At 61.7% G+C, this 57,671-nt stretch carries 51 protein-coding genes and 1 pseudogene (1 of these 52 running past the window's edge); 30 read left to right on the top strand and 22 right to left on the bottom strand.

Annotation, left to right across the window (positions count from 1 at the left end):
• The 3 genes and pseudogenes from nifJ to IG169_RS08765 all read right to left on the bottom strand — a co-directional run.
• On the bottom strand, positions 1 to 1,435 hold the start of the coding sequence (nifJ, locus tag IG169_RS08775) for a pyruvate:ferredoxin (flavodoxin) oxidoreductase (RefSeq protein ID WP_193175821.1). It extends 2,165 nt beyond the left edge of the window; the window shows 1,435 of its 3,600 coding nt (coding positions 1–1,435); its start codon is at positions 1,433 to 1,435; the stop codon falls past the left edge of the window.
• Entirely contained in the window at positions 1,428 to 3,068 is a 1,641-nt protein-coding gene (locus IG169_RS08770; protein ID WP_193175820.1) for an NAD(P)-binding protein, read from the bottom strand. Before IG169_RS08770 ends, nifJ begins: the two co-directional genes overlap by 8 nt.
• Before the next feature lie 22 nt (positions 3,069 to 3,090).
• A pseudogene (locus IG169_RS08765) lies at positions 3,091 to 3,420 on the bottom strand (integrase core domain-containing protein); the annotation flags it as partial.
• 246 nt (positions 3,421 to 3,666) lie between these two features.
• Between IG169_RS08765 and IG169_RS08760 the strand changes: the two are divergent.
• The 10 genes from IG169_RS08760 (at position 3,667) to ggt (ending at position 13,748) form a co-directional block, all read left to right on the top strand.
• On the top strand, positions 3,667 to 5,058 hold the full coding sequence (locus tag IG169_RS08760; protein WP_193175819.1) for a transaminase: 1,392 nt from the start codon (positions 3,667 to 3,669) through the stop codon (positions 5,056 to 5,058).
• Position 5,059: 1 nt separating this feature from the next.
• Positions 5,060 to 6,442, top strand: a complete 1,383-nt coding sequence (locus IG169_RS08755; protein ID WP_193175818.1) for a glutamine synthetase family protein — start codon at positions 5,060 to 5,062, stop codon at positions 6,440 to 6,442.
• Entirely contained in the window at positions 6,439 to 7,212 is a 774-nt protein-coding gene (locus IG169_RS08750) for an SDR family oxidoreductase (RefSeq protein ID WP_193175817.1), read from the top strand. The genes IG169_RS08755 and IG169_RS08750 overlap by 4 nt, the downstream gene beginning before the upstream one ends.
• A gap of 235 nt (positions 7,213 to 7,447) precedes the next feature.
• Positions 7,448 to 8,098 carry a GntR family transcriptional regulator gene (locus IG169_RS08745; RefSeq protein ID WP_193175816.1) on the top strand — a complete coding sequence of 217 codons (651 nt, stop codon included), beginning with the start codon at positions 7,448 to 7,450 and terminating at the stop codon, positions 8,096 to 8,098.
• Between the two features lie 293 nt (positions 8,099 to 8,391).
• Positions 8,392 to 8,586 (top strand): ATP-binding protein, encoded by a 195-nt coding sequence (locus IG169_RS24205; RefSeq protein WP_428982242.1) that lies wholly within the window; start codon positions 8,392 to 8,394, stop codon positions 8,584 to 8,586.
• 444 nt (positions 8,587 to 9,030) lie between these two features.
• Complete coding sequence (locus IG169_RS08730; protein ID WP_193175815.1) at positions 9,031 to 9,720, top strand: GntR family transcriptional regulator; 690 nt, start codon at positions 9,031 to 9,033, stop codon at positions 9,718 to 9,720.
• 74 nt (positions 9,721 to 9,794) lie between these two features.
• Positions 9,795 to 10,646 carry a transporter substrate-binding domain-containing protein gene (locus tag IG169_RS08725; RefSeq protein ID WP_193175814.1) on the top strand — a complete coding sequence of 284 codons (852 nt, stop codon included), beginning with the start codon at positions 9,795 to 9,797 and terminating at the stop codon, positions 10,644 to 10,646.
• A gap of 79 nt (positions 10,647 to 10,725) precedes the next feature.
• Positions 10,726 to 11,436 (top strand): ABC transporter permease, encoded by a 711-nt coding sequence (locus IG169_RS08720; RefSeq protein WP_428982244.1) that lies wholly within the window; start codon positions 10,726 to 10,728, stop codon positions 11,434 to 11,436.
• Entirely contained in the window at positions 11,433 to 12,125 is a 693-nt protein-coding gene (locus tag IG169_RS08715) for an ABC transporter permease (protein ID WP_193175812.1), read from the top strand. Before IG169_RS08720 ends, IG169_RS08715 begins: the two co-directional genes overlap by 4 nt.
• Positions 12,126 to 12,155: 30 nt before the next feature.
• Positions 12,156 to 13,748 (top strand): gamma-glutamyltransferase, encoded by a 1,593-nt coding sequence (gene ggt / locus IG169_RS08710; protein ID WP_193175811.1) that lies wholly within the window; start codon positions 12,156 to 12,158, stop codon positions 13,746 to 13,748.
• Between the two features lie 96 nt (positions 13,749 to 13,844).
• On the opposite strand, the gene IG169_RS08705 is transcribed toward ggt, so the two are convergent.
• From IG169_RS08705 to IG169_RS08680, 6 genes are read right to left on the bottom strand one after another with little or no spacing between them, the layout of a single operon-like run.
• The gene (locus tag IG169_RS08705; protein WP_193175810.1) at positions 13,845 to 15,305 is read right to left on the bottom strand and encodes an amidase family protein; all 1,461 of its coding nucleotides are present in this window, start codon (positions 15,303 to 15,305) and stop codon (positions 13,845 to 13,847) included.
• A complete protein-coding gene (locus tag IG169_RS08700) occupies positions 15,302 to 16,255 on the bottom strand; it encodes a branched-chain amino acid ABC transporter permease (RefSeq protein WP_193175809.1) in 954 nt (317 codons plus the stop codon). The genes IG169_RS08705 and IG169_RS08700 overlap by 4 nt, the downstream gene beginning before the upstream one ends.
• A complete protein-coding gene (locus IG169_RS08695) occupies positions 16,252 to 17,121 on the bottom strand; it encodes an ABC transporter permease subunit (RefSeq protein WP_193175808.1) in 870 nt (289 codons plus the stop codon). Before IG169_RS08695 ends, IG169_RS08700 begins: the two co-directional genes overlap by 4 nt.
• Positions 17,118 to 17,822 (bottom strand): ABC transporter ATP-binding protein, encoded by a 705-nt coding sequence (locus tag IG169_RS08690; RefSeq protein ID WP_343225627.1) that lies wholly within the window; start codon positions 17,820 to 17,822, stop codon positions 17,118 to 17,120. The genes IG169_RS08695 and IG169_RS08690 overlap by 4 nt, the downstream gene beginning before the upstream one ends.
• A gap of 1 nt (position 17,823) precedes the next feature.
• Entirely contained in the window at positions 17,824 to 18,534 is a 711-nt protein-coding gene (locus IG169_RS08685) for an ATP-binding cassette domain-containing protein (protein ID WP_193175807.1), read from the bottom strand.
• A gap of 14 nt (positions 18,535 to 18,548) precedes the next feature.
• A complete protein-coding gene (locus IG169_RS08680; protein ID WP_193175806.1) occupies positions 18,549 to 19,757 on the bottom strand; it encodes an ABC transporter substrate-binding protein in 1,209 nt (402 codons plus the stop codon).
• A 293-nt stretch (positions 19,758 to 20,050) separates the two neighbouring features.
• Here IG169_RS08680 and IG169_RS08675 point away from each other — a divergent pair, with 293 nt between their 5' ends.
• Entirely contained in the window at positions 20,051 to 20,743 is a 693-nt protein-coding gene (locus IG169_RS08675; RefSeq protein ID WP_193175805.1) for a TetR family transcriptional regulator, read from the top strand.
• A 477-nt stretch (positions 20,744 to 21,220) separates the two neighbouring features.
• On the opposite strand, the gene IG169_RS08670 is transcribed toward IG169_RS08675, so the two are convergent.
• Positions 21,221 to 23,173: a helix-turn-helix domain-containing protein gene (locus IG169_RS08670; protein ID WP_193175804.1), complete on the bottom strand. Its 1,953-nt coding sequence runs from the start codon at positions 23,171 to 23,173 to the stop codon at positions 21,221 to 21,223.
• Between the two features lie 278 nt (positions 23,174 to 23,451).
• Between IG169_RS08670 and IG169_RS08665 the strand changes: the two genes are divergently transcribed.
• The 9 genes from IG169_RS08665 to IG169_RS08625 all read left to right on the top strand — a co-directional run bounded on the left by IG169_RS08665 (position 23,452) and on the right by IG169_RS08625 (position 33,347).
• Complete coding sequence (locus IG169_RS08665) at positions 23,452 to 24,420, top strand: 3-keto-5-aminohexanoate cleavage protein (RefSeq protein WP_193175803.1); 969 nt, start codon at positions 23,452 to 23,454, stop codon at positions 24,418 to 24,420.
• On the top strand, positions 24,413 to 26,005 hold the full coding sequence (locus IG169_RS08660) for a carboxylesterase/lipase family protein (protein WP_193175802.1): 1,593 nt from the start codon (positions 24,413 to 24,415) through the stop codon (positions 26,003 to 26,005). Before IG169_RS08665 ends, IG169_RS08660 begins: the two co-directional genes overlap by 8 nt.
• A 19-nt stretch (positions 26,006 to 26,024) precedes the next feature.
• Positions 26,025 to 27,209, top strand: coding sequence for an acetyl-CoA C-acyltransferase (locus IG169_RS08655; RefSeq protein WP_193175801.1), 1,185 nt, complete (start codon positions 26,025 to 26,027; stop codon positions 27,207 to 27,209).
• Positions 27,210 to 27,257: 48 nt separating this feature from the next.
• On the top strand, positions 27,258 to 28,154 hold the full coding sequence (locus tag IG169_RS08650) for an SDR family NAD(P)-dependent oxidoreductase (RefSeq protein WP_210325930.1): 897 nt from the start codon (positions 27,258 to 27,260) through the stop codon (positions 28,152 to 28,154).
• 138 nt (positions 28,155 to 28,292) lie between these two features.
• Positions 28,293 to 29,540, top strand: a complete 1,248-nt coding sequence (locus tag IG169_RS08645; RefSeq protein WP_193175800.1) for a branched-chain amino acid ABC transporter substrate-binding protein — start codon at positions 28,293 to 28,295, stop codon at positions 29,538 to 29,540.
• A gap of 102 nt (positions 29,541 to 29,642) precedes the next feature.
• Positions 29,643 to 30,593: a branched-chain amino acid ABC transporter permease gene (locus IG169_RS08640; protein ID WP_193175799.1), complete on the top strand. Its 951-nt coding sequence runs from the start codon at positions 29,643 to 29,645 to the stop codon at positions 30,591 to 30,593.
• Positions 30,590 to 31,897 (top strand): branched-chain amino acid ABC transporter permease, encoded by a 1,308-nt coding sequence (locus IG169_RS08635; protein WP_193175798.1) that lies wholly within the window; start codon positions 30,590 to 30,592, stop codon positions 31,895 to 31,897. Before IG169_RS08640 ends, IG169_RS08635 begins: the two co-directional genes overlap by 4 nt.
• Positions 31,894 to 32,652 (top strand): ABC transporter ATP-binding protein, encoded by a 759-nt coding sequence (locus IG169_RS08630; protein WP_193175797.1) that lies wholly within the window; start codon positions 31,894 to 31,896, stop codon positions 32,650 to 32,652. Before IG169_RS08635 ends, IG169_RS08630 begins: the two co-directional genes overlap by 4 nt.
• Positions 32,652 to 33,347: an ABC transporter ATP-binding protein gene (locus IG169_RS08625; RefSeq protein ID WP_193176091.1), complete on the top strand. Its 696-nt coding sequence runs from the start codon at positions 32,652 to 32,654 to the stop codon at positions 33,345 to 33,347. The genes IG169_RS08630 and IG169_RS08625 overlap by 1 nt, the downstream gene beginning before the upstream one ends.
• On the opposite strand, the gene IG169_RS08620 is transcribed toward IG169_RS08625, so the two are convergent.
• From IG169_RS08620 to glpD, 8 genes are all read right to left on the bottom strand, one after another.
• Positions 33,322 to 34,005 (bottom strand): alpha/beta hydrolase, encoded by a 684-nt coding sequence (locus IG169_RS08620; RefSeq protein WP_193175796.1) that lies wholly within the window; start codon positions 34,003 to 34,005, stop codon positions 33,322 to 33,324. The genes IG169_RS08625 and IG169_RS08620 overlap by 26 nt on opposite strands.
• A 70-nt stretch (positions 34,006 to 34,075) precedes the next feature.
• Positions 34,076 to 35,797: an ABC transporter substrate-binding protein gene (locus IG169_RS08615; RefSeq protein ID WP_193175795.1), complete on the bottom strand. Its 1,722-nt coding sequence runs from the start codon at positions 35,795 to 35,797 to the stop codon at positions 34,076 to 34,078.
• An 89-nt stretch (positions 35,798 to 35,886) separates the two neighbouring features.
• Positions 35,887 to 36,159: a DUF2160 domain-containing protein gene (locus tag IG169_RS08610; RefSeq protein WP_193175794.1), complete on the bottom strand. Its 273-nt coding sequence runs from the start codon at positions 36,157 to 36,159 to the stop codon at positions 35,887 to 35,889.
• Positions 36,160 to 36,182: 23 nt separating this feature from the next.
• Entirely contained in the window at positions 36,183 to 36,959 is a 777-nt protein-coding gene (locus tag IG169_RS08605; protein WP_246717284.1) for a carbohydrate ABC transporter permease, read from the bottom strand.
• A 71-nt stretch (positions 36,960 to 37,030) separates the two neighbouring features.
• Complete coding sequence (locus IG169_RS08600) at positions 37,031 to 37,906, bottom strand: carbohydrate ABC transporter permease (RefSeq protein ID WP_193175792.1); 876 nt, start codon at positions 37,904 to 37,906, stop codon at positions 37,031 to 37,033.
• Entirely contained in the window at positions 37,906 to 38,982 is a 1,077-nt protein-coding gene (locus IG169_RS08595) for an ABC transporter ATP-binding protein (RefSeq protein ID WP_193175791.1), read from the bottom strand. The genes IG169_RS08600 and IG169_RS08595 overlap by 1 nt, the downstream gene beginning before the upstream one ends.
• A gap of 11 nt (positions 38,983 to 38,993) precedes the next feature.
• On the bottom strand, positions 38,994 to 40,082 hold the full coding sequence (locus IG169_RS08590; protein WP_193175790.1) for an ABC transporter ATP-binding protein: 1,089 nt from the start codon (positions 40,080 to 40,082) through the stop codon (positions 38,994 to 38,996).
• A gap of 19 nt (positions 40,083 to 40,101) precedes the next feature.
• Positions 40,102 to 41,721: a glycerol-3-phosphate dehydrogenase gene (gene glpD / locus IG169_RS08585; protein ID WP_193175789.1), complete on the bottom strand. Its 1,620-nt coding sequence runs from the start codon at positions 41,719 to 41,721 to the stop codon at positions 40,102 to 40,104.
• Positions 41,722 to 42,005: 284 nt separating this feature from the next.
• Between glpD and IG169_RS08580 the strand changes: the two genes are divergently transcribed.
• Positions 42,006 to 42,776: a DeoR/GlpR family DNA-binding transcription regulator gene (locus tag IG169_RS08580; RefSeq protein ID WP_193175788.1), complete on the top strand. Its 771-nt coding sequence runs from the start codon at positions 42,006 to 42,008 to the stop codon at positions 42,774 to 42,776.
• A gap of 404 nt (positions 42,777 to 43,180) precedes the next feature.
• On the opposite strand, the gene IG169_RS08575 is transcribed toward IG169_RS08580, so the two are convergent.
• Both IG169_RS08575 and IG169_RS08570 read right to left on the bottom strand, forming a co-directional pair.
• Positions 43,181 to 44,605: an amidase gene (locus IG169_RS08575; RefSeq protein ID WP_193175787.1), complete on the bottom strand. Its 1,425-nt coding sequence runs from the start codon at positions 44,603 to 44,605 to the stop codon at positions 43,181 to 43,183.
• A 66-nt stretch (positions 44,606 to 44,671) separates the two neighbouring features.
• Positions 44,672 to 45,376, bottom strand: a complete 705-nt coding sequence (locus IG169_RS08570; RefSeq protein WP_193175786.1) for a cyclase family protein — start codon at positions 45,374 to 45,376, stop codon at positions 44,672 to 44,674.
• A 248-nt stretch (positions 45,377 to 45,624) separates the two neighbouring features.
• Between IG169_RS08570 and IG169_RS08565 the strand changes: the two genes are divergently transcribed.
• A complete protein-coding gene (locus IG169_RS08565) occupies positions 45,625 to 46,560 on the top strand; it encodes a LysR family transcriptional regulator (RefSeq protein WP_193175785.1) in 936 nt (311 codons plus the stop codon).
• A gap of 23 nt (positions 46,561 to 46,583) precedes the next feature.
• Here IG169_RS08565 and IG169_RS08560 read toward each other — a convergent pair whose 3' ends face one another.
• Positions 46,584 to 47,531, bottom strand: coding sequence for an AraC-like ligand-binding domain-containing protein (locus tag IG169_RS08560; protein WP_193175784.1), 948 nt, complete (start codon positions 47,529 to 47,531; stop codon positions 46,584 to 46,586).
• Between the two features lie 231 nt (positions 47,532 to 47,762).
• On the opposite strand from IG169_RS08560, the gene capB reads away from it, so the two are divergent.
• Complete coding sequence (gene capB / locus IG169_RS08555) at positions 47,763 to 49,514, top strand: caprolactamase subunit beta (protein ID WP_193175783.1); 1,752 nt, start codon at positions 47,763 to 47,765, stop codon at positions 49,512 to 49,514.
• A gap of 22 nt (positions 49,515 to 49,536) precedes the next feature.
• Entirely contained in the window at positions 49,537 to 51,615 is a 2,079-nt protein-coding gene (capA, locus tag IG169_RS08550; protein ID WP_193175782.1) for a caprolactamase subunit alpha, read from the top strand.
• Between the two features lie 21 nt (positions 51,616 to 51,636).
• Here the strand turns inward: capA and IG169_RS08545 are convergent, their stop codons facing one another.
• Positions 51,637 to 52,545, bottom strand: a complete 909-nt coding sequence (locus IG169_RS08545; RefSeq protein ID WP_193175781.1) for a LysR family transcriptional regulator — start codon at positions 52,543 to 52,545, stop codon at positions 51,637 to 51,639.
• Between the two features lie 318 nt (positions 52,546 to 52,863).
• Between IG169_RS08545 and IG169_RS08540 the strand changes: the two genes are divergently transcribed.
• The 6 genes from IG169_RS08540 to IG169_RS08515 form a co-directional block, all read left to right on the top strand.
• Positions 52,864 to 53,592, top strand: coding sequence for a LamB/YcsF family protein (locus IG169_RS08540; RefSeq protein WP_193175780.1), 729 nt, complete (start codon positions 52,864 to 52,866; stop codon positions 53,590 to 53,592).
• Positions 53,593 to 53,626: 34 nt separating this feature from the next.
• Positions 53,627 to 53,866: an acetyl-CoA carboxylase gene (locus IG169_RS08535; RefSeq protein WP_193175779.1), complete on the top strand. Its 240-nt coding sequence runs from the start codon at positions 53,627 to 53,629 to the stop codon at positions 53,864 to 53,866.
• A gap of 7 nt (positions 53,867 to 53,873) precedes the next feature.
• On the top strand, positions 53,874 to 55,274 hold the full coding sequence (locus tag IG169_RS08530; protein ID WP_343225626.1) for an acetyl-CoA carboxylase biotin carboxylase subunit: 1,401 nt from the start codon (positions 53,874 to 53,876) through the stop codon (positions 55,272 to 55,274).
• Complete coding sequence (locus IG169_RS08525; RefSeq protein WP_193175775.1) at positions 55,267 to 56,142, top strand: 5-oxoprolinase subunit B family protein; 876 nt, start codon at positions 55,267 to 55,269, stop codon at positions 56,140 to 56,142. The genes IG169_RS08530 and IG169_RS08525 overlap by 8 nt, the downstream gene beginning before the upstream one ends.
• Complete coding sequence (locus IG169_RS08520) at positions 56,132 to 57,106, top strand: 5-oxoprolinase subunit C family protein (RefSeq protein WP_193175773.1); 975 nt, start codon at positions 56,132 to 56,134, stop codon at positions 57,104 to 57,106. Before IG169_RS08525 ends, IG169_RS08520 begins: the two co-directional genes overlap by 11 nt.
• 20 nt (positions 57,107 to 57,126) lie before the next feature.
• Positions 57,127 to 57,671: biotin transporter BioY (locus tag IG169_RS08515; protein ID WP_193175771.1), on the top strand; the 545-nt coding region annotated here is incomplete at its 3' end.

The following is a 57,671-nucleotide window of genomic DNA, read 5'->3' as shown; positions in this document are numbered from 1 at the left end:
CGAACCGCAGATGCGAGACCGTCTGTGCGCCCGACTTGTGGGAATCGTAGACGAAATAACCCTGCGCGTAGCGCCCGGAGTCTTCGGCGATGATCTTGACGCTGTTCTTGTTGGCGCCAACCGTGCCATCCGCGCCGAGGCCGTAGAAGACGGCGCGAACGACGTCGTCCGGCTCGGTTGTGTAATTCGCGTCGACCTCGAGGCTGGTGAAGGTGACGTCGTCATTGATGCCGACGGTGAAACCGTTGCGCGGTTCCGCCTTCTTCAGTTCGTCGAACACTGCCTTGACCTGGGCCGGATCGAAATCCTTGGACGACAGGCCGTATCGCCCGCCGACGATCCTCGGCATGGTCGCCCGAGTGCCGCGCGCGACCGCGTCGGCCACAACCGAGACGACATCGAGATAGAGCGGTTCGCCGCTCGCGCCCGGCTCCTTGGTGCGGTCGAGCACGGCGACAGCCTTGCAACTCGCGGGCAGCGCCGCGAGCAGGTGCTCGGCGGAAAACGGCCGGAACAGCCGGACGGCAACGAGGCCGATCTTCTCCCCATGCGCGTTTAGATCCTCCACCGTCTGGCGCACGACCTCGACGCCGGATCCCATGGCGACGATGACGCGCTCGGCATCGGCCGCGCCGAAATAGTCGAACAGCCGGTATTGGCGTCCGGTGAGACCCGCGAATTTCTCCATCGCTTCGGCGACGATGCCGGGCGTTGCCGCGTGAAAGCGGTTGGCGGCCTCGCGCCCCTGGAAGAACACGTCCGGGTTTTGCGCCGTTCCGCGCACGAACGGGTGCTCGGGATTGAGCGCCCGCCCGCGATGCGCGATGACGTCATCGTCTTCGATCATCGCGCGGATCGCGGCATCCGGCACGAGCGTCACCGTGTTGACCTCGTGCGAGGTTCTGAACCCGTCGAAGAAATGCACGAACGGCACGCGCGCCTTCAGCGTCGCCGCCTGCGCGATCAGCGCCATATCGTGGGCTTCCTGCACCGAGTTCGACGCCAGCATGGCGAAGCCCGTCGGACGGATCGCCATGACGTCGGAATGATCGCCGAAGATCGACAGCGCCTGCGTCGCCACCGAGCGCGCCGCGACATGGAACACCGCCGGCGTCAATTCGCCGGCGATCTTGAACATGTTCGGCAGCATCAGCAGCAGGCCCTGCGACGCCGTGAAGGTCGTCGTCAGCGCGCCCGCCTGCAGCGAACCGTGCAGCGCGCCCGCGGCGCCGCCCTCGCTCTGCATCTCCTGGATGACCGGGATGTTGCCCCAGATGTTGGTGATGCCCTTCGCCGTCCATTCGTCGGCAAGCTCTGCCATCGGCGAGGACGGCGTGATCGGATAGATCGCGCAGACCTCGTTAACCCGGTAGGCGATGTGGGCGACGGCGGCATTGCCGTCGATCGTCGCCTGAACGGCAGCGGCGTCAGCCATGGGTCGAACCCTCCGGGACCATCTCGATGGCGTGGCATGGGCACTGCTCGAAGCAGGTCGCGCAGCCGGTGCATTTTGCGTAGTCGTATTCGTAGCGCTTGCCGGGCCCGAGCTTGATGATCGCGCCTTCGGGGCACGCGGCATAGCAATTGTCGCACTCGTAGCAATCGCCGCATGAATAGCAGCGCTGTGCCTCGAACCGCGCTTCCTTTTCGCTGAAACCCGAAACGATCTCCGCGAAACCGTCGAGCCGTCCGACGGCGTCGAGCTTCTTCTGCTTGCCCGGTTCGGCGTCGGAATAGACCGGCAGATGCAGCATGTCGAAAGAGACCAGATCGGCGGCGGCCGGCTCGGCATATTTGCCGCCGCTCAGCCAGGCGTCGATATGGCGCGCCGCTCGCTTGCCGTGGCCGACCGCGATCGTCACCGATTGCTGGCTCGGCACCATGTCGCCGCCGGCGAAGACACCGTCCGCGCCGGTCATCAGGTCGGGGCCGATCTCCACCGCGCCGTCCGGCGTGAAGCGGATTCCCGGCACCTTGGCGAGGAACCGGCCGTCGCTCTGCTGGCCCAGCGCCAGCACTACCGCATCGGCGCTCAGCGTCTCGAATTCGCCGGTCGGCTGCGGCCGGCCATGCTCATCGAGCGCCATGCGTTCCACCGTCAAGTCCGACCCCGAGATCTCCTTGATCGTGGTCAACCATTGAATCTTGACGCCTTCCTCGATCGCCTCGTCGGCCTCGAAGGCATGCGCCGGCATGTGCTCGCGGTCGCGCCGGTAGACGATCAGCGCTTCCGTCGCTCCCAGCCGCTTGGCGGTCCGGGCGGCGTCCATCGCCGTATTGCCGCCACCATACACGATGACCCGGCGTCCGAGCAGTGGCGGATTGTCTGCGCTCGTCTCGTGCAGCACGTCGACCGCATCAAGCACCCTCGTGGCGTCACGCGCTGGAATCTCGACGTGTTTGCCGCGGCCCGCTCCGATCGCCAGGAACACCGCGTCGAATCCGCCCTCGCGCTTTTCGGACAGAAGATCGGTCACCTTGTGGTTGGTGACGATCTTCACGCCGAGCGCCTCGATGCGCGCGACTTCCTTGGTCAGTTCGGCGCGCGGCAGCCGGTAGGCCGGAATGCCGAAATGCATCATGCCGCCGGCGACCGGGCCGGCCTCGCGGATCTCGACCGTGTGACCGAGCCTTGCGAGATGATAGGCTGCCGACAGGCCTGCCGGCCCCGCGCCGACGACCAGAACCTTCTTCCCGCTCTGCGGCCGGACGGGTTCGAAAGCCCAGCCTTCTGTGGCGGCCATGTCGCCGAGGAAGCGTTCGACGGCATGGATCGACACCGGCGCGTCGACCGCGCCGCGGTTGCAGTTGCTTTCGCAGGGGTGATAGCAGACCCGGCCGTGCACGGCCGGCATCGGGTTCTGCGCGGTCAGGATGTCCCACGCTTCCCGGTAACGGCCGGCCTGCGCTTCCGCCAACCATTCCCTGATGTCCTCGCCAGCCGGGCAGGCATGGCTGCACGGCGGCGTCAGCGTCACGTAGTGTGGTTTTCGATGGCGCACTGGGCCCGCGCCGCGCGTGACGGTCAGATCGACCGATGGCGTGAAATCCGGTAGCTTGGTGTTCACGTTTTTTCGCGCCTCTCTTCCGTCATGTCGGAGCCAGTTTCGCCCGCGCCGCTCCGCCGTGCGCTGATTTCATCATGTCCGCCGGGGCCTTGTACCCGATGGCGCTATGCGGTCGTTGCTCATTATAGTCTCTACGCCAAGCCTCCAACTTTTCGGCCGCATCTTCAAGGCTCAAGAACCAGTGGCTGTTCAGGCATTCCGCCCGGAACCGTCCGTTGAACGCCTCTATGAAAGCGTTGTCTGTCGGCTTCCCATGCCTTGAGGAGTCGAGCGTGACGTCGTGCTGATACGCCCAGAGACCGAGATCGCGAGAGATGAACTCCGAACCCTGGTCGACACGGATGGTCGCCGGATTTTACTCCGCCCTGCGGCGAGATTGGCACGCCGTTACCGTGGCCGACTTTTGCACGGCCGCTCTCATACCTGATCATCATTATGGTGATCACATTAATGTCAGGCATGTCATCCTCAACCAACTATAATAACAATAGACGAGCGGAATCTTAAAAATATCATCAAAAATCCCGGGTTTTCGTTGACGCAAAAATGCAGGACCCATAAATGTGATCACATTATTCACTTTGGAAGGTTTCGATCAGTGCCAAGCACCTCACCCGCCAGACAGCTGGAATCCGACGCAATTCTCACCGCCGCGAGGCGCATTGTTGCCGAAGAAACTGCCGTCTTCATTAGCCGGCGGTCGCGCAGTAAGGAGATTTTCGCCGCGCCATCCTCCGGATTCTTCGATCAGGTCCCGCAATACTGGATGCGGGATTGGCCAATGCCGTTTCCAGTTGTGGTCGCCAAAGCGTCCGGAAGCGAAGTTTGGGACATCGATGGAAATCACGTGATTGATTTTTGCCTGGGAGACAGTGGCGCGATGTTCGGTCACGGGCCGCAGCCGATTTTGAATGCGCTGGCTGGCGCTGCTAACCATGGCCTCACGACTATGTTGCCCTCCAATGACCTGGATGCCGTTGGCAACCTCTTGCGCAGCACATTCGGCATGTCAAAGTGGCAGGTGACGACGACGGCAAGTGATGCCAACCGCTTTGCCCTTCGGGTTGCGCGTGCGGTGACAGGGCGCAAAAAGATCCTGGTGTTCGATGGCTGCTATCATGGGGCGGTCGACGAAACGTTGGTGGACCTCGTCGACGGGCAAACGGTGCCTCGTGGTGGCCTGATTGGTCAGGCGGTGGATCTGTCCGAGACGACGGTCTGCATTCCCTTCAATGATGTGCCTGCTCTTGAGGCAGCGCTGAAGGGAGGTGATATCGCTTGCGTGGTGGCAGAGCCTGTCATGACCAATTGCGGCATGATTCTTCCGCATCCCGGTTTTCATAAAGCGCTGCGGGATCTGACGCGCGCCACCGGGACGCTGCTTCACATCGATGAAACGCATACGGTTTCGACCGGGTACGGCGGATATTCAAAGGTTCACGGTCTCGAACCGGATATCTTTATCGTTGGAAAGCCCGTCGGCGGCGGTATTCCAGTCGCTGTATGGGGCATGACGGACGATGTGGCGAGCAGGCTCGACGCTGCGCGCGCGGCAGTTACCGGCACGGGTCACTCAGGCATAGGCACAACGCTCTCTGGCAGCGCATTGCAACTCGCCTGCCTCAGGGCCTGCCTCGAAGAGGTGATGACAGCCGAAACCTACGCCAAAATGAACCGTCTTGCCGATATTGTCGAGGAAGGCTTCTCGGCGGTCATCAAGCAATATAATTTGCCGTGGCATGTTGGTCGTGTCGGGGCGCGGCTGGAGGTCGTGTTCTCTCCTGATCCGGTGCAGAACGCTGCAGAAGCAAAGGCTGCGGCCAATTCGACGATCCAGAAGGCGCTGCATTCGGCATTCCTGAATCTCGGATATCTCGTCACCCCGTTCCACAATATGGTTCTTGTGGCGCCAACCACAAGCGAAGCCAATGTCGCTGGCCTTGTCGCCAGCTTTGAGAAAATCCTGCATAGAATGACCGAGGCTGCATAAAATGACCGGAACACGTCCACATAATGCGGCGCCTATCGAGGAAGCCGAGACATTCCTGGAACAGCATCCGGAAATCGCAGCCTTCGACCTGGTTCTCATCGATCCAAACGGGGTTGCGCGCGGCAAGATTATCCGCCGTCATGAACTCTTGCCATTGTTCCGTTCCGGCCGGCATCTGCCCGGCTCTATTCTCGGGCTCGATGTTACCGGCGCTGATGTCGATGAAACCGGTTTGACCTGGGACGATGGAGACGCCGACAGAGTTGCATGGCCGATTTCCGGTTCACTTGTAACATTGCCCTGGACGTCACCCGAACGCGGTGAAGTTCGCGTCATGCTGTACGAACTCGACGGATCTCCCATGGGTGCTGATCCCCGTCAGGCTCTGGCGCGCCAGATCGACCGATTTGCAGCGAAAAACCTGTTCCCGGTGCTGGCTTTCGAACTGGAATTCTATCTTCTTGACGCCGAAAAAAATGGGTCTGGCAAACCTGAGGCAGCGCGCCTGCCGCTTTCGGGAACCGCGGCGCAGGGCAACCACGTTTACAGCGTTGCCATGCTGGATCAGTTCGAGCCGTTAATCGATGCGCTTTATCGCGCCGCCGCAGCCCAAAATCTGCCTGTTGAAACCATCATCTCTGAATATGCGCCCGGCCAGTACGAACTCACGCTCCGCCATCAGACCCAAGGCCTACGGGCGGCAGACGATCTGGTGATGCTCAAGCGGCTCGTTCGCGGTCTCGCGATCCGCCACGGCATGCGCGCCAACTTCATGTCCAAGCCATTCGCCCATCAATCGGGTTCCGGCATGCACCTTCACGCCAGTCTTGCCGACCCATCGGGTCTCAATCTGTTTGCCGACCAGCAAGATGATCTCGCGCCTGCGCTGCGCCACGCTATCGGTGGTCTGCAGGAGACAATGGCGGATTCGATGCTGGTCTTTGCACCCAATCTGAATTCCTGGCGTCGCTTTACACGCAACAGCTATGCGCCGACATCTCCGACATGGGGCCGCAACAACCGAAGCGTTGCCATCAGGGTGCCGGCAGGCAGCCCGGCCAACCGCCACCTTGAACATCGTTCCCCCGGTGTCGACGCCAACCCTTATCTGGTTGCTGCGACGGTCCTTGCCGGGATTTACAGGGGAATCGAAAACCGGATAGAGCCAGACGCAGAGTCGACCACCTACAGCGATGACACCGAAACGACACTGCCCTGCGACTGGCGGGAGGCAATCGACCGGGCTGCTGGCTCCGACTTCCTGAAGGACGCCCTCGGTGAACGCATGTCCTCCGTCTTCATTGCGCTAAAGCGTGTGGAACACGATTTCTTTTCCTCGAAGGTGACAGACGAAGAGTTTGCCTATTATGGCGACGTCATATGACGTCGCGCGAAGGCGACTTTCGCACGGCTCTGGTGACAGGAGCTGGAGGACCAGATGGCATAGGCTTTGCGATTGCCCGCAAGCTTGCACAGAAAGGTCTGGCCGTTTTCATTACCGGTGCAAGCGACCGGATTCACCTGCGCGCGGAAGAACTGCGGGCACAGGGCTACAGCGTCACATCCCATGTCGCGGATCTCACCAAGGCAAATGAGGTTTTGCGATTGCGGGACGTTGTTGGTCCCGTTGATATTCTCATCAACAATGCAGGCATGGGGTCCGTGGCGGTGCCAGCCGTGCAACGCGATTTTCTGGCGCTGAGCGAATCCGATTGGGACATCGGAATCGACGTTACCCTCAAGACCGCTTTTCTGGTCACGCGCGCATTTCTGGGGTCAATGGTTGAAAGGCGGCGCGGGCGTATCGTGAATATCGCCTCTGTTACCGGACCGCTGGTTTCCAATCCGGGAGAAGCTGCCTATTCGGCGGCAAAGGCTGGCATGGTGGGGCTCACCCATGCCCTGGCGCTCGAAGTTGCATCTTGCGGCGTGACCGTGAATGCAGTCGCCCCCGGTTGGATCGAAACTGGAGCCTCCACCGAGGACGAGCGGATCGCTGCGCGGCACACGCCACCCGGGCGCGCCGGGACCCCGGATGAAGTCGCTGCCGCCGCTGCTTTTCTGGCTTCTGCCGAAGCCAGCTACGTGAACGGCGCTATGCTGGTCGTCGATGGCGGCAACATCCTCCAGGAACGCAAGGTCCAACTGGCCTGAACATCCTGAATCGGAAACTCGCGACCAGACAGCTGAAGCCATAGGTTTTTCAAGTGGTCTTGTCGCAATGTCTGCAAGGCAATTGCAACTCACATACTGGTTGTCGAGCACTGGATTATGTTATGGCGTGGCATTCAACTCAGCAATTGACCGTTCTGCGCCCAAGAGTAACGGCAAGGCTTGACGATATCGCGGCAGGCCCGCTGGCGGCGGCGGTATCGGGGTGTAGGAAATAATGCGAGAGCTATCGACGCAACAGCAACAGGTTTATCTGGCGCTTCGCGAGCAGCTTATTTCGGGCCGGTTTTCTCCCGGCACGAGCGTTAGTCTAAGGGGCCTAAGCAAGAGTATGGGCGTTGGACTGATGCCTGTCCGTGAGGCGATTACCAGGCTCGGCGGCGAGCGCGCGCTGGAAGTGCGTCGTAACGGCCGGGTCGGCATTCCCGAACTCACTCGCCGACGTTTCGAGGAGCTTATGCAAGCGCGGCTGCAACTGGAGCCGCTTTGCGCACGCCGGGCGCTTCCCTATGTGACGTCTGAGACTATTGCCGCGATGGAAGCCAGCGATTCACGCATGAACCAAAGCTACGGAGCCAAGGATGCGGACGCGTATATGCGGGAAAACTACCAATTTCACTTCGAATTGTACCGAGCTGGAGGCTCGGAAGTCCTGGTCGCTCTGCTGGAAAGCATTTGGATGCAGTTTGGCCCATTCATGCGAAGCGTTTATGAGATGAACGAAACGACACGCATGGTCGATAAGCACCAGATGACGCTGGAGGCCATACGCCGAGGGGATGCCGAAGCCTTGGGCGTTGCGATCGAGGCGGATATCCTTGATGCCATTCACCTGTTGAACCAGACCCTTGGAAACGACGCACTATAGGATTGGCCGGCACGGCCGCAGATCAGGGTTCGAACCGTCTAGAGTGAGCCCTGGGATTGGATCAGGAAGGCACTGAAAACCGGGCCGTCTGCTGGGTAATTTGCGTCTCAAATTCCGCTGGCGACCGATAGCCAATAGCGGCACTGTAACGTTAACCGAGCATCGATCAAAATTTGAGATCTGGTGGGATGACCAGATTTACCCGCGATCCTCTTCATCGTCGCCACCGATTTCCAGCGGAGGTGATTGCCCATGTCGTTTGGCTCTAATTCCGGTTTCCGCTCAGCCTGCGGATGGTCGAGGATATGCTGGGAGCTCCTGGCATCATCGTCACCACCAACCTGGCATTCGGGGAATGGCCGAGCGTCTTCGGCGACGCGAAGATGACGACCGCTCTTCTCGACCGGCTTACCCATCACTGTGAAATCGTCGAGACCGGAAACGAAAGCTGGCGATTCGAGAACAGGGTCCGAAAAAACAGGGTCTGAAAACCCAATCACCGCTGGCCCGACACTGCTGCGTTAAATGGAGACTACGCACCATCGGGCCAGCTCCTCACAAACAAGAGGTCCCTTTTGGACGCCGATGAGGGGTCAATATTCGGTGCCGATTGACAATATTCCTTCCGCCCATCATCGCGAACTACGAGCAGCAGCCTTGGACGCTTGGCGACAAGTCGCTCGCCTTCAAGCTGCCTGATAGCAGCAAATATCGCACTTCCTTGGCCCTTGGCACGTGAGGTTTGTGATGCCGGCTCGATATATCGTCTGACATCCTTGCCAGACACCGGTGACACACTTCGATCACCCGGCACGTGGTCGCTTCCATCGTTTCAGTCGAATGATTGTTTTGATTTCGCCGTATTGAGGGGGATTGACCTCCTTATAATCCAGTGATTGGATAAGTGGATACAAAAATACTTTTGGTGGTCCATGTCAGCAGCCTTCTCCGTCGAGCCACGTGCCCCCGCCACCGCAGAAGAGGAGGCCTATCGCCATATTCAGCGGGCGCTTCGCGTTGGCCGCTACAAATCAGGGGAGCGGCTCATTCCCGAGGACATTGCCGCCGAGATCGGCATGAGCCGCATGCCGGTGAGGGAAGCCTTTCGGCGTCTGGCGTCGGAGGGGCTGGTGGTTCTGCGGCCCAATCGCGGCTGTGTGGTCGCTGGCCTGACTCTCGATGAGCTTAATGAAACTTTCGAGATGCGATCTGTCCTGGAAGGCTTGGCCGTCAGGTTGGCGATGCCGAACATCGGCGAGGATGAGATCGACGATCTCGAGCGGCTGCTCGATCGTATGGAGCGTGCCGGCCAGAGCAGCAGCAGCGACTGGGTCATACGCCATCAGGAATTTCACGGAAGCATATGTTCGCTGAGCCAAAGACCCAAACTCATCCATCAGATTTCCGCTCTGCATGCGGTAGTCGAACCCTATATGCGCATCTGGTTTGATGACGTCGACAAGCCGCTTTCAGCGCGAGAGGAGCATGCGACCGTGATCTCGGCATTGCGGTCTGGTGATGCTCGTCATGCGGAGCGGGTGATGCAGGATCATATTCTCGGCACGGCACCGTTGCTGGCCGAGTTCGTGACGCCGAACCGGACGATGAATACAGGTCGGTAAAAATGGTCCCGGCTGGCGACGGGACCGGCACGGGCCGCGGGAACAGCCAGATCAGCCAAACAAGAGGGAAGCACATGAAAAGATATCTTTTGGCCGCAATTGCGTCCGCAGTGAGCATGTTCGGAATTGTCCAGACCACAGTCGCTCAAGACGCTCCAAAATCCATTACAATCGCCACCGAAGGAGCCTATGCTCCTTGGAACTTCACCACCGCCGACGGCAAGCTTGACGGGCTGGAAATCGAGCTAGCCAACGATCTTTGTTCCCGGATGAAGATCCAGTGCACGATCGTCGCACAGGACTGGGAGGGTCTCATTCCGTCGCTGACCGTTGGCAAATTCGACGTGATCATGGCCAGCATGTTCATCACGCCGAAACGGCTTGAGACCATCGACTTCACTCAGCCCTACGCGGTCGATCCGTCGGGCTTTGCAGTCGCGAAGGACAGCGAACTAGGCAAACTGGGTGTTTCGGCCGAAAAGTTCAAATTGGAAGACGAAGCCGCATCCGCTGAGGCAATCGATAAGTTGAAGCCCTTGCTGAAGGGCAAGGTGATCGGTGTACAGGCCGCCACAACGAATCTCGAATTCGTGAAGAAATATTTTGGCGATACCGTGGAAATCCGTGAGTACAAGACAACCGAGCAGCATGATCTCGATCTGGCTGCGGGCCGCATTGATGGCCTTTTCGCGCAGCAGACAGCGCTGGCTGCGACCCTCGCGGCGCCGGATTTCTCCGATTTCACACTTGCAGGGCCCGGCTTCGTAGGTGGCATGTTTGGTCTCGGAACCGGCGCGGGCCTCCGGAAGGAGGATACGAAGCTCAAAGAGATGTTGAACACGGCAATCGATGAAGCCATCGCTGACGGCACCATCAAGCGCATTTCGGAGAAATGGGTGAATACGGACGTCACCCCGGTCAAGTAAGCGCGGGGCAGACCCGCCCGACGGGACAGGCATTTGGTCGACCCGTCGGGCGGCGCGCTGAAAGGCTTTGGTTCACATGATGGATATCGTGGGTATTCTCACAGTCGGAAAGGGCGGGTGGGGCGTTGCACTGCTGCTTGCCTCGGGCGTCACACTTTCATTGTCCGTCCTCGGTTTTCTTCTCGGGGCTCTCTTCGGCGCGGTTGTAGCGCTCGGACGTCTCTCCCAACGGCGGTTGCCGGTTTGGCTCGCCAGCACTTACGGTACCGTGTTCCGGGGTGTGCCTGATCTCTTGACGATCTATCTGCTCTACTATGGCGGCAGCATCGCGCTTACCCATGTCGGCAAGCTCATGGGCGGCACGGGCTTCATCGGATTGCCCGCCTTTGCGACCGGCGTGTTTGCGATCGGCGTAATATCTGGCGCCTATCAGGCTGAGGTTTATCGTGGCGCCTATTTTGCCGTCGACAGAGGCCAGCTCGATGCGTGCAAGTCACTTGGACTTTCCGGCTTTCAATCGCAGCGCCTCGTCGTCGTGCCGCAATTGATGCGACATGCCCTTCCAGGGTTGGGCAATGTCTGGCAGCTGGTGCTCAAGGATTCCGCGTTAATTTCGGTGATCGGTCTCGTCGAGCTGATGCGACAGGCACAGATTGGCGCCGGATCGACGCGAGAGCCCTTTGTCTTTTACATAGCTGCCGGTGCCCTCTACTTCCTGATTGCCGCCGCGACCGGCACGATTTTCCGATGGGGCGAAGCCCGGGCTTGGCGGGGCATGGTTCGGACATGATCGACCTTGCCTTCTTTTTCGAAATCATTCCGGCTCTGCTCGCCGGCTTGCCGCTGACCTTGCAACTCGCGGGCTCTTCGATCGGTATCGGCTTCGTGTTGGCCTTGACGCTTGCGCTCGCCCAACAGGGAAATCATCGGATACTGGTCTGGCCCATCCGCACCTTTGTTGCGGTTTTTCGCGGCACGCCTTTGCTGGTGCAAATGTTCCTCATCTACTACGGCCTCGGCCAGTTCCGGCCTTCGCTTCAGGCGATTGGGCTCTGGTGGCTCTTCCGCGAGCCCTATTGGTGCGCGATCTTCGCGCTCAGTCTCAATACAGCGGCCTATGGTAGTGAAATCTTGCGCGGGGCGATACAGGGCGTGCCGCGGGGCCTGGTCGAGACAGCGACCGCCTTCGGCATGTCCCGGCTCCTCACGCTTCGTCTCGTCGTGCTGCCGCTTGCCTTTCGCCAGGCGATCCCGGGCTACAGCAACGAGATCATCCTCATGGTCAAGGGCACCTCTCTGGCATCAATTATCACGCTGATGGAGGTCACGGGCATCGCCCAGGGACTCATTTCGCAAACCTATCGCGCCGTCGAGGTCTTCGTGGCCGCAGGCGCCATTTATCTCACGCTCAATTTCACCATGATCTCGGCGCTGAACGCGCTTGAGGCATGGCTCACGCCCTATCGGGTGCGCGACTGAGGCGTGCAAACGACGAGGAGACCGAACAGAATGCGCAATTTCGAGATACCAACTCGATCCGTCACTGTGTCGCGCGATGCAATGGCTGCGACATCGCACCCGTCCGCCACGCTGACGGCGCTTCAGATCATGACGGCCGGCGGCAATGCAATGGATGCGGCTATTGCTGCCTGCGCAGTGCAATGCGTCGTCGAACCGGGGTCGACCGGCATCGGAGGCGATTGCTTCGCGCTCTACGCCCCTAACGGTTCCGACGAGGTTGTTGCCTACAACGGCTCCGGCCGCACGCCCGCTGCAATGACTCCCGAGTGGTTCGAGGAACGAGGACTGACCGAGGTGCCCCGCCAGTCGCCCGCGGCCGTCACAGTTCCCGGGGCAATAGATGCTTGGACACGTCTTCATGCCGACCACGGCCGGCTTCCGTTCGCTGACTTGCTTGCGCCCGCGATCCGATTTGCGGAGGAGGGATATGCCATCTCGCCACGCGTTCACCGCGATTGGTCGTTGGAGGAAGAGTTGCTCGCGGCGGATCCAACGGCAGCGCGGATCTTCCTTCCAGCAGCACACGCGCCGAAAATCGGGGAAATACACCGGCAACCGGAACTAGCGGAGACTCTCAAGCGCATCACCGCCAAAGGACGAAGCGGCTTCTACGAGGGTCCGGTCGCCGAAGACATGGTTTCCTACCTGCGTTCACTTGGTGGGCTCCACACGATGGAGGACTTCGCCAACGCCCACGGTGAATACGTGACGCCGGTCGTCACCGATTTTCGCGGATACCGTATCCATGAATGCCCTCCGAACGGTCAGGGCATCATCGCTCTTCTGATCCTCAACATTCTCAGCCGTTTCGAAGCCAACGGCGACCCGCAGTCTCCCGACCGGCTGCACATAGAGATCGAGGCCACGCGCCTTGCCTATGCCGCACGCGACGCCTGGATTGCCGATCCGGATACGTCAGACGTGCCAGTCGACGAGCTGCTGTCGGACGCACTGGCCGACCGCCTGGCTGCGACGATCGATCTGAGCCAGGCGTTGACAGACCTGCCACCTTTTGAAATGCCTCTTCATCGTGACACGGTCTATATTTCCGTGGTCGATCGCGATCGCAATGCCGTCAGTTTCATCAACTCGATTTTTGACTGTTTCGGCACGGGCCTCGTCGCACCGCGTACCGGCGTGATCCTGCACAATCGCGGCCAGAGTTTCTCGCTCAAGCCCGGCCATCCCAATCGGATCGGGCCGTCCAAGCGCCCGCTTCACACCATCATTCCCGGAATGGTGTCGCACAATGGCCGGATTGAGATGCCGTTCGGAGTCATGGGTGGCTATTACCAGGCGTTGGGACATGCGAATCTGATCTCCAAGGTCTTTGACTACGGCATGGATCTGCAGCAAGCCATCGATCTGCCCCGTATGATGCCGACATCCGACGGAACCAGCGTGGAGGTCGAGCATACGATTGCCGATTCAACCCGAGCTGAGCTCGAACGACGGGGCTTCACCTTCACTCCATCACAGGATCCGATCGGCGGCGCGCAGGCGATTCGCATCGACTGGAAGAACGGGACTTTGACCGGCGCATCGGAATCGCGGAAAGATGGCATTGCGCTCGGGGTATAATCAGGTTGTCCCGATTGACGATCACGCGGTCCAACCTCTACCGCGCGACAATCACGCTAGCGCGCAACAATGCAAATGGACCCCTGCATGACGGGTTCACTCGAAACCCGGTGGCGGAACGAAGCCGCCAAACACTTCGTCGCATAATGCCGTGAAGTGAATCGTTGTGCGATCCCCGAATTCCGGGCCGATGACCTGAACGCCCGCCGGCATTCCACGCACGGGGGCTGGCAGGGGGCGGACGGTCGAAGGCAGGTGCCCCAACGTGGCAATGCCGGGCCAGTACAAATTTTCCATATATGGTCGGACTTCGCCGCCGACATCAAGAACACGCGACATTTGCGGGACCGGTCCGTGCCCGTCCTCGGTCTGGTGCGGGAAGGCGACGGTCATGCTGACCGGACATAAGAGTATGTCGTAGTCGCGAAACCATTCGCGCAAGGCAAGCCTCAATTTCGCCTGGCGTTCGACCATCGCGGCAAACTCCGCGGCGCTGGACCGCGTTGCCCGGGCCACGCGGGCCGGTAGACTATCCGGCGCATGGTCGGCCGCAGCCGCCGTGTAGGCGTCAAGCTCTGCCTCGGGCAGACCGGACCCGATTGTCGCAAACAGGTGTGCAATATAGTGATCTACACTGCCGATCAGCGGCTCGGGTGTCTTGTCGAAATGGGTGACCTGGACGCCCTGCGCGGCAAGCTCTTCGGTAAAATCGCGGATTGCCCCGGCATACGCCGGATCAACCGGATTGTCCTCGGTCCAGACCGCGACACGGAAATCCGACAGCTTTTCGTGGCGTGACTTCGGCAGGTTCAGGACCCACGCCCCGTCCGGTTCTCCGCCGGCGAGCAGGTCGAGCCCAAGCTCCAGATCGGCGGCGCAACGTCCCATCGGCCCGTAGACCGCAAGCGGCGGTTCCGCCAGCGCACCTGGCGGCGGCACGTGGCCGCGCCCGGATACGATGCCGTAGGTGGTTTTGTGCCCCCAGACCCTGCAAAAATGTGAGGGAATCCGGATCGAACCGCCGATGTCACTACCGAGCTCAAGCGCCGTAAAGCCTGCGGCCAAAGCCGCAGCGGCGCCGCCCGAAGACCCGCCTACCGTGCGGCTCGTGTCCCAGGGATTGCGGCAAATGCCGTGCAGCGGGTTGTAGCTCTGATGATCGGAAGCTGCGAGCGGCACATTGGTCTTGCCCCAGATCACGGCACCGGCGGCGCGATACCGCGCAACGGCAACCGCATCCTGGCGCGAGACGTAGTCCTTCAATTCCGGCATACCGGCCGTTGCGTGGAAACCCTCGACCTCGTAGGGCTCCTTGATGGTCATCGGCAGTCCGGCCAGGGGCCCCGGGTCGCCGGTGCGTGCATCGATTTCGGCAGCAGCCTTGCGCGCCGCGTCGGCGCGGATCTCGACAACCGAATTGATATCCCCGTCCAGCCTCTGCTGGCGTCCAAGCATGTGCTCCAGAAGCTCAAGTGAACCGATCCGGCGGGCCTTGAGCGCGTCGACCGCCTCAACCGCAGTCCAGAGATGAGGTTCCTTGTGTGGGTGAGTGTTCATGACGATGCCTTGCCTCGAAGCGATTGGACGTAGTTGGAGAATGCAGGCCACAGACCCTGCGGGAGGAAGAGAAGCACGCCGGTCGACAGCAGGCCCATGACGATCCAGTACTGCCCCCCCGAATATCCGGCCGCAGTCATCAATTCGCGGATACCGATGAACAGGGCCAATCCGACGACGGGGCCGGTCAGCGTCCCCAACCCGCCCACGACGACGATGAACATCATCAACACGACCCATTTGGCGCCGAAGGCATCCAGCGGGGTAACGAACAGCGTCGTCGTATAGTAAAGCGCCGCGGCCAGGGCGGTGCCCGCGCCGGTGAGCGTGAACAGGATCATGTGGAGCCGCCAGATATTGACGCCCGCAGCCTCGGCGGCCGCTTCGTTGTCGCGCACAGCCAGTGTCGCCAATCCAAGCTTGCTGCGCAGGAAGACGCGCAAACCCACGATCAGCGCCATCGAAAGGAACAGCGAGACCGGCAGCACCGTTTGTTCGGGAAAGCCCTGCATCATTTCCCCGCCGGGCCGAAGAACGATGCCGCCGGACCCGCCAAGCGCCGGAGTCTTGACGACAAACTGAAATACGACTTCCGCCGCGACCCACATGCCAATGGCGAAATAGGCGTGTTTCAAGTGAAAGACCACCATTCCGAGTGGAATCGACAACAGGCCGACGATGACGGGAACGATGACAATCACCCCCCAGACCGGAATCCCGGTGTTGTTGGCCATCAGGCAGAGGCCATAGGCCCCGAGCCCGACGAACATTTGCTGACCGAACGAGACCTGCCCGGCATAGCCTGCCAGCAGGTTCCACATCTGAGCCATGATGAAGAGGAGAAACACTTCGCATAGCAGAAACTGGAGCCCGGAATCGACATAGGCGGCCGCAAGCCATGCAATGATGGCCCCCAGGACAAGAGCCACGATTTCAATAGTCCGGATCATGAGAGCCTCCCGGTCTTGGCGCGGAAGACCAGCACGATGAAGAACACGAGATGCACGTAGAAAAGGCCTGCATTGCTGTCGAGCCATGTGCTGACGACCTGCGTCATCCCAAGCAGAAGCCCCGCCCAGAGCACGCCGCGGATTGACCCCAGGCCGCCCAGCACCACGACTTCGAACGCGATCAGCAGGTTGTCCAGGCCGGAGAAGGGAGAAACGCTTGCCCGCATCGCCAGAAGAACGCCGGCTATGGCTGCCAGGCCGGCCGATAGCGCGGCCACGATGACATGGATACGCTTGACCGGGACGCCCACCAGTGCGGCGATATCCGGCAGGTCGGAGACCGCGCGGATCTGCCGGCCGAGATGTGTCTTGAAGGTCAGAAACGCCAGCAGCCCGAACGAAGCCACCGCGATGCCCAGGGACAAGAGCGGCAGAACCCCCAAGGTCAGGCCGCCGACGGTGAAGTTTGCCTGGCCCAGCCGGCCAACCGACAAGCCGCGCAAATCCGCGCCCACGACCTCCACCAAAGAGTCGCGCAGCACCACCGCCATTCCGAACGTGACAAGCATGGCCACGACTTCGTCGCGATATGACATTGCGCGTTCGACGATGAGCCACTGCGCCACCGCTCCCAGCAATGCGCACGCAAGAAAGGCGGCCAGAAGGACGATGGGGAAGGGCAGGTCGGGAAACAGCACTATGGCGCCGACCGCGGCAAAAGCGCCGTACGTTATGTATTCCCCATGGGCCAGCTGAAGAACTTTCAAAATGCCGTAGTTCAGCGCCAGACCGGCTCCGATCATGGCATATAATCCGCCAAGGGTCAGACCTTGGAATATCAGAGAAACGAACTGTGCGCTTGTCACGACCTGCCCCCGAAATAAGCCTCGTGCAAGTCGTCGGCGGTCACGCCCTTGGCGGGGCCATGAAACGTCACGGTTCCCTTGAAGAAACAGGTCACCGAGTCCGCGACATTGCAGACACGGGAAATATCCTGGTCCACGATCACAAGCGTCACTCCCTCGTTCCGGATCGATGAGAGCGCGTTGTAGACTTCCCGCACCACGACCGGGGACAGGCCCAGGGAAATCTCGTCGAACAGAAGTATCCTCGGATTGGCAGCCAGCGCCCTGCCGATAGCCACCATCTGCTGCTGCCCGCCGGACAATTCGGAAGGTTTGGCATTTCGCCGCTCTTTGATGACGGGAAACAATCGCTCGATCGCATCGATGTCCCAGGGGCCATCGCGGTCCGTCTGCCCGATCAACAGGTTCTCCCTGACGGTAAGGCTCCCGAACAGCATGCGCCCCTCGGGCACCAGAGCCAGACCCAGATGCGAGGATTTGAGCGGGTCGCCGCGTGCGAGTTGGGTGCCGCCCACCGCGATCTGCCCTTCCCAGCTATCCATCAATCCGCACAGGATTCTCAGGAAGGTCGATTTTCCCGCGCCGTTTGCGCCGACAAGGGCCACGGTTTCGCCCTGAGAGACCGATATCGACACGCCATTCAGCGCGCGGAACTGGCCGTAGCTGGCGCTCAGTTCCGCTATTTCGAGAGCCATGGTCATGTCACATCCCCATATATGTGCTTTGCAGCACATCCGACGCCCAGACCTCGTCAAATGGTCCGTCGAGGAGCTTGGCGCCCTTGTCCATGACAAGAAGCCGGGAGCATACGCCCTGCAGGGCAAAGGGGATGTGCTCGACCCAAATGATGACACGGCCCGGCTGCAGTCGTTTTACGACCTCCTTTATCGAGGCGATTTCGGGTTCGGTAAGTCCGGCCGCGACTTCGTCGAGCAAGAGTACCCGCGGCTTGCTCGCCACCGCCTTGGCCAATTCCAGCCGCTTGCGGTCGAGGAGCCCCAGAGACGCGGCCTGCTGGCCCGCCCGATCGAACAGATCGGTCATTTCGAGCACTTCGTCGACCCAGACACCGGCGTCGTGTTGTGATAGCTGGGCTCCGAAATAGGCTGGCAACAGTACGTTTTCGCGCACCGTCAGACGATTGAAGGTCTGCGGGATCTGTGCGGCCCGGGCAATTCCCGCGGTGACGCGGGCAAAGACCGGCAGCATTGTCACGTCAATGCCATCCATCGTGATCTTGCCCCGCGTCGGCTTGAGAGATCCCGTCAACAACGAGAGCAGCGTCGTTTTGCCGGCCCCGTTGGGGCCGATAAGGCCGACGCTCTCCCCCTCGTTCAGTTCGACGCTGACCCGATCGACCGCACAGACGGAACCGAACAGCCGCGACACGTCTTCGGTGGAAATCAACGCCATCGAGATCGTTTCCGTCAGGAGCCGCCAAGCGGAACCATGTCCGCTTCGAGAGGCACGTCGGGCAGGGCGGAGTTATCCACGACTTTCAATTCGTAGGGATATTTTCCGCTACCCTTGCGCCACTGGCCACCTGCAAGCCCGGTGATGGCAACGCTCTTGATCGGGCTTTCGGCGAAATTCACCGGGCCGATCACCGTTTCCATATTGAGCGATGCAATGGCGTCGCGCACCATGTCCGGATCTGTTGGATCCTCTGAGCGCTGAAGGGCGGCAAGCCCGACTTCCCACAAGGCGTGACCGTAGCCCAGCGGTTGTGTCCACTGCCGATTGGCTTCGGCCTCCCAGGCCGTCGCCAGCGCTTCGGCGCTCTGGCCGGTAATGGTCGACTTGTACGGGAACCGCGGTGACCACCAGATTTCCGTCGCCATCCCATCTCCAGTGTCACCCAATGCCTCGACGCCGGAGGGGAAGAGGAACGCTGCCGCCATCGCGCAGACCTTCGGTTTGAGCCCGGCCTGGCCGACCTGGTTCCAGAATGGAATGAAATGATTGGGGTACATGAAGCCGGTCAGAATGTCCGGTTTGACAGCGGCGAAAGTGGACACCGCATTTGAGAAATCGTTGGCGGTAATCGGGAAGCCGCCGGCCGACGTTTCCATGTAGCCGGCCTCCTTGAGCATGGGGGGCAGGCCCAGTTCGGGATCCATGAACGCTTGCCCTGGCTCGTTGTTCAGGAACAGGGTTCCGACCTTTTTGTTCGTGTCGACTTGACCCATGAGGGAAACGAACGTCTGAAGAATGGTGTCCGAACCGGCGAAGAAATGAAATGTGTAGGGGAAACCCGTTGCCGGATTGCCGCCGCGCGGAAAGAACCAGCCCTGCCAGGGGACCATGGTTGAAATCGTGGGAACCCGTCGCGTATCCGCCAGTTCGCCGATCGAGAGCGCACCATCGCCGTCCTGCGCCAGAACAAGGTTACACCGTTCGCGTAGGACAAGTTCACTGGCGATCGAATTCGAACGGTTGGGGTCGGACTGGTTATCACGGATGACCAGTTCCACCTGATAGGTCTTGCCGCCAACCTCCAGGCCATTGGCCAAATGCGCCTTCATCTTTTCGAGCGTCCAGGTCTCGGTCTCTCCGAAAGCGGCACGAATCCCGGACAGGGAGCCGACATAGCCGATCTTGATGATTGATCCCGCACCGCGCGCGATCGACGGCATGAACAACGTGCTAGCCGTGGCTCCCGCGCTCCATTTCAGAGCCTGCCTGCGTGTAATGTTGGAACGTCCGTTCAAGAAACTCACTATCCCACCTCCCGTTGCTGTGACGGTGTTGCCTTTGGTCAACTCCTATGTCACCAATGGAAACATTAATGCAGAGTGAAACCGTTTCGTCAACTGCGATTACTCGATTGTGAAAGTTCAACGCGCGGAAACCTTGTCGGGATATCAACGCGCATGCCATCGGGGGAAACTCTTCGATGTCGCGGAGAAGAACAAAGGGAAACCAGGAAGTGAAAACGGCACCGCCAGGGAATCTTCGGAAAAAGGGCTATCATCACAACGACTTGCGCAATGCACTCTTGACGACGGCTCTGGACCTTATAGTCAGACGCGGCGGTCCCAACTTCTCGATGCGCGAGCTCGCAAGCGCGCTCGGCGTTACGCATACCTCGGTCTATCGTCATTTTTCCGACAAGGCTGCCCTGCTCGATGCGTTGACGGCGGAAGGCTTTCGGACCTTGGCCGCCTACCAGGACGAGGAATTGAATAAGGCCTTGAGCGACCCTCTCGAGCGGTTCAACGCGCTTGGTTTCGCCTATCTTCGCTTTGCGCGGGAAAACAAGGGCTTCTTCTCACTGATGTTCACCGCGCGCGAGGATGAAGATCCCGAACAGAGCAGCAGAACCCGCCACAATGAAAAGGCGCTTTCGACACTGGTCGGGACAATCGTCGAATGTCAGCGTGCCGGATTGATTGTCGATGGCGACCCGGTCCGTATTGCCGGCTATATCGTGCTCGCACCCCATGGCTTGGCCGCTTACGAAACCCAAGGTCACGAACCCTTGGGCAAGGGCAACGACGTTGCGTTCTTTCCCGACATGAAGGCCGTGAACGAGCTTTCGATCATGCCGCTGCTGGTCAATCCACCGACACCACAGGAGGTGGCGAAGCGCTATTTCAAGCGGCCCGACCCGGCGATCTAGGCTGAGGCGGTGACGCTCACCAAGGGCGAGTCTTCGACCTTTGCTGCAATCGTCCCGGTGTGTCCCTCTCATGCCATTTGTTAGCCGGGACCGCCGAAGGTCCTTATCTCCTCCCGCAATCTCCACCTTGTCGTTGCGAGCCGGTCCCAACGAGGCGGATAGGCGTCCGCTTTTGGTCTACGTTTCGCCCGTCGAGGATGGCCGCAATGAGGCGCGAAGCGGAAGTCCATTCCCCTGCAGTTTGTTGGCCGAAAAGTGCCAAAAACCAATTCGTGATACAGAGCCTTATCTAGCAGATTCGAAATTACGTCCGCGGTCCAGGCCGGTCGCAGACGCGGTCTTTCCCCGTTTTCCAACTCGGAACTCGAAATGGGTCTACAATCAAAACTTCGATAAGTTGTCGCTGTCTCGCTCAGAAATTTACCAGTGGTTTGCGATCCACGACCTTCGATTAGAATCCGAGCTTACCGGGTGATGCTATCGCGAAACATGTCCGGTGTCGGTCAGCAATGCTTCCAGGCGAAGGGCAACATGCATTTCGAGCGTCTTGACCGGATCGTCCAACCCGCCGGTAATCTGTTTAATTGAATCGAGGCGTTGCCGGACTGTGTTGATATGAACTCCGAGGGCGTCCGCCGTCCGCCTGATGCTGTACTGGCCTTCGAGGTAGCACAACAGAGTCTTCTTGAGTTCGGCGGCCTGCCGGGGAGCCCTGGTATCGATCGGCCTCAGCGCGTCCTCCATGTAGCGCGACAGCCGCGCCGCATCTCCGGTCTCGAAAAGCTTCGCGATGAAGTCGAGATCGGAGCGCGCGATGAACCGGCTCAGGGGCCTTATCTTGCGTACCACCTGCAAGGCGCGGCTCAGCCGGCCGTATTCCGTCGACGTTTCGGAAAGGTCCGGGAACGGATCGGAGACGATGCCTCCCGCCTTCCATTCCTTGCCGCCTGCCGACAGATGGCGAAGGAATTCCGAAATGGCGCTCCGCGCGCCGAAGCCGACATAGGCGTCGTCGAAAAGGTCGACGAGCACGTTGCTGCGTCTCGCGGCCTCGCGTACGAGCGTCGTCTGGGAGGCGCGGTCGAGGCCGGAGACGACGAGGAGTGCGAGCGACACCGACTCGTCCGCATGCAGCCCGAGCCGTTCGCGCACCGCGGACAGCGTCGACGGATCCGGCGGCGTGACGAGGACCAGATGGCGCAGAAGAGTGGACGAGGCGATCAGTTTCTCGGTCTCGCGTTTCTCGTTCCACAGCCGCGCAATCGACAGCGCCACGGCGCTGCGTTCCAGATTGCGGACCTCGATGGCGTCGAGGTCTCCCTCATGGCAGATGACAAGGCATTCGCCGCGTCCGCCGCCGCCATGCAGGGCGATCACCCGGCACTGCTCATCGGGCGTATTGGCCATGATCTCGGAGCGTCCGGTATGGCGCGATTGCGAGATCGCGCGTATCAACGGCGCGACCTCGAAGGTACCGCCCCTGAGGTCGGCCGCGATCCGCCCGCGATAGGCCGCCGAAACGAATTCGTCGGCGGCATCCAGTTCGCTGTCGAACAGGAAGATGGCGCCGCCGATCTGGTTCGCCATGCGCTGCAGGAATTTCTGCATTTCGCCGCCCGAGGCCAACAGCGAGGTCATCTCGTCATGGGCGGCCGCCGACGCCTCGACGCGCTGGATATGCTCGATCAGGGCATTGCGGTTGCGCTGCGCCTCGTCGAGCGCCTCGGCCAGCAGGCGAAAGGCGTTGGCGTTGCGCATGGCGACGCCGGCATGCAGCGCGAAGGACCCGAGTACCGATATCTCGCGTCCACTCAGCTTGCGGGCGTAGCGGTCGGCGACGAAGAGGAAGCCGTGCACCTCGCTGTCGGCGAGGATCGGAAACCCGGCGAGCGACACGATATTCTCGGCCTCGAAGGTGCGGTCGAGTTCCGGCAGGTGGCGAAAGCGGTTGTCGTTCAGGTAGTCTTGGGTGTCGAAGAAGCTCTTCGTTTCCATGATCAGGCCGACGGCGCCGTATTCGAAGCGACTGGTCATTCGGGTCGTCGACGGCGAAAGATAGCCCTCCGCTGCGACAGTGCGGAAGATTCCGGGCTCGTCGTCGAGGATCGTCACCCAGGCGATATTGGCGCCGACGAGATTGCGCACGCGCGCGACGAGTGTCTTGAACAGACTCTGCAATTCGAGCGTCTTCGACAGATCGTGCGTCGTGTCGATAAACAGGCTGAGGCCTTTTTCCGAAAGCGTACTGTCGCGCAGCGACTGGCGGATCATGGCGAGCGCCGACTGAAGTGGAGCGACATCGTCTGCACGGCCCTCGCGCTCCGCGATCCCTGCGATTTCAGCGAGCAGCGCCTCGATCTCCGTCTCGCCGGCGTCATGCCCGATCTTTTCCAGCAGCGCGACCGTGACGTCAAAAAGCTCGCTCCCCATTTCTGGCCCCTCCCTATCGATGTTAGGTACATACCATACATAATTTTTCGTCCTTGATGGATGTCTCGAACATTCATCTGATCTGATCGACCGGATAACCTCCGCTCATCGGACGCGGAGAGGCTGTGTCCGGGGGAGGATTTCATGACGAGCGTCGAAGGGCTGCTTAGCCCGGAGGCGGGGAAGCCCGCATCCGGGACGGTAGAGGACTACGGTTTGGGCAAGGCCATGCCGGGCCGACCCGCCGCCGGCCGCCAGCTTTGCCTAAAGGGCGCGGCGTGAGGACCGGCAGGCGCAAGATCGTCATCTCCTGCGCCGTGACGGGTGCGGTGCATACCCCGTCCATGTCAGAGTTCCTGCCATATACGCCGGAGCAGATCGCGCGGCAGGCGATCGACGCCGCACGGGCGGGCGCCGCCATTCTCCATCTCGATGCGCGAAATCCCGCCGACGGAAGCCCGGCGCATGACGCCGATATATACGACAGTTTCGTCCCGGAAATCAGGGCGCAGACCGATGCGATTATCGCGGTCCCGACCGGCGGCGGGCTTCCGGTCCCGCTCGACGAGCGTCTCGCCTGCGCGCTCTCCGCGAAACCGGACGTCTTTTCGATAGACATGGGAGCGACGAGCCGCTCCTACCGGAAATCCGCGCGGGGAATTTCCGACTGGAAATACGATTGGGAAAAGGGGTTTGTCGAAGCCTCCGACAGTCTGGTGCACGGCCACACGCTGCACGATATTAAGACCGTTCTCGCCCGGCTCGGCCACGGAAACGACTCACGTTTTGGTTTCGAGTGCCACGATCCGAGCCATCTCCACAACCTGGCCCATTGTATGGAAAAGGGGTTGGTGCAGGGGCCACTCTTCATTCAGTTTCATTTCGGCCTTGTCGGCGGGCTCGGAAGTGACCCCGACAATGTCCACATGATGCTGGGTACGGCGGACCGACTTTTAGGGCGCGACGGCTACGAATTCTCGGTCGCCGCGCACGGGCGACATCAGATCCCGCTTGTCGCGCTCGGCGCCATCATGGGCGGCCATGTCCGCGTCGGGCTGGCCGATAGCCTCTATCTCGGCAAGGGTCTGCTGGCCACGTCCTGTGCAGCTCAGGTTTTGAAAATCCGACGCATCATCGAAGACCTGTCGTTCGAGATCGCGAGCGCTGAAGAGGCACGCGAGATCCTGCAGGTCGAGGGCCCGGCCCGGCTCGGCCGCGTGGCGGGGGAAGCGAGACTCAATGGCTGAGGCCGCAGTGAAAACCCGGACCTTCGGGTCCGTCGTCCAATGCCCGTCCGGCGCGTTGCGCGGAACGACAGAGGATGGGCTGTGCGTCTTCAAGGGCATTCCCTATGCCTTGCCGCCAGTAGGCGCGCACCGCTGGACGCCGCCGCGTCCGGTTCCGCCATGGAACGGCGTGCGCGACGCGCTCCAGTTTGGCCATGCCTGCCCGCAGCCGCCGCGGCGGCCGGGCAGCATCTATGCCGGCGAACTGGCGGAAACGGGCGAGGACTGCCTGACCCTTAATGTCTGGACGCCGCAGGACGCCAGGCGTGCGCCGGTATTCGTCTGGATTCATGGCGGCTCGCTGATCTGGGGCGGCAGTTCCGAGCCGGTCCACGATGGTGCCGAATTTGCCAGGCGCGGGATCGTCTTCGTGTCGATCAACTACCGGCTCGGCATTTTCGGTTATCTCGCGCATCCGGCGTTGAGCGCGGAATCGCGCGAGGGCGTCTCGGGCAATTATGGGCTACTCGACCAGATCGCGGCTCTGGAATGGGTGCGCGACAATATCGCGTCCTTTGGTGGTGATCCGGGAAATGTCACTGTCGCGGGCGAATCTGCCGGCGCGCTGAGCGTGCTCTATCTGATGTGCGCGCCGCGGGCACGCAGACTGTTTTCCAAGGCAGTCGCGCAGAGCGCCTACGCTATCTCGATGCCCGATCTGAGACTGCCCCGCTTTGGCGAGGAACCGGCGGAATCGATCGGCGACCGCATGGTGGCGGCGCTCGGCGCGCGCGACATCGCGCAGCTACGGGCGATGGACGCGACGGAACTCGCCGCTGCCGCTGCAAGGAAGGGATTCCAGCCCTCGGGCTGCGTCGATCGTCATGTCCTGCACCGGCAGGTCGTCGAGACCTTCGAGCGTGGCGAACAGGCGAAAGTTCCGCTGTTGGCCGGGTTCAATAGCGGCGAAATCCGTTCGCTTCCGTTCCTGGCGCCCGACGCTCCCGGGAGCGCGGCGAGCTACGAGGCGGAAATCCGCGGCCGCTACGGCGAACTCGCCGACGATTTCCTGAAACTCTACCCGTCCGCAGACATGGGCGAGAGCATTCTCGCCGCGACGCGGGACGCGCTCTATGGCTGGACCGCCGAGAAACTGGCAACGGAGCAGGGCAAGCAAGGCGCGCCCGCCTATCTCTACCTGTTCGACCATGCCTGGCCGGCGGCGACGCAAGTCGGGCTTCGCGGCTTCCATGCCGGCGAAATACCCTACGTGTTCGGCACGCTGGACCGGACGCCGCCGCGCTGGCCGAAAGTGCCGGTAAACGCGGCGGAACGGGCATTCTCCGGCGCAATGACGGACTACTGGTCGTCGTTTGCCGCGACCGGTTTCCCCGTCGCGGCCGGCCATGCGGATTGGCGGCGGCATGCGGAGGGTGGATTCTGGATGCGTTTCGGTGACAGGCCCAAAGCCTCGGGCAATCCGTTCCCGGGCGCATATCCGTTGCATGAGGAAGTGGCGCGGCGGCGACGGAAAGCCGGCGACATCGCCTGGAACTGGAATGTCGGTATCGCGTCGCCGCCATTGCCGAAAGCGGCATCAAACTGAGATCACGGAGAACTTGCCCATGAGAGAAGCAGTCATCGTCAGCACGGCGCGCACCGGCATCGGCAAGGCTTTTCGCGGCAGCCTGAATGCCATCAAGTCGCCAACCCTGGCCGGCCATGTCCTCCGACACGCAACCGAGCGCGCCGGAATCGAGGCAGGCGAAATCGAGGATTTCGTTCTGGGCACGGTGCTTTGTGCGGGCACGGCAGGGATGAACCTCGCCCGAAACGCCGTTTTCGCGGCAGGCGCGCCATCGAGAGTGTCCGGCCAGACGATGGACCGGCAATGCGCGTCCGGCCTGATGGCTGTGGCGACGGCGGCCAAACAGGTCATGGTCGACGGCATGGACGTGGTCGCCGCCGGCGGACAGGAGAACATTTCCGCCGTCCAGAACCAGTATTTCGGCTGGGTACAGCAGGAAGCCGATCCGAACGTCATCGCGCAACAGGAACACGCCTACATGCCGATGCTGCAGACCGCGGAGTGCGTCGCGAAGAAATACGGCGTCAGCCGCGAGGCGCAGGATGAATACGCGCTGCAGTCGCAGCAGCGCACCGCGCAGGCGCAGGCTAACGGCGCCTTCGACGACGAGATCGTGCCGATCACCGCGACGATGGCCGTGAAGGACAAGCAGACCGGCGAGGTCACGATGAAAGAGGTGACGCTCGACCGCGACGAGGGCAACCGGCCGCAGACGACGCTGGAATCGCTGTCCGGCCTCAACCCGGTCATCGAGGGTGGCGTCATCAGCGCCGGCAATGCCAGCCAGCTTTCCGACGGCGCGTCGGCCTGCATCCTGATGGAGGCGAAGATGGCAGAGAAGCGCGGGCTGGAGCCGCTCGGCACCTATCGCGGCATGACGGTGGCCGGCTGCCCTCCCGAAGAGATGGGCATCGGGCCGATCCATGCCGTGCCGAAGCTTTTGAAACAGCACGGCCTGACAATCGATGACATCGGATTGTGGGAGCTGAACGAGGCCTTCGCGGTGCAGGCGCTCTATTGCCGCGATCATCTCGGCATCGACCCGGATATCTACAACGTCAATGGCGGCGGTATCTCCATCGGCCATCCCTACGGGATGACCGGCGCGCGCCTGGTCGGCCATGCGCTGATCGAGGGCAGGAGGCGCGGCGCGAAATACGTCGTCGTCACCATGTGCGTGGGCGGCGGCATGGGCGCGGCGGGTTTGTTCGTAGTCCACTGACGAAAATGCGCGAGGCGACGGAACGAAATTGAGGCAGGGAGAAGAGGAATGATGGAATTGCGCGATCGAACTGCGATCGTCACGGGCGCCGGCAGGGGGCTTGGCAGAAGCCATGCGCTTGCGCTGGCCGGGCTCGGGGCCAAGGTCGTCGTCAACGACATGAGCGGCGAGAATGCCGAAAACGTCGCCGACGAGATCAGGGCCGGGGGCGGCGAGGCGATCGCGTTCGCGGGCTCGGTGACCGACGAAGGCAAGGTCGCGGATATGGTCGCGGATGCGATGGCCGCCTTCGGGCGCATCGACATCCTGATCAACAATGCCGGAATCCTTCGCGACAAGTCCTTCGCCAAGATGGATCTCGACGATTTCCGCACGGTGGTCGATGTTCACCTGATGGGGGCGGTCGTCTGCACCAAGGCGGTCTGGGAGATCATGCGCGAGCAGCGCCACGGCCGCATCGTCATGACGACCTCGTCGTCGGGGCTCTACGGCAATTTCGGCCAGTCGAACTATGGCGCCGCCAAAATGGCGCTGGTCGGCCTGATGCAGACGCTGGCGCTGGAAGGCGAGAAATACGGCATCCGGGTAAATTGCCTGGCGCCGACGGCAGCGACCCAGATGACGCAGGGTGTGCTTTCGGAGAACGCGCTGACGCGGCTTTCGCCCGATTTCGTCAGCGAAGGCCTGCTGGCGCTTGTCGGCGACGAGGCGCCGACAAGGGCGATCCTGTGCGCCGGGGCGGGATATTTCGCGCGCGCCAACATCACATTGACGAAGGGCGCCTGGATCGGCGGCGGCGAGGGAGCCGCCTACAAGGTCGTCGAGGCGTGGGACAGGATCGGTGACCGATCGGGCGACATGGTGCCGGACAACTGTTTTGCCCAGTCGCAGCAGGAACTTGCCGGGGCAGGGGTGGACACCCACGCCTCGGCGGCAAAGGGATAAGCCGGCTCCGATGCCGGCTTGACGGGGCGGACCCTGGCCGCTGCCACGCTTACAGGAGGAGTGAGAGGCAGCAGAAGGCGGGAGATGCTCAAGATCGAAGGCAGTGGATGATCCGCTGTCGAATTCAGGAGGAGTACCATGAGGAAACTTTTCGTCTCGACGGCCATCGCGCTGTCAGTCTTCGGCGCGACCGCCTTCCACGCGGCCGCCGAGGACACGCTCAAGATCGGTTATGTCGACCCGCTTTCGGGCGGCGGCGCCGCCGCAGGCCAGATCGGCCTGAACCAGCTCAAATACATCGCCGAAGAGGTCAACGCGAATGGCGGAGTGCTCGGCAAGCAGGTCGAGATCATTCCCTACGACAACAAACTCGATCCGCAGGTCTCCCTGGTTCAGGTCCAGAAGGCCATCGACCAGGGCGTTCGCATCATCGTTCAGGGTAACGGCTCGTCCGTGGCGTCGGCCGTCGAGAGCTTCGTCACCAAGTTCAACTCGCGCAATCCCGGCAAGGAAGTGGTCCACATCAACCATGCCGCCATCGACCCGTCGCTGACCAACGACAATTGCAGCTACTGGCACTTCGCCTTCGACGCCAATGTCAACATCAAGGTCGAGGCGATGACCAACTTCATGAAGGCGAACGACGCCATCAAGAAGGTCTACCTGATCAGCCAGGACTATTCGTTCGGTCACTCGGTGGCCGATGCCGCGGCCAAGAAGCTCGGCGCGGAAGGCTCCAGCATCGAGGTAGTCGGCAACGAGTTCGTTCCGCTGCAGAAGGTGACCGACTTCTCGCCCTACATCGCCAAGATCAAGGCGTCGGGCGCGGATTCTGTAATGACCGCCAACTGGGGCAACGACCTCCAGCTGCTGATCAAGGCCGCGGGCGACGCCGGAATGGACGTCAACTGGTACACCTTCTATGCCGGTCTCGCCGGCACGCCGACCGCCATCAAGCAGGCGAGTCTCGAGGACAAGGTTTTCCAGATCACCGAGGGCGTGAACAATATCGACTACAAGCCGATGCAGGACAAGGTGAAGGAGTACATGGCCAAGTACCCCGACGCGCCGATCTACTATCCGCGCCTCTTCAACGCGATGGGCATGGTCTTCAAGGCGGTCGAGGAAGCAGGCTCCGACGATCCGGTGAAGTTCGTGCCGAAGCTGGAAGGCATGCACTATGCCGACTTCATCGACGGCAAGGAGGGCTTCATGCGCGCTGACGACCACCAGTACTTCCAGACGATGTACATCTCCGGTCTCGGCCCGCTTGGCGCCAACCAGCCCTTCGACGAGGAAGGCACCGGCTGGGGCTGGAAGGTGGCGGCGACCGTTCCCGTCGACGACACGATCGTCTCGACCACCTGTCAGATGGAACGCCCGTAGCGGCAGAAGGCGGCAATGGCGGCGCCCGGGAATACTCGGGCGCCGCCGGTCTTCCGGCAATTGCCGCGCGCGATCCGGAAGACGCCGGGAGGGGGATTATCCATGCTTGAGATCGGTCTCATTTCTACGCTCAATGGCGTCCTGTTCGGAATGCTGCTGTTCCTGATGGCCAGCGGCCTGACCGTCATCTTCTCGATGATGGGCGTACTCAACTTCGCCCATGCCAGCTTCTACATGCTCGGCGCCTTTTTCGGCTTCGAGATCAGCCGCCATGTCGGCTTCTGGCCCGGCCTGGTGATCGCGCCGGTGCTGGTCGGCGGCATCGGTATGCTCGTCGAGCGCTACGGATTGCGCACGGTCCACAAGCACGGCCACGTCGCCGAACTGCTGTTCACCTTCGGCCTGACCTTCATCATCGAGGAACTGGTGCAGATGGTCTGGGGCAAGCTGGCGGTCGACTACCGCGTGCCGCAATTGCTCGATTTCCCCGCCTTCACGATCTTCTCAACCGAGTACCCGGCGTTCAAGCTCTTCGAGCTTTTCATTTCCATCGCGATCTTCCTGGCGTTGCTGTTGGTGATCAAGCGCACCCGCGTCGGCCTTGTCGTGCAGGCCTCGCTCAGCCATCCGGAAATGGTCGGCATGCTCGGGCACAATGTCGACCGCGTTTTCATGCTGGTGTTCGGCGTCGGAGCGGGACTGGCCGCCGTCGCCGGGGTGATCGCCGGTCCGGCACTCGTCACGCAGTCCAACATGGCGCAATCGCTCGGCCCGATCCTGTTCGTCGTCGTCGTCGTGGGCGGCCTCGGCTCTCTCAGCGGCGCGTTCGTCGCCTCACTGCTGATCGGCCTCTTGCAGACCTTTGCCGTTGCCTCCGACGCGTCGCTTGCCGATGTCTTCGGCGAACTCACCGGAAACGGGCCCCTGATCGCCTATGTCAGCGATATCTGGAACGTCACGGTGGCGCAGCTATCCGCCGTCATGCCCTATTTGCTGCTGGTGCTGATCCTTATCTTCCGGCCGCGCGGACTGATGGGAACCCGGGAAACATGAGCAAGACGACGCAAAATGGCGCCCCGGGCCGGCCGTCCGGGCAAGGCAGCGGACTTGTCGCGACCGCCGCCATCTGGATCGCGGTGGCTGTGGTGCTCGCGGTCCTGCCGCAGGTCTTCAGTTCGGGGCTGGCGATTTCCACCATGTGCCTGATGGAGATCATGATCATCTTCGCGTTGTCCTACAACATGTTGCTTGGCCAGACCGGTCTCTTGTCGTTCGGGCACGCCGTGTTCTTCGGTCTTGGCGGCTACCTGACGGCGCATGCGATGAACGCGGCGCGCGGCGAGCATGCGCCGTTGCCGCTGGAAGTGTTCCCCCTCGTCGGCGGGGCGACTGGGCTTGTGTTCGGCATCCTATTCGGCGCGGTCGCGACGCGGCGCTCCGGCACCGCGTTTGCGATGATCACGCTCGGTATCGCCGAACTGGTCTCGTCGAGCGCGCTTATCCTGCGCCATGCCTTCGGCGGCGAGGAAGGCGTCGCTTTCGATCGCACGCGGGTGCTACATCTGTTCGGCATCAGCTTCGGCCCGCAGGAACAGGTCTACTACCTGATCGCCGGCTGGTGCTTCCTGTCGATGGGAGGAATGTACGCGATAACCCGCACGCCTTTCGGACGCATCTGCAATGCGGTCCGCGACAATCCCGACCGCACGGGCTTCATCGGCTATAACACCACAACGGTCCGTTTCTTGGCGTTTTCGATGGCCGGCCTGTTTGCCGGCATCGCTGGCGGACTGGCGGCTCTGAATTTCGAGATCGTGACGTCTTCGGCGATGGGCGCTGCGCAGTCGGGCACGGTCGTGCTGATGACCTTCATCGGCGGTGTCGGCAATTTCGCGGGCCCGATTATCGGAGCGATCCTCGTCACCTATTTGCAGGTGATGCTGAGCGACATCACCGGCGCCTGGCAGCTATATTTTGGGCTGCTGTTCATGGGGATGGTCATGTTTGCGCCGACCGGCATCGCAGGCCTGCTGGCGATGCAGATGCCACTGGTGCGGGCCGGGCAATTCCATCGCGTGCTCCCCTGGTATGTTCTTGCTTTGGTGCCGGGGCTGATCGCGATTACCGGAGTCAGCATGATGGTGGAGATGTGCTTTCATCTCACCGTTAACACCGCGGACGGGCCGCAAATGTCCTTTGCCCATGTAGCGTTCGACGCCAATTCGCCGCTGGCATGGGCGGTCGCGGCCGTATTGCTGGCGGGCGGCTTCTGGCTCTTCCGGCGGGCCGGGCGCAAGGCGCTGGACGCCTACGGTTCGGCGTTGGAAAAAGCGCGCAGCGGGAGGGCCGGACGATGACGAGTTCAGCACCCGCACTCGTGCTTTCCGGCCTGCGCAAGAGCTTCGGTTCGCTGGAGATTATTCGCGGCGTGGATCTCGCGGTGCCGACCGGTGAACGGCACGCCATCATTGGGCCGAACGGTGCCGGGAAATCGACGCTTTTCCACCTCATCAGCGGCCATTACCGACCGAGCGCTGGCAGCGTCAGGATGCGTGGCGAGGAGATCGGCGGCATGGCGCCGCAATTGATAAACCGACGCGGCCTGTCGCGCAGCTTCCAGATCACCAATGTCTTCCCGCGACTGAGTGTCTGGGAGAATGTACGCTGCGCCACGCTGTGGGCGCTCGGATATCGCTATTCGTTCTGGCGCAGTGTCGACCGTCTTGCCGACGCCCGCGACCGCACCGAGCAGATCCTCACCGAGATCAACCTGCTCGACCGCTGGGACATGCCGGCGGGGCTACTCACCTATGCCGAACAGCGGGCGTTGGAGATCGGGCTGACGATTGCCGGGAATGCCGACATCCTGCTTCTGGACGAGCCGACGGCCGGGATGAGCCACGCGGAGACCGACCGCATGGTCGAGCTGATCCGCCAGGTGACCGAAGGCAGGACGCTGGTGATGATCGAACACGACATGGGCGTCGTCTTCGATCTGGCCGACCGGATATCGGTGCTCGTCTATGGCGAGGTGATCGCCTCCGACACGCCGAAGCGGATCAAGGCGAATGCCGCCGTGCAGCAAGCCTATCTCGGCACGGAGGTGGCATGATGCTGACTGTCCGCGATCTTCACGCCTATTACGGCAAGAGCCACATCCTGCAGGGCGTCGACCTGGATGTCGGAACGAACGAGATTGTTTCTATCCTCGGGCGTAACGGCGTCGGCCGGTCGACGACGCTGAAGGCGATCATGGGCGATCCCGCGCCGCAGGGCGACATCGTCTTCAAGGACCGTCCGATCGCCGGCTTCAAGCCGCACGACATCGCGCGGGCCGGGATCGGCTACGTGCCGGAGGAACGGGCGATCTTTCCGTCGCTCACCGTCGAGCAGAACCTCCTCCTCGGCCTGAAACCGGGCCAGAAGGAGGGCCGCTGGAGCGTCGACGAGACGTGGCGGCTGTTCCCGCAACTGCGCGACCGGGCGGATGCGCCGGGCGGCGCACTCTCCGGCGGCGAGCAGCAGATGCTGACGATCTGCCGCACGCTGATGGGCGATCCCGACCTGATCATGATCGACGAACCGACCGAGGGACTTGCGCCGCAGATGGTCGAGCGTATCGGCGAGTTGCTACAGGAAATCGCAAAGCGCGGCATCTCGATCCTGCTGGTCGAGCAGCGGCTGGTGATCGCGATGCGGGTTTCGCACCGCGTCTATGTCATGGGCCACGGACGGATGGTCTTCGACGGCACGCCGGACGAACTGATGGCGAACGAGAAGATCAGGCAGGAATGGCTGGAAGTGTGAGCCGGTCCGCTATTTCCGACGGAACCGCAATCTGCAATCGCCGACGTGGGCGACGATCGAGGCCAGCCACGATTTCGCCTCGACATTGCCCGCCAGGAAGGCTTCCAGGAAAGCCAGTGTGATCCAGCAGACGGCCTCCCGCTGCTCGGGCCGGTTCGCCGCCGGGCGGCGCGAACTTGTACGGCTCGAGCTTCCAGTGCCAGTCCTGGCCTTTCGCGCCGCCGTCCAGCGTTCCGGTGACGTTGAGAAGGGGGCCGGATATCCCGGCCCACGATCTCTCGCGAAGCCCCTGCTGGTCGCGGCCCTGCGCGCTGAGCAGGATCGCGGCGTTGAAGCGGTCGTCGCGAAACCGGCGTGTGCCTCGCCCGGGGATGTCGATCTCGGCGCCTGCAAACAGTTGCGACGTGTAGGCGCCGAACGAATGGCCCGCGATCGCAGCTGGAACGGGCCCGGCAGACTTGCCGACGGTCTGCGCAATAACGGCGTAGAGGCCATCCATGACTCGCCGCACGATCTCGATACGCGCGAGCCAGTAGTCCGGCGAATGCAGGATCTCGAAGAGCCGGGTCCGCAGCGAGGGCAGGGTGGTCCACGCCGCCAGCCTGCCGATTGCCCTGCAGAGTTTCTTGAACTGGGGCGCGTTGTTGGCGGCCAGCATCAAACTGCTGACTCTTCGCAAATACGGAAAACCGGCCGGAGCGTGAACGCTCCGGCCGGACTATTGAGTTTTACTGCCAGGACTTGATCAACTCGTCATAGGAGACCGTCTGTCCCTGCGGCTTTTCGTTGTCCAGTTTGGCAACCGGTGACCCAGGGGCGTCAAGCCATTCCTGAGGATCCTTGGGCTCGTTCATTTTGGGTCCGATGTCGCCCTGCACGCCAGCGCGCTCGAGACGTTCCATCACCTTTTCTTGCGCCTCGCACAGCGAGTCCAGCGCCTCCTGAGGGCTCTTGGCGCCCGACATCGCATCACCGATATTCTGCCACCACAACTGCGCCAGCTTCGGATAATCCGGCACGTTCGTGCCTGTCGGCGACCACTGCACGCGGGCCGGCGAACGATAGAACTCGACGAGGCCGCCGAGTTGCGGCGCACGCTCGGTGAAGCTCTTGTCCTGGATGGTGGACTCACGGATGAATGTCAGGCCGACATGGGACTTCTTCACATCCACGGTCTTGGAGGTGACGAACTGGGCGTAGAGCCAGGCCGCCTTGGCGCGGTCGACCGGAGTCGATTTCATCAGCGTCCATGAACCGGCATCCTGATAGCCGATCTTGGTGCCCTCGGACCAGTAAGCGCCATGCGGCGACGGTGCCATGCGCCACTTCGGCGTGCCGTCGTCGTTCATCACCGGCAGGCCTTCCTTCACCATGTCGGCGGTAAACGCGGTGTACCAGAACATCTGCTGGGCGATTTCGCCTTGCGCCGGTACCGGACCGGCTTCGCCGAACGTCATGCCGGCGGCGGCGGGCGGCGAGTATTTGTTGAGCCATTCGATGGCCTTGGTGACCGCGTAGACGGCAGCGGCATCGTTGGTTGCGCCGCCACGAGCAACACAGGAGCCGACCGGCTGTGAGTTCTCGTTCACGCGAATGCCCCATTCGTCGACCGGCAGGCCGTTCGGTTCACCCTTGTCGCCCATGCCGGCCATCGACATCCATGCGTCGGTATAGCGCCAGCCGAGAGACGGGTCCTTCTTGCCGTAGTCCATATTTCCGTAGACGTTGGTCGGGCCGCCCGCATAGGACATGTCGCGCCCGGTAAAGAACTCGGCGATGTCCTCATAGGCCGACCAGTTGACCGGAACGCCGAGGTCGTAGCCGTATTTCTCCTTGAAGTCGGCCTTGGTCTTCTCGTCGTTGAACCAGTCGTAGCGGAACCAGTAGAGGTTCGCGAACTGCTGGTCTGGCAACTGATAGAGCTTGCCGTCCGGCGCGGTCGTGAAGCTGGTACCGATGAAGTCAGCGACGTCGAGACCGGGATTGGTGACATCCTTGCCTTCGCCTTCCATCCAGTCCGACAGGATGCGGGCCTGCTGGTAGCGCCAATGGGTGCCGATCAGGTCGCTGTCGTTGATATAGGCGTCATAGATGTTCTCGCCCGACTGCATCTGCGTCTGCAGCTTCTCGACCACATCGCCTTCACCGATCAGGTCATGGGTGACCTTGATGCCGGTTATGGCGGTGAAGGCCGGGGCCAGCACTTTCGATTCATACTCATGGGTGGTGATCGTTTCGGACACCACCTTGATGTCCATGCCCTGGAACGGCTTGGCGGCATCGATGAACCATTGCATCTCCGCTTCCTGGTCGGCACGCGAGAGCGTCGACAGATCGCCGATCTCGCTGTCGAGAAAGGCCTTTGCCTCGTCCATTCCGGCCCAGGCCGGACTGGTCATCATGCCTGCGATCATTGCAAGCGCGGTTGTCGTCTTCAGATACAGCTTCATAATGGTCCTCCCAATTTTGCGAAGCGGTTTCGACGTTCGCAATCCGGCGCGCAAACCGTTGCATGCCGGACGGCATTCTTCGGACCTGCTCACACCCAGCGGAAAACCGCCGTGGCATAGAGCAGGCAGACGATCAGCGCGCCCCATTGGGGCAGGCTGACCAGACCAAGCCAGGCCAGATTGATAAAGGCCGAGCCAAGCAGTGTGATGAAGAGGCGGTCGCCGCGCGTCGTCTCGATGCGCAGGACGCCGATGCGGGGCGATTCCGGAAAGCGGATCGCAATGATCGAAAAGACCGTCAGCAGCGACGCTATAACGATAAAGAAGATCGCCGTCGGCGCGGTCCAAGCCATCCAGTCCATGGAATTTCCTCCCCTCTTGCCGCTTACACCCGCCCGAGGGCGAAGCCCTTGGCGATGTAGTTGCGGACGAAATAGATCACGAGCGCACCGGGAACGATGGTCAGCACGCCGGCGGCGGCCAGCACGCCCCAGTCAAGGCCCGATGCGGAAACGGTACGCGTCATCGTCGCCGCGATCGGCTTGGCGTTGACGCTGGTCAGCGTGCGGCTGAGCAAAAGCTCCACCCACGAGAACATGAAGCAGAAGAAGGCGGTGACGCCGATGCCCGATGCGATCAATGGCATGAAAATGCGCGTGAAGAAGCGGCCGAAGGAATAGCCGTCGAGATAGGCGGTCTCGTCTATCTCCTTGGGCACGCCGCGCATGAAGCCTTCCAGGATCCAGACCGCCAGCGGCACGTTGAACAGGCAATGGGCGAGCGCAACGGCAATGTGGGTGTCGAACAGGCCGACCGACGAATAGAGCTGGAAGAAGGGCAGGGCGAACACCGCCGGCGGCGCCATCCGGTTGGTCAGCAGCCAGAAGAACAGGTGCTTGTCGCCCATGAAGGAATAGCGCGAAAAGGCATAGGCGGCGGGCAACGCGACGGTGATCGAGATCACCGTGTTGATCACGACGTAGATCAGCGAATTGACGTAACCCATATACCAGGACGAATCCGTCAGGATCGTCATGTAGTTGGCGAATGTCAGATCGCGCGGCCAAAGCGAGAAGGTCGATAGGATCTCCTGATTGGTCTTCAGGCTCATGTTGAGGAGCCAGTAGATCGGCAACAGCAGGAAGACGAGGTAGATCGTCATCACGATCGCGGAGCTGTTGATCCTCGGCAGCGCCCGGGCGCCTGCCGGCGCCTTGATGGTCAGGGCATCGGTCATGACACGCCATCCCTTTTCTCGAGGTTTGTCATCACGGTGTAGAACACCCAGCAGATCAGCAGGATCACGAGGAAATACATGATCGAGAAGGCTGCCGCCGGGCCCAGGTCGAACTGGCCAAGCGCCATCTTGACGAGGTCGATCGACAGGAAAGTCGTCGAATTGCCTGGCCCTCCGCCCGTCACGACGAAGGGCTCGGTGTAGATCATGAAGCTGTCCATGAAGCGCAGAAGGATCGCGATCATCAACACGCCCTGCATCTTCGGCAGTTCGATGTAGCGAAACACGCTCCAGCGACTGGCCTGGTCGATCTTGGCGGCCTGGTAATAGGCATCCGGGATCGATTGCAGTCCGGCATAGGCAAGCAGTGCGACCAGCGAGGTCCAGTGCCAGACATCCATGACGATCACGGTGGCCCACGCGGCAAAGAGATGCTGCGTATAATTGTACGGTATGCCGAGATTCTCCAGCGTGTAGCCGAGCAGACCGATGTCGACGCGGCCGAATATCTGCCAGATCGTGCCGACCACGTTCCACGGGATCAGCAGCGGCAGCGCCATCAGCACCAGGCAGACGGACGCCCAGAAGCCGCGTTTCGGCATGCTGAGCGCGACCAGGATTCCGAGCGGCACCTCGATCGCCAGGATGATCGCCGAAAAGAGGAGCTGGCGGCCGAGCGCGTTCCACATGCGCTCCGAATGCAGCATCTCGTCGAACCACTCGAGGCCCGCCCAGAAGAACTTGTTGTTACCGAACGTGTCCTGCACCGAATAGTTCACCACGGTCATCAGCGGGATGACGGCGGAGAAGGCGACCAGCACGAGAACCGGCAGGACCAGGAGCCAGGCTTTCTGATTGACTGTTTTCTCCATCAGGCGGCCTCCCCGGTCACGCGCCAGTCATTGGCATAGACGTTGACCCGCGCCGGATCGAAGGTGACGCGCGTCATCTCCGAACCGATCGCTTCACCCTCTTTCGCTATGATGTTGATGTCGTTGCCGAAAAACTCCGCCCTCACGATCTTGTGGCGGCCGACATCCTCCACGCGGCGGATGCGCACCGGCAAGCCGTCCTTGTCGGACAGTTTCGCGTATTCAGGGCGCACGCCGATCACCACCTCGCCGTCGAGCTTGCCGTAGGCTCGGGCAAGCTGGATCAACGACCCGTTGACATGCGCCCGGTTGCCCTCGATGCGAGCCGGGATGATGTTCATGCCCGGGGAGCCGATGAAATAGCCGACGAAGGTGTGCTCCGGCGTCTCGAACAGTTCTTCCGGCGTGCCAATCTGCACCACCCGGCCGTCGAACATGACCACCACCTTGTCGGCGAAGGTCAGCGCTTCCGTCTGGTCGTGCGTGACATAGATCATGGTGTGACCGAACTGACGGTGCAGCGACTTGAGCTGGGTGCGCAGCTCCCACTTCATGTGCGGATCGATCACCGTCAGCGGCTCGTCGAAGAGCAGCGCGTTGACGTCTTCGCGCACCATGCCGCGGCCAAGCGATATCTTCTGTTTGGCATCCGCCGTGAGACCGCGCGCCTTGCGGTCGAGTTCGGCCTCCATGTCGATCATGCGCGCGACCGTCTGAACGCGCTCGGCGACATAGGCGGCATCCGCGCCGCGGTTCTTGAGCGGAAAGGCGAGATTCTGGCGCACCGACATCGTGTCGTAGACGACCGGGAACTGGAACACCTGGGCGATGTTGCGCTCGGCCGTCGGCGCACTCGTGACATCCCGGTCGTCGAACAGCACGCGACCCTGACTGGGTTTCAACAGGCCGGAGATGATGTTGAGCAATGTGGTCTTGCCGCATCCCGACGAGCCGAGCAGCGCATAGGCTTCGCCGTCGGTCCATTCGTGGTTCAGTTCCTTGAGCGCGAAATCCTCCTCGCCTTTCGGGTTCGGCAGATAGGAATGCGCCAGGTTGTCGAGTGTTATCTTGGCCATGCGTTCCTCCCTCAGGCCGCCATCGCGTAGGCAGCCGGGACGACCAACTTGCCGTCCTCCGCGAAAATGTAGACATGCGACGGATCGAGATAGACATCGATCGGCTGACCGAGTTCCAGGTCGTGAACGCCGTGGATCAGCCCGACCCATTTTTCGCCGTGATGCGCCAGGTGAATGAAGGTCTCGGACCCCGTGATTTCGGTAACGTTGAGCAGCGCGGTGAATTTCATCGCGTCGGCGGTATGGCGCACCACCTCCACATGGTTCGGGCGGAAGCCCGCCACGTAACGGCCGTCTGCGAGTTCGCGCAATTTTCCGGCCGCGGCCACCGACTGGCCATCGCCGAACAGCAGCTTGTTGCCGGTCTTGGAGATGCTCAGGAAATTCATCGGCGGGTCCGAGAAGACGCGCGCCGTCGTTGCGTCAATGGGCTTGCGATAGACCTCCGGCGTTGGTCCGAATTGGGTGATGCGCCCCTCCCACAACGTCGCCGTGTTGCCGCCGAGCAGGAGCGCCTCCTCGGGTTCCGTTGTCGCGTAGACGAAGATTGCGCCGGACTCTTCGAAAATCTTCGGAATTTCGACGCGAAGTTCCTCGCGCAACTTGTAGTCAAGATTGGCGAGCGGTTCGTCCAGCAGCACCAGCCCGGCGTTTTTCACCAGCGCACGCGCAAGCGCGCAGCGCTGCTGCTGGCCACCCGACAGCTCGAGCGGCTTGCGCGAAAGCATCGGCGTCAGCTTCATCAGGTCCGCCGTCGCCTTGACCGACGAGTCGATTTCGGCCGCGCTCATGCCCATGAGCCGCAAAGGGCTGGCGATATTCTCGTAGACCGTCATGGACGGGTAATTGATGAACTGCTGGTAGACCATGGCGACCTTGCGGTCCTGAACGCGCATGCCGGTCACGTCCTCGCCGTGCCACAGAAGGCGGCCGGATGACGGCTTGTCGAGACCGGCCATCAGCCGCATGAGAGACGTCTTGCCCGACAAGGTCGGTCCCAACAGCACATTCATCGTGCCCTTGTGCAGTTCCAGGCTCGTGGGATGGATATGCGTCTGCGCGCCCGTCACTTTCGAGATCCCATCAAGAACCAGTGCCATTCTTCCTCTCCTCCCTGACCTATTCGGCAGCAGCGGTCTCGCCGTTTGCGCGGCGGTGCTGCATCCAGTTGTCGAGGTTACTGATTTCGCCGGCGCTCATGCGCAGGCCAAGCTTGCTGCGACGCCACACGATATCTTCGGCCGTGCAGGCGAATTCCCGGTCCATCAGCCATGCGGCTTCGCGTTCGGTAAGAGTGCCGCCGAAAGACTGCCCCAGATCGCCAGGTTCCTTGGCGGTGCCCAGGACCGCGAACGCTTCGGTTCCATACGCGCGCGCGAGCCGATTGACGTGAAAGCTGTCCAGGAAGGGATAGGACAACGCCAGTTTTTCCTTCAGCGCGCCAACGCCGTCGACGGGGAAATCGCCTCCCGGCAGCGGCGCGCCCGAAGTCCATGCCGCCGGCAGGCCGGAAAACCACGGCGAGATCTTCTCCATGGCGCTTTCGGCGAGGCGCCGATAGGTCGTGATTTTTCCGCCAAAGACGTTGAGGATCGGCGCGCCGCCCTCGTCATTGACCTTCAGCGTGTAGTCGCGGGTGGCCGCCGTGGCCGAACTGGCGCCGTCATCATAGAGCGGGCGTACGCCGGAATAGGTCCAGACAATGTCGTCCCGGGTCACCGGGCGCTTGAAATAGGCCGAAACGAAGCCGCAGAGATAGTCCTGTTCTTCCGGCGTGCATTCCGGCTTTACGGACGGGTCGGGATGGTCCTGATCGGTAGTGCCGATCAGGGTGAAATCCGTCTCGTACGGAATCGTGAAAATGATCCGTCCGTCGGTTCCCTGAAGGAAGTAGCACTTGTCGTGATCGTAGAGCCTGCGCGTGACGATATGGCTCCCGCGAACCAGACGGATACCCTCGCTCGACGTCAGCCGGGCCTTGGTGCGCATGATGTCGCCGACCCAGGGACCGCCTGCATTGACGAGGACACGCGCCCGGATCACCCTTTGCGTTCCGGTCGCGGCATCTTCGACCGTCACGGTCCAGTTGTCCTTCGCCCGCTCCGCGGAGACGACCTTCGTCCGCACAAGGATTTGGGCGCCACGGGCCTGTGCGTCGCGCGCATTCAGAACGACGAGGCGCGAATCCTCCACCCAGCAATCAGAATATTCATATGCCTTGCGGAATTCGCTCTTGAGCGGTTCGCCTTCCGGCGCCGTCGAAAGATCGAGCGTCGACGTGCCGGGCAGGATATGGCGGCCACCGAGATGATCGTAGAGGAACAGGCCGAGCCGGATCATCCATGCCGGACGACGCCCTTTCATCCATGGCATGACTGCGTTGAGCACCTTCGAGGCGGGCGTTTCCGTGTCGAAGCGCATCGCGTCGTGATAGGGCAAGACGAAGCGCATGGGCCAGCTGATGTGCGGCATCGCGCGCAGCAGCACTTCGCGCTCGACAAGCGCCTCGCGCACCAGACGGATTTCGAAATACTCCAGATAACGCAGGCCGCCGTGAAACAGTTTGGTCGAGGCTGAGGATGTCGCGGAGGCAAGGTCATTCATCTCAGCCACGACGACGGAAAGCCCGCGGCCCGCAGCATCGCGCGCTATCCCGCAGCCATTGATGCCACCACCAATGATCATGAGATCGCAATACGGGCTGCCTTCCAGCGACTGCGGCACTTGGTCCTCCCTCATCACTCAACTGCCGTTGGGAAACCTAGGTGAAACAAACAAAAATGAAAAGATATAATTTTCGATAATGTTCGTTATAGGCTTAACTATTGAATATATTAGATTATATGACGATGAAGATGTGGAGGATTTGTCTCTTCGCACCTGCAGCATGGGTGATTGAACCGGTTAAAAGGTCAAAAATATTCTGTTTTGGGCATGAATTGATCGTGATCGCGCATTATCGAAAATTTGCGCCCGACAAACAGGTGCGATAAGGGCCGCTGTCAGGGCGAGGAGGTGCCCGCATGTCCCAGAGTTTCCGCCACAACGAGATTCTCGAGATCGCCCGGCGCGACGGCCGGGTGACGGTCGACGGCCTGGCGGAATATTTCGCTGTCACGCAGCAGACGATCAGGCGCGATCTCAGCGAACTTGCCGATGCAGGCCGGCTCGAGCGCGTCCACGGCGGCGCGATGTTGCCGTCCGGCACGAACAATATCGGTTACGAGGACCGGCGCAGTCTGCACGAGCCGGAAAAGGCGCGCATTGCGAAAGCCTGCGCGGCGCAGATTCCCGAAGACGTCTCCGTCTTTCTCAACATCGGGACGAGCACCGAGGCGGTGGCCCGGCAGCTGGTCCATCATCGCAACCTGCTGGTCGTGACCAACAACATCAACGTGGCAAACATTCTGGCGCTCAATCCGGATTGTCAGGTCATCGTCACCGGTGGAACGCTCAGGCGGTCCGACGGCGGACTGGTCGGCGATCTCGCAACGCAGACGATCCTGCAGTTCAAGTTCGACCTGGTCGTTGTCGGCTGTTCGGCGATCGATCAGGACGGCGACATGCTGGATTTCGACATCCAGGAGGTCAATGTCTCGAAGTCGATCATCAGGCAGGCGCGCAAGACCTTCCTGGTTGCCGACCACTCCAAGTTCCAGCGCACCGCACCGGGCCGTATCGCTTCGTTGGCCGAGGTCGATGCATTCTTCACGGACAAACCGATCACCGAAGCGCTCCAGGCGAAATGCGATGAATGGGGAACCGAGGTCATCGTCGCGCCCGACGTTAGTTGAGGGAATCGTTTTATCGTCGCTAATTCAAGAGATAAACAAACGTGGGCAAACTCCTCTGGCAGAATCTGTGTCCAGCAGGGAAGCACTAACATGCTACTGCGTCAGATTCGCCTCACGGTACTTCGGCCCTAGGTCAAGAGCGTTCACGCTTTACTTGAGCGAAGAACGGAAGTTTTAGGTCAAAAGCGGTCATCCCGCGACGAGCGGCAAAGAGTCCGCTTTGGGGTGCAAAACCGACAGCGCGAAAACCTTTCGCCGCCAGATGGAGAGGCGATTCGCTACAGACTGAACACATGGCCGGAGCGGGCCGGCAGCGGACCGTCCGCAATCTGGACCGAATTCTGCAGGCTGCGGTTTCGAATTGACCGGTGCTTTGCCTTCACCGGTATCCTGGAGAGACCGGTTCAGGATGTCCGGTTGTTGATCGGCGGCCGGCGGACGCCTGGCGTCGCCTGATCGGTTTCGAGGGACGCGCTTTCGTAACGACCGGCGAGCGAAAATATCGAGGCTTCGCCATAAGGCGATGCCACGATCTGCAGCCCAACGGGGAGGCCCTGTGCGGTATACCCGACCGGCAGCGAGGCACCCGGTTGTCCGGTCAGATTGAACGGATAGGTGAAGGTTGCCCAGGATACAGCGTTCCTGTCCTCGTAGCCCGGTGGGACGTCCAGCCCGGCCTCGAATGCGGCAACGGGCAGTGTCGGCGTCAGAAGGAGGTCATATTCCTCGAAAAAGGCGCGCATCCTGTCGCGAAACGCATAGCGTGCGAAGACGCTTTCATAATAAGTGCGCATGTTCTGCTGGAGAGCATCCTTCAGCAAGCCGAGGACGGTGGGGTCGATCAGTTCCGGCCGGGTTTCGACCGTGTCTCTCAGCTTCGTGCCGACGCCGGCATAAAACTCGGCCGTCCACAAGTCGATCGGATCGTCCATGACCGTTTCCACCAGTTCGACGTCGACGCCCATCTGCTCGATATTCAGGACAGCCTGTTCGGTAAGTGCGGCAACTTCCGGGTCTACCCGGCCATAGCCGAGGGTCGGGCTCCAGGCGGCTTTCAGTTTGCGGGATATTCTTGTGTCCGCGAGAAAACGCGGATTGTCATCCTTGACGGAAAACGGATCGCGTTTGTCGAAGCCCGCGATCGCCGAAAGGACGATGGCCGCATCATCGGCATTGCGCGCGAGCGGACCGACATGTGCCAGGGTTGGCGTGGCCGAGGTCGGAAATACCGGGACGCGGCCGAATTGTGCCTTGATTCCGAACAATCCGCAGAGCGCTGCGGGAATGCGGATCGATCCGCCGCCATCCGTACCGATGGCGTAGGGTACGAGACCGGCGGCGACCATTGCCGCGGCGCCGCAACTTGAGCCTCCCGGCGTCAGCGCCGTGTTCCACGGATTGCGGGTGATCCCGGTCAGCGGGCTGTCGCCGACCGCCTTGCAGCCGAACTCGCTGGTCGTCGACTTGCCGAGGATGACGGCGCCGGCGGCGCGGAGCCTCTCCACGGCCGGGGCGTCGGCCTCCATCGGCGTATCGGCAGTTACCCTGGAGCCGAACCTTTGCGGCATGCCGCGCACGGCGATCAGATCCTTGATCGAAGTCGGTACGCCATCGAGTTCGCCCAGCCTCTCATTGCGCAGGACGCGCGCCTCGGCCGCCTTGGCGTCGCGCCGCGCGGCACCGAAATCGACATGGGCGAACATGTTGAGGCGCGGCTCCAGCGCCTCGTAGCGCCGGATCACGTCGTCAAGAAGTTCGACCGGCGAAATCTCCTTGCGGGAAATCGCGCCGCTGATTTCGCGCAAGGTCAAGAAGGCGAGGTCTGTCATTGGCGCAAAATTCCGTCGAAATGCCGTGTCCGCGACCCGCAGGGCAGGGCGCGGCCGGGAAAGGGATTACTCGTCAAGCAGCGCGACGGCGCGAACCGGCGATCCGGAGCCGTCCTTGAACTTGATCGGCAGACCGATGAACTCGAACTCGCCCTTGCCGAGAAGCTCTTCCAGATTGACCAGCCATTCGTAGTGGGACATGCCGAGATCGCGGCACAGCCTGTGCTGGGCGAAGATGTTGTCGCTCGGCTTGTCGGTGGAGGGGCCTTCGACGCCGTGCATGCGCGAACCGCGCTCATGCAGCCAGCGGGTCGCCTCCACGGTCAGGCCCGGATTGCCCCAGACGATCTGCTTCTTGTCGTCCCAGTTGCGATTGTGAAAGCCGGTGCACAGCAAAACGATATGGCCATCGACCTTCACGCCCGCGGCTTCTTCGGCTGCCGCCATGTGCTCGGCGGTGATGTCTTCGAGATCGCCGATGTGACGCAGGTCGAAGCAAACGGCCTTGCCCATGAAAAGATCGAGCGGCATCTCGTTGATGGGGAGGCCGTCGGGATTGACGTGCAGAAAGGCGTCGACATGGGTGCCGACATGGTCGAGCATCCCGATATAGTTGGTCTGAAACGTCATCGGGTCGCCCTCGACGCCCAAGCCGAATGACAAGGTGCTCTCATGGGTCAGCGCCTTGAGATAGATCGGGCTCTGGAACAGCTTGTGCGCCGGCATATTGTCTTCGACGGTCAGGCTGAGATCTACGATGCGTTTGGCCATTTGGGATCCTTTCGGTTCGGGTGCGCGATTTCGCGTCGTCTGGCGGCGGGCGTCGCCGGGGGAGCATTCCGCGAGCGGCGCCGACCGATTCAACATCACGTCGGGATGCCGCCCATTTGCAGAATTTATGCTTCCAGAGAAAATACAGGCTGACAATTGCGGTAATCCGGATATCTGATATCAATCTGTTTTATGAATAGAGTCATGAACGCGCATGATGTGAACTTTTCCCGGAAGGACATTTCAGGATGGAGTTGAGGGACTTGCGCGCCCTGATCAGCATCGCCGAAACCGGCAGCCTGTCGGCCGCGGCGCGCCTGCTCAATCTCACCCAACCGGCGTTGAGCGCGTCGCTGCAGCGCCTCGAGGAGGAGCTGGGGGTCATCCTCGTCACGCGGCACTCCCGCGGCTCGTCGCTGACGGAAGAAGGAAAATACGTGCTGCAGAAATCCTTCGACGTCATTCACGACGTCGCGGAGATCAAGTCCGTCGTCAAGGATCTGTCGAAGGAACCGATCGGGACCGTCCGGCTCGGGCTGCCGACAACGGTTGCCGGCGGAGTCATTTCCGAACTGCTACCGGTGTTGCAGGCGCGTTATCCGCAAATCAGACTGCATGTCGTCGAGGCGATGAGCGGCGTTCTGTCGGAGCAGTTGCAGCTCGGAAAACTCGATCTGGCCGTGCTGTACGACATTCAGCCGATGGCGGGCCTGCGCAGCGAGGCCATCCTGCAGGAAAAGCTGCATCTCCTCGTGCCTGCTGATCATGCCTTTGCCGGGCGCAGCCGCGTTCGGCTCGAGGAGGTCGCCCGCCTTCGTCTGGTGCTGCCTAGCGCCAATCATTCGATCCGGCGGCATATCGAATCCTATTGCAGCGCCGAAGGCCTGACGCTCGATGTCGCGGCGGACATCGATTCGCTACCGGGGCTGTTCGCTTTGGTGATCGCCGGTTACTGCACCATCCTGCCGACCTTTCTGACCGGTACCTATGCCCGCGGCGGGGAAATCGTCGCGGTCGAAATCACCAGACCGGCAATGGAATGGACCCTGCATCTTGCGTCACGGCACGATGCGCGACGTCCGCGCGCCAGTCTGGCGACCGGCAAGCTCCTCGGCGAGATTTGCAGGAAACTGGTGAGAAACGGGACATGGCCGGGCACTGTCGTCGATCATGCCAGGCCGTGACATCGGCCAGATCGCGTTCCGCGCTACGCCGAGCCGGATCTGCAGTCCGACGGCGTTTGACCGAACTTTGCCTTGAACAACCGCGAAAACTGCGCCTGGTCGCTGAAGCCGAAACGATAGGCGATATCCGCGATCGAGCGGTTGCGCGCGACTTCGAGCATGTTGCGCGCGGCGAGCAGCCGCTGATCCCGAATCTGCTGCGATACGGTTCCGTTCACGTCCTTGAACAGGTCGTGCAGGTAACGCTTGGAGATGCCGCAGGCGCCGGCGACCAGTTCGGGGGTCAGCGAGGGATTGGTCAGGTTGGCCCGGATGAAATCTTCGGCCCGCCTCAAATGCGCGGCCCTGACGGCGGAGCCTGCCCCCGGTCCCGTCGAATCCGCGCTTTCAAGCGCCAGCGTCAACAGTTCCAGAAGATGGCGATTGAGGACGGTGGCGGCGGTGGCGCCGGACGCCATTTCCTCGCGGTGAAGACGCCGGGCCATCGACGAGAACAATCCGCCCATGCCCGAACAGCCGTCGAAAACCTTCGCGCAGTGCCTGTCGGGTTCCCGCATATATCCGGCCAGCAGCGGCTTCGGCACCTTGATGACAAAGAGGTCGTTGCGGTCGTCGTATGAAAACCTGTAGGGCGCGTCGCCGCGTTCCAGGATGAAACCGCCGGGTTCGCAGCGGACCTCGCGGTTCATCTGCCGGAACACGATCGGGTTTTTTTGCGGAATGGTGATCAGGAATTCTTCTTCGACAGTTCCGTCGAGGTGCCGTGGAAGGCGTTCGTACTGCAAGGGCTCCGTCCGCAGCCGCGAGACTTCCATGGGACCGAGCGAACGACTGGTCAGATCTCCCCGGAACCGGTCCGCCGAGCGGTAGGTCAGCTTGAGCGGGAAGTAGACGTCCGCGATGACCGCGCTCCAGGCAGAGGCGCGCTCAGGTGGCGAAATGCGGTCCGTCGAATGGGCAATCCATGTCATTGGGACGTCGGGTTCCAACACTTGTTGTAGCGGAAGAGTAGAGCGGGGACGGCGCGGGAGCAAGCGCCGCGCGACGCCGTCATTTCTGCACTCTACGTCAAACGATCATTCCTCCAGCGTCAAGACCCGCACGGAAAAACGCGGCAGCCTGCGGGAGGACGTGCCTTCCGCGCGTCGCGACAACGCCGCCGGCGCGCGGCATGGGCCGTTTCACTGTGGAGGATACCGGCTATGAACCAGAAAGACGTGGATCCGATCACGCTCTCGGTCGTCAGAGGCGTGCTGGAGACGACGCAGCGTGAAATGACGATGGCGCTGGAAAAGACCGCGCGTTCCTCGGTGTTCAATCTCGCCCATGACTATTCCACGGCGCTGTTCAACCATACGCCGGAAATGATCCTGCAGGGGCAGGACATCCCGATCCATCTCGGCAGCCTGATACCGGCCATGAAGGCCGTCGACGGCTTCTTCGAGGGCGATATCAACGAAGGCGACCTGATCCTCCACAACGACCCGGACTATGCGGGCAGCCACATCATCGACACCTGCATGTACTACCCGGTCTTCTATCACGGCGAACTGGTGTTCTGGACCGTCTGCAAGGGCCATTTGACGGATATCGGCGGCCCGGTCCCGGCCGGATACAATCCCGACGCCAAGGAAATCTATGCCGAAGGCCTGCGCATCCCGCCGATCAAGATCTGGGACAAGGGCAAGCCGCGCAACGACATATTGAACATGCTCCTGACCAACATGCGCGCGCGACGCGACCAGGAGGGCGATTTCAATGCCTTGATCGGCGCCTGCCAGGTCGGCGCCCGCAACCTGATCGCGCTGCTGGACAAGTATGGCAAGGAGACGGTGCAGGACTGCATCGAGGTCCTGCTCGAAATGGCGAACCGGCACATGAACAAGCTGATCGCCGAGGTTCCCGACGGAACCTATTCGGGAATGGCGATCCTCGAGGACGCCGGTCACGGTTATGGTGATTTCGAGATCACGGCGACGGTCGAGATCAGCGGCGAAAACTGCCATATTACAATCGCGAGCCCGCCGCAGATTCCCTATTTCATCAACAGCTACGAGGGAAACAGCTACTCCGGCGTCTATCTCGGGCTGATGATGTTCGCCCAGCTTCCGCCGCCCTACAACGAGGGGCTCTACCGCAACGTGACGGTCGACATGGGGCCGAAGGGGACACTGTGCAACGCCAAGTCTCCCGCTCCGCACATGAACTGCACGACGACGCCGATGGAGACGCTGACCGACGCGGTGCGCCTGGCCTTCGAGAAAGCCGCGCCCGACAAGGTCTCTGCGAGCTGGGGCCACGCCAATGGCTGCAACATCGCCGGCTGGGATTCACGCCATGACGAGGAATATGTGACGATGGTGCTCGCCTCGATCATCTCGGGTGCCGGCGCCACGGCGACCCAGGACGGCTGGCATGCTTGCGGTCCGGAATGCTGCTTCGGCGCGCTCACCTCCGGCGATATTGAAATGCTGGAACACAGCTATCCGATCATCATTCACGAATACGGGCTGATGCAGGACTCAGGAGGCGCCGGCAAGCATCGCGGCGGCTCCGGCACACGGTGGGAGGTCGAGCCGCTCGATCGCCCGATGACCCTGATCACATTTGGCGAGGGCCGCCGGATCCCCGCCATGGGCGCCGCCGGTGCAAAATCCGAAATGGTCGACAAGAAGGTTGGCCGCCTCGAGATCACGCGCAACGGACAGACGCAGGTGATCACCGACAACGTCATCGAGACTATCCAGCCTGGCGAACGCGCCGCGAACATGAACCCTGGTGGTGGCGGGTTCGGCCCCGCCTTCGAGCGCGATCCAGCCAAGGTGGTGGATGACATTCGCAACGGCCTCGTCAGCATTGAAGGCGCCCGGCTCGATTACGGGGTGGTCATCGCCGACCCGGCGACGCTTGTGGTCGACGAGGATGCAACATCGGTCCTGCGCGCCAGCGCCTGAGGCAGGGGAGAGAGGAAAAACCATGCGTACGCAATTTCGTCTCGGCATCGACGCCGGCGGTACTTTCACCGATTTCGTCCTGGCTAGCCGGGACGGCAATGTCCGGCTGTTCAAGGTGCTATCCACGCCGTCGGATCCCACGCGGGCGATCAGGAACGGGCTCGAGCTGATTACCGAGGAAACAGGTATTTCCGCCGCGGAGATCGTGTCGAATTCAGACCTCTGCATCAACGGCACGACGGTCGGGTTGAATGCGCTGATCACGCATACAGGTGCGAAAACGGCCCTTTTGGCCACGAAAGGCCATGAGGACAGCATCGAAATCCGTCTGGGTCACAAAGAGGACGGTTACCGGTATGATCCGGAATACCCGCCGGCGACGATGCTGGCGCCGCGTCATCTGCGCCGCGGCGTGCGCGAACGGGTGATCTCGAATGGCTCGGTGCACGCCCCGCTGCATGAGGAGGATGTCCGCGAGGCTTGCCGGCATTTCCTTAACGAGGGCGTGGAGTCGGTCGCGATATCCTTCGTGTGGTCCGTGCTGCATCCCGACCACGAGTTGCGCGCAGCAGAAATCGTGCGCGAAATGATGCCGGACGTGTTGCTGACCGTCGGATCGCAGCTCTATCCGCAGGTGCGCGAATACACGCGCACGTCGACAGCGGTCGTCAATGCCTATCTCGCGCCGATCCTGCGTCGTTACGTCGACGCGGTGGATGCCTATTTCGCGTCGCTGGGCGCGCGGAACCCGGTGCGTTACTTCCAGTCGAACGGCGGATTGGCGAAGGGCAGCGTCGTATCGGATCAGTCCGTCTACGCGATCAATTCCGGCCCGGCCTCCGCGCCACAGGCCGCGCTCTATGTCGGCGCGCCGTGGAACGAGAAAAACATCATCACCATCGACATGGGCGGCACCTCCTTCGACATCACCCTGACGAAGGACGGCAAGGCGAACGTCAACAAGAATATCGACTTCCTGCGATACCGGATCGGCATTCCCATGATCCAGGTCGAGACGTTGGGCGCCGGCGGCGGCTCCATCGGCTGGATCGACGACATGGGCCTGCTACAGATGGGCCCGCAATCGGCGGGGTCGGAGCCGGGCCCGGCCTGTTACGGCCAGGGCGGCGAGAACCCGACGACCACCGATGCGAACCTTACCCTTGGCTATCTCAGCGACGATGGACTCGTTGGCGGACGCCTGCCGCTCGACCGCGCGAAGGCGCGTGCCGCGATCCGCGAAAAGCTGGCCGATCCGCTTGGAATTTCGGTCGAAAAGGCGGCCTATGGGATGTTCACCATCGTTAACAACAACATGGTGAACGGCATTCGCCGCGTGTCGGTCGAACGCGGCTATGATCCGCGCGATTTCGTGCTGATGGGGGCAGGCGGCGCGACCGGCGCGCATATCACGGCGCTTGCCCGCGAGATCGGGATCAAGAAGGTTCTTGTCTCCAAGCTTGCCTCCGGCCTGTGCGCCTACGGGCAGATCATTTCCGACGTGAAGTATAATTACATGGCGCCCGCGCCGACGCGTCTGGAAGGCGCAGAGGCGGCAAAGAAGCTCGACAGTCTGTTCAACGGGCTGGAAGCGCGGGGCATAGCCGATCTGGAGGCGGACGACTTCACGCGCGAGCGCATTTCGATCCGGCGCAGTCTCGACATGCGCTATGTTGGCCAAGTGCACGAATGCACGGTCGAAATCGATGCATTCGAGGTGGACGAGGCCGCGCTTGAGCAGATCAAGTACGCCTTCCACGCTCGCCATCGGGAACTCTACACCTATGACGAACCCCACAGCGCCGTGGAGGTGGTCAATGTCGAAAGCACGATCCAGGGCCATGTCGAAAATCCCAAGCGGATGAACATCGCCGAAGGCAACGGAGCCGAAACCGCTCTGAAGGGCGTGCGCGCCATGGTCTTCGAGGCTTCCGGCAAGACGACGGAAACGCCGGTGTATGACGGGGGGCTGCTTGGCGCCGGCGACCGCGTGGCGGGGCCTGCGGTGATCGAGGAAGTAACGACGACGCTTGTGATCGAACCCGGCTGGACCGCCGATCTGCACGAAACCGGCGTCTATGTCATCGTCAACGAGGCCTGAGGGAGCTGAAGCCGGCACGCGTCAGCGTCGCTCGGCGGGCCCCAGGTGCATGAATTCCTTGAAGGCGGACACGGCGGGACTGTGTTCAATGTTGGTCGCCCATGCCAGGCCGACGTCCATCGTCGGGATGTGGTCGACCAGCGAGATCACTTCCACCCGGCGTCCGTCGAGCGACCAGGGCCGGTAGACCATGTCCGACAGGATCGTCACTCCCATGCCGTTGGCGACCATCGAGCGCACGGCTTCGACGGAGGACGTGCGGAAGGTCGTCTGCGGCCGCAGGCTGTTGCGGTTCCAGTAGCGCTGGGCCGTGTTGCTGGCCTCGTCGACCGTGAGCATGATGTAGGGCTCTCTCGCCACGTCCTGCAGCGAAACGGAGGAGCTGGCGAGCAGCGGATGTTGCGATGGCAGCCAGAGCCTGCGGCGCGATTGCAGCAAAGTGTCGTAAGAGATGCCTTCCTGGTTCACGATGTTGGAGGTCAGCATCACGGCAAGATCGAATGTGCCGGATACGAGCCCGTCCTCGATGGCGTTACGGGAGGCTTCGGTCAGCTGCAGGTCGACGCCGGGAAAGGCGCGAACGAAGCGTTCGATATAGGGCGGGATGAAATAGCCGGCGACGGTATAGGTCATCGCGAGCCGCAGCTTGCCCTTCACATCGTCGCGCAGACGGCTCGGAGACCTGACGGCCTCGTCGAGTGCGGCCATGATCCGATGGGCGTGATCGAGAAAAATGTTGCCCTCATAGGTGAGTGCGACTCCGCTCGCATGGCGGTGAAGCAACTGCGCTCCCACGGTCTCCTCAAGCTGCTTGACTGCCGTCGTCACAGCCGATTGGGACACGTTGAGTTCCATCGCGGCGCGCGAGATCTGGGCGGTGTTGGCGACCGCGATAAAGTAGCGGAGCTGGCGGATTGTCGGCTCATTCATTTTGTTGATGCCTTGTATTAAAAAATACGAAAATGCTTCTCGCCGCTGTTCCTCACGCCAGGCCGCGGCCATGTTCGTACCTGATATGATTCACCCTTTGAAAACAGAATTCTTCCTGTTCCATTGGCAGCCGGTTGCGGCCAAGGCGGTTTGCCGGCCGGAACTGTATCGGTTTCTGTCATATAAAAAAAACAGAAAATGGTATCGCGATAATCATATTTTACGTCCGCGGACCTCGTTCATTATCGTCTTCATATGGAGAGAGAGCCTGCCACGCGCGCAGAGTGGCATGCCTGACCGAAGATGGGAGACCACGCGATGCCTGTGGAAATCAATTGCGACATGGGCGAGAGCTTCGGGCTCTACAAGATGGGGGACGACGAAGGGATCATGCCCTTCATCTCGCAGGCCAATGTCGCTTGCGGATTTCATGGCTCCGATCCCAATCACATGCGCCGTACCGTCGAACTCGCCAGGAAACACGACGTGAAGGTGGGCGCGCATTTCTCGTTGCCGGATCTGCCCGGTTTCGGGCGCCGCGAGATGAAGATCGACCGCGACGAAATGTTCAACATCATTATCTATCAAATCGGCGCACTGAAGGGTTTCCTGGACGTCGCCGGCCTGCCGCTGGCGCATCTCAAACCGCATGGAGCGCTTTACGGAATGGCGGCTCGCATGGAGCATATCGCCCAGGCCGTCGCGGATGCAGCCGAGATCTACAAAGTCCCGGTGCTCGGCCTTGCAGGAACATTGCACGAGGAAGTCTACAAGGCTCGCGGGATAGCCTTCCAGGCGGAGTTTTTCGCCGATCTCGATTACGACGACAATGGCGGGCTGATCATCACGCGCGAACACCATGCGGTCGAGCCTGCCGTAGCGGCATCCCGCGCGACTGATGCCGTAAAAGATGGCAGGGTCACAAGCATCAACGGCAAACCGGTTGCCGTGCGCGCCGAAACGATCTGCGTTCATTCCGACACGCCGGGCGCCGTCGAAATCGTCAAGGCTGTGCGGAATGCAGTCAGTCAGCTGGAAGCGGCCTGATACGGCCCGCCGATGTCCCAAAGGAGAAAAATCGATGGCAAAACACGAGGTCAGATCCCCGATCCCGGGAACCTTCTACCGCAAACCCGCGCCCGATCAGCCAGTATTCAAGGAGATCGGAGACACTGTCGCAAAGGGCGATACCATCGGTTTGGTCGAGGTGATGAAAACCTTCCATGAGATCAAGGCGGATGCCGACGGAACGATAACCGGTTTTCCGATCGATGACGCCGAGCCGGTCATGGCCGGCCAGACGATCGCCGAGTTGGGCTGAGGCGGCCGTGTCACGAGGCAATATCAGGAAACTGCTGATCGCCAATCGCGGCGAAATCGCGGTCCGTATTATCCGCGCGGCGCGCGATCTCGGCATAGCGACGGTGCAGGTGCACAGCGAGGCCGACAAGGACAGCCGTGCGGTGCGCATGGCCGACGAGGCGGTCAATATCGGCCCGCCTCAGGCGGCGAAATCCTATCTCGATGTCGAGGCAATCCTGAAGGCTGCGAAGGAAAGCGGCGCCGATGCGATCCATCCGGGATACGGCTTCCTCGCCGAGAACGCGGCCTTTGCGGACGCGGTCGCGAATGCCGGGCTGATTTTCGTCGGCCCGAGCGGCGACACGATCCGTCTGATGGGAGACAAGGCGGCCGCGCGCGCCGAGGCGAAAAGGGCGAACGTGCCGACAGTGCCGGGCAGCGACGGTGTCATCGAGGACATGGAAGCGGCCGCACACCTTGCCGCGCATATCGGGTTTCCGGTGATGATCAAGGCGGCCGCGGGCGGCGGCGGTCGCGGCATCCGCATCGCCCACGACGCGGGCGAATTCCATGCGCTTGCGCCGCAAGCCTCGTCGGAAGCAAAGGCCGCCTTCGGCGACGGCGGCATCTATATCGAGAAGGTCATCGAGCGCGCCCGCCATATCGAGGTGCAGGTGCTCGGCGACGGCGAGGATGTCGTCCACTTCTACGAGCGCGAATGCTCGTTGCAGCGCCGCCGGCAGAAGGTCTGGGAAGAGGCGCCGTCGGTCGCCCTGAACGAGGATGTGCGCGAGCAACTCTGTCGCTCGGCCGTCGCGCTGGCGAAGGCGGTCAACTACAAGGGCGCCGGCACGATCGAATATCTCTATGACGACGTCACGGGCGAATTCTACTTCATCGAGATGAACACCCGCATCCAGGTGGAGCACCCGGTCACGGAGATGATCTGCGGCGTCGATCTGGTCGCCGAGATGATCGCGATCGCCGGAGGGGCCAAGCTGCGCGCCGGCCAGGAAGCGATCAGCCGGACGGGCCATGCCATCGAGGTGCGGCTGAACGCCGAGGACCCGGCCAACAACTTCATGCCTTTCCCCGGCATTGTCGGCGAATTGCTGACACCCGACGGGCCGGGCGTGCGCTTCGACCACATGCTTTATCCGGGCTACGCGGTACCTCCCTTCTACGACTCGCTGCTCGGCAAGCTGATCGTCTGGGCGGAAGACCGCGACAAGGCGCTGATGCGCCTCAAGCGCGCGCTCGACGAGTTGCAGATCGAAGGACTGCCGACCACCGCGCCGCTGTTCCAGGCGCTTCTCGAGAGCGACGACGTTCGCGCCAGCGCGGTCCATACCCGCTGGCTGGAGCCGTGGCTCGAAGACAATCTCGATCTCATCAGGCAAAAAAAGGAGGCTCAGGCACATGGGTAGCCGATACACATTCGGAGGCGATGAGCACATCTTCGTCGAAGTCGACGAGGCGATGTCGCTGGAGGCATTCTTCGTCAGCCTGTCGATGACGAATGCCGTGCGCGAAGCCAACATCAAGGGCGTCACCGAAATCTGCCCGGCCAACGCCTCGTTCCAGATCAAGTTCGATCCCGACGTGATCCACCCGAACGACATGATGGCGGAGTTGAAGCGGCTGGAGGAGACGGCGGAAAGCGCCGAGCCGGTGCTCGATACCCGTATCATCGAGATCCCGGTCTACTACCAGGATCCGTGGACCCACGAGACCTTGATGCGCTTTCGCGAACGCCATCAGGATCCGAACGCCACCGACATCGAATATGCCGCGCGCATCAACGGCTATGACAGCGTCGAGAAGTTCATCGAGGCGCATTCGGGTGCGCCGTGGTTCGTCTCGATGGTCGGCTTCGTCTCCGGCCTGCCGTTCCTCTATCAGATGGTCGATCGGCCGCGGCAGATCGAGGTGCCGAAATATCTGCGCCCGCGAACCGACACGCCGCGCCTGACGGTCGGTTACGGCGGCTGCTTCTCCTGTATCTATTCGGTGCGCGGCGCCGGCGGCTACCAGATGTTCGGCATCACGCCGATGCCGATCTACGACCCGGAACAGAAGGTCTCCTACCTCCAGGACTTCATGGTCTTCTTCAAGCCGGGCGATATCGTCAAATGGAAGCCGATCAACCGCGAGGAATATGACGCCGCCGTCGCCGAGGTGCAGGCAGGCACTTTCGCGCCCCGGATCAAGAACGTCCGCTTCTCGCTCGACGAGTACAACGCCGATATCGACGGCACCAACGCCAAGCTGATGGAGGCCCTCCATGCCGATTAACGTCATCTCCGCCGGCATCGCCACCACGATCCAGGACATGGGGCGGCCGGGCTACTATCACCTCGGCATTCCGATGGGTGGCGCTATGGACCGCCTCGCTCTGAGAACGGCCAACCTGCTGGTCGGCAATGACGAGGGCGCGGCCGGGCTGGAATCCGTCTTTGTCGGTCCGGAACTGGAGTTCACCGAGGACGCCATGGTCGCAGTCTGCGGCGCCGAACTGCCGCCCAAGCTCGACGGCGAGCCGCGCGAGACCTGGACCGCCTTCCCGGTGAAGGCAGGGCAGGTGCTGTCCTTCGACTTCCTGAAGTCCGGCGCGCGCGCCTATATCGCGATTTCCGGCGGCATCAACACCGAGCCGAAGCTGGGCAGCCGTTCGACCTACGCCATCGGCGCGCTCGGCGGCATTGACGGCCGCGCCGTCCAGCCGGGCGACACGCTGCCGCTCGGTAAGGGGTCGAAATCCGTCAAGGAAGGTCTGACCGTCCCGCAGACCCTGCGCCGCGGTCCGGGCAATCCGGCGGAACTGCGCGTTCTGCCGGGCCTGTACTGGCACCGCATCACCGAACAGGCCCAGAAGGATTTCTTCGACGATACCTGGAAGGTGGCGAACGAGGCCGACCGAATGGGCTACCGGTTCCAGGGCGGGCGCAAGCTCGAATTCGTCGAGCGCGAGCAGCCCTTCGGCGCCGGCGCCGATCCGTCCAACATCACCGATGCCTGCTATCCCTACGGCTCCGTTCAGGTGCCGAGCGGCACCGAGCCGATCGTGCTGCATCGCGACGCGGTGTCGGGCGGTGGTTATTTCATGATCGGCACGGTGATTTCCGCCGACATGGACCTGATCGGCCAGTTGCAGCCGCATACGCCGACCCGCTTCGTGAAGGTCGACATGGATACGGCGCTTGCCGCACGCCATGACCGCGCGAAAACCATGGATGCCATCCGCGAAGCTCTTTCCTGATCTTGAAAGGACACGTCATCATGACCACACTCGCCACCACGCACCCGACGCTTCTGAACGCCGTTCTCGGCGGCAGGCGCAGCGCGCTTCAGTCGGTCCTGCTCGCAGTCGCCGGAACGGCGCTTCTCTGGGCCTCCGCCAAGGTGCAGATCCCGTTCTTTCCGGTGCCGATGACCATGCAGACCTTCGTGGTCCTGTTCCTCGGATTTGCGCTCGGCGCCCGTCTCGGTGCGGCGACCATATTGCTCTATCTCGCCGAAGGCGCGCTCGGCCTGCCGGTCTTTGCCGGCACGCCGGAAAAGGGCATCGGGCTTGCCTACATGATGGGTCCCACTGGCGGCTTTCTTGCCGGTTTCGTCGTCGCGGCCTTTGTGACCGGATGGTTTGCCGAACGTGGTTTCGACCGCCGTCTCGTTACCGCGGCATTCGCTGCGCTTGCCGGTCTCGTGGCGGTCTATGCGTTCGGAATTGGCTGGCTTGGTGCGTTGATCGGCTGGGACAAGCCTGTTCTCGAATTCGGGCTTTATCCGTTTCTGCCCGCCGAAGCGTTGAAACTCGCCCTGCT

Source organism: Oricola nitratireducens, assembly GCF_014904745.1.
Lineage (GTDB): Bacteria > Pseudomonadota > Alphaproteobacteria > Rhizobiales > Rhizobiaceae > Oricola > Oricola nitratireducens.
The sequence above is the reverse complement of the archived record's forward strand: the minus strand, read 5'-3'. Positions and strand labels throughout refer to the sequence as shown.

What these genes read in the sequence shown, in the direction of transcription:
- IG169_RS08610 (WP_193175794.1), bottom strand. Translation starts at nt 36,159, where the DNA reads ATGGACTGGATGGCTTGGACCGCGCCGACGGCGATCTTCTTTATCGTT.
- IG169_RS08635 (WP_193175798.1), top strand. Translation starts at nt 30,590, where the DNA reads ATGAGCAAGACGACGCAAAATGGCGCCCCGGGCCGGCCGTCCGGGCAA.
- IG169_RS08620 (WP_193175796.1), bottom strand. Translation starts at nt 34,005, where the DNA reads ATGCTGGCCGCCAACAACGCGCCCCAGTTCAAGAAACTCTGCAGGGCA.
- IG169_RS08715 (WP_193175812.1), top strand. Translation starts at nt 11,433, where the DNA reads ATGATCGACCTTGCCTTCTTTTTCGAAATCATTCCGGCTCTGCTCGCC.
- IG169_RS08630 (WP_193175797.1), top strand. Translation starts at nt 31,894, where the DNA reads ATGACGAGTTCAGCACCCGCACTCGTGCTTTCCGGCCTGCGCAAGAGC.
- IG169_RS08705 (WP_193175810.1), bottom strand. Translation starts at nt 15,305, where the DNA reads ATGAACACTCACCCACACAAGGAACCTCATCTCTGGACTGCGGTTGAG.
- IG169_RS08720 (WP_428982244.1), top strand. Translation starts at nt 10,726, where the DNA reads ATGGATATCGTGGGTATTCTCACAGTCGGAAAGGGCGGGTGGGGCGTT.
- IG169_RS08525 (WP_193175775.1), top strand. Translation starts at nt 55,267, where the DNA reads ATGGGTAGCCGATACACATTCGGAGGCGATGAGCACATCTTCGTCGAA.
- IG169_RS08520 (WP_193175773.1), top strand. Translation starts at nt 56,132, where the DNA reads ATGCCGATTAACGTCATCTCCGCCGGCATCGCCACCACGATCCAGGAC.
- IG169_RS08725 (WP_193175814.1), top strand. Translation starts at nt 9,795, where the DNA reads ATGAAAAGATATCTTTTGGCCGCAATTGCGTCCGCAGTGAGCATGTTC.
- IG169_RS08745 (WP_193175816.1), top strand. Translation starts at nt 7,448, where the DNA reads ATGCGAGAGCTATCGACGCAACAGCAACAGGTTTATCTGGCGCTTCGC.
- IG169_RS08690 (WP_343225627.1), bottom strand. Translation starts at nt 17,822, where the DNA reads ATGACCATGGCTCTCGAAATAGCGGAACTGAGCGCCAGCTACGGCCAG.
- IG169_RS24205 (WP_428982242.1), top strand. Translation starts at nt 8,392, where the DNA reads ATGGTCGAGGATATGCTGGGAGCTCCTGGCATCATCGTCACCACCAAC.
- IG169_RS08575 (WP_193175787.1), bottom strand. Translation starts at nt 44,605, where the DNA reads ATGACAGACCTCGCCTTCTTGACCTTGCGCGAAATCAGCGGCGCGATT.
- IG169_RS08600 (WP_193175792.1), bottom strand. Translation starts at nt 37,906, where the DNA reads ATGGAGAAAACAGTCAATCAGAAAGCCTGGCTCCTGGTCCTGCCGGTT.
- capA (WP_193175782.1), top strand. Translation starts at nt 49,537, where the DNA reads ATGCGTACGCAATTTCGTCTCGGCATCGACGCCGGCGGTACTTTCACC.
- IG169_RS08640 (WP_193175799.1), top strand. Translation starts at nt 29,643, where the DNA reads ATGCTTGAGATCGGTCTCATTTCTACGCTCAATGGCGTCCTGTTCGGA.
- IG169_RS08615 (WP_193175795.1), bottom strand. Translation starts at nt 35,797, where the DNA reads ATGAAGCTGTATCTGAAGACGACAACCGCGCTTGCAATGATCGCAGGC.
- IG169_RS08750 (WP_193175817.1), top strand. Translation starts at nt 6,439, where the DNA reads ATGACGTCGCGCGAAGGCGACTTTCGCACGGCTCTGGTGACAGGAGCT.
- ggt (WP_193175811.1), top strand. Translation starts at nt 12,156, where the DNA reads ATGCGCAATTTCGAGATACCAACTCGATCCGTCACTGTGTCGCGCGAT.
- IG169_RS08655 (WP_193175801.1), top strand. Translation starts at nt 26,025, where the DNA reads ATGAGAGAAGCAGTCATCGTCAGCACGGCGCGCACCGGCATCGGCAAG.
- IG169_RS08570 (WP_193175786.1), bottom strand. Translation starts at nt 45,376, where the DNA reads ATGGCCAAACGCATCGTAGATCTCAGCCTGACCGTCGAAGACAATATG.
- IG169_RS08685 (WP_193175807.1), bottom strand. Translation starts at nt 18,534, where the DNA reads ATGGCGTTGATTTCCACCGAAGACGTGTCGCGGCTGTTCGGTTCCGTC.
- IG169_RS08605 (WP_246717284.1), bottom strand. Translation starts at nt 36,959, where the DNA reads ATGACGATCTACCTCGTCTTCCTGCTGTTGCCGATCTACTGGCTCCTC.
- IG169_RS08700 (WP_193175809.1), bottom strand. Translation starts at nt 16,255, where the DNA reads ATGATCCGGACTATTGAAATCGTGGCTCTTGTCCTGGGGGCCATCATT.
- IG169_RS08535 (WP_193175779.1), top strand. Translation starts at nt 53,627, where the DNA reads ATGGCAAAACACGAGGTCAGATCCCCGATCCCGGGAACCTTCTACCGC.
- IG169_RS08680 (WP_193175806.1), bottom strand. Translation starts at nt 19,757, where the DNA reads ATGCCGTCGATCGCGCGCGGTGCGGGATCAATCATCAAGATCGGCTAT.
- IG169_RS08540 (WP_193175780.1), top strand. Translation starts at nt 52,864, where the DNA reads ATGCCTGTGGAAATCAATTGCGACATGGGCGAGAGCTTCGGGCTCTAC.
- IG169_RS08670 (WP_193175804.1), bottom strand. Translation starts at nt 23,173, where the DNA reads ATGGGGAGCGAGCTTTTTGACGTCACGGTCGCGCTGCTGGAAAAGATC.
- IG169_RS08565 (WP_193175785.1), top strand. Translation starts at nt 45,625, where the DNA reads ATGGAGTTGAGGGACTTGCGCGCCCTGATCAGCATCGCCGAAACCGGC.
- glpD (WP_193175789.1), bottom strand. Translation starts at nt 41,721, where the DNA reads ATGAGGGAGGACCAAGTGCCGCAGTCGCTGGAAGGCAGCCCGTATTGC.
- IG169_RS08650 (WP_210325930.1), top strand. Translation starts at nt 27,258, where the DNA reads ATGATGGAATTGCGCGATCGAACTGCGATCGTCACGGGCGCCGGCAGG.
- IG169_RS08730 (WP_193175815.1), top strand. Translation starts at nt 9,031, where the DNA reads ATGTCAGCAGCCTTCTCCGTCGAGCCACGTGCCCCCGCCACCGCAGAA.
- capB (WP_193175783.1), top strand. Translation starts at nt 47,763, where the DNA reads ATGAACCAGAAAGACGTGGATCCGATCACGCTCTCGGTCGTCAGAGGC.
- IG169_RS08645 (WP_193175800.1), top strand. Translation starts at nt 28,293, where the DNA reads ATGAGGAAACTTTTCGTCTCGACGGCCATCGCGCTGTCAGTCTTCGGC.
- IG169_RS08625 (WP_193176091.1), top strand. Translation starts at nt 32,652, where the DNA reads ATGCTGACTGTCCGCGATCTTCACGCCTATTACGGCAAGAGCCACATC.
- IG169_RS08595 (WP_193175791.1), bottom strand. Translation starts at nt 38,982, where the DNA reads ATGGCCAAGATAACACTCGACAACCTGGCGCATTCCTATCTGCCGAAC.
- IG169_RS08560 (WP_193175784.1), bottom strand. Translation starts at nt 47,531, where the DNA reads ATGACATGGATTGCCCATTCGACGGACCGCATTTCGCCACCTGAGCGC.
- IG169_RS08545 (WP_193175781.1), bottom strand. Translation starts at nt 52,545, where the DNA reads ATGAATGAGCCGACAATCCGCCAGCTCCGCTACTTTATCGCGGTCGCC.
- IG169_RS08660 (WP_193175802.1), top strand. Translation starts at nt 24,413, where the DNA reads ATGGCTGAGGCCGCAGTGAAAACCCGGACCTTCGGGTCCGTCGTCCAA.
- IG169_RS08590 (WP_193175790.1), bottom strand. Translation starts at nt 40,082, where the DNA reads ATGGCACTGGTTCTTGATGGGATCTCGAAAGTGACGGGCGCGCAGACG.
- IG169_RS08755 (WP_193175818.1), top strand. Translation starts at nt 5,060, where the DNA reads ATGACCGGAACACGTCCACATAATGCGGCGCCTATCGAGGAAGCCGAG.
- IG169_RS08580 (WP_193175788.1), top strand. Translation starts at nt 42,006, where the DNA reads ATGTCCCAGAGTTTCCGCCACAACGAGATTCTCGAGATCGCCCGGCGC.